Genomic DNA, 55,458 nt, shown 5'->3' on the forward strand with positions numbered 1-55,458 from the left:
AGAGCCTGGCGATTGCCGATCGCGGCTATCTGCTCGAAACCGGGCGCATTGTGGGTGAGGGTTCGGCTACAGAACTCAGCAGCAGCCCCGCCGTGCGCCGCGCTTATTTAGGCGGTGAACATTGAGATGAATCCCGCTGAGCGGCCTTGCCGCTTCCCCCGGAGGGGGACGGCACCCTCGCTGGGGCAGCCCATGCTGGGGCAGCCCACGCTGCGGGGCGGCTGGGCCGCCTAGGCCCTTGCTCGGCACCCCTTTACCAGGCCGCACTTCATTGAAGGCCCTGAACAATTACCAGTCTTATCGACTGGCTCGACACTTAAAAGGAGACACAAATGATCGAACAAAAAATGCTGATAGACGGCCAGGAATGCGCAGCCGGCAATGGCGCGACTTTTGAACGCAGGAACCCGCTGGATGGCAGCGTGGCCACACGCGCCCCGGCAGCCACGACCGAGGACGCGATTCGCGCCTGCGATGCAGCGGCAGCAGCCTTCCCCGCCTGGTCGCAACTGGGGCCGAACGCCCGCCGCGCCATGCTGATGAAGGCCTCGCAGGCGCTGGAAGCCAAGGGCGAAGCGATTGCTGCGGCCATGGCCGCAGAAACCGGCGCTTCGGGCATCTGGGCTGGCTTCAACGTGCATCTGGCCGCCAGCATGCTGCTGGAAGCAGCTTCGCTGACCACGCAGATCAATGGCGAGATCATCCCCTCGGACGTGCCTGGCAGCGTGGCCATGGCCGTGCGCCAGCCCGCCGGCGTGGTGCTGGGTATCGCGCCCTGGAATGCCCCCGTGATCCTGGCCGTGCGCAGCATCTCCACGGCCCTGGCCTGCGGCAATACCGTGATTCTCAAGGGATCGGAACTCTGCCCCGCCACCCACGGCCTGATCATCGAGGCGCTGCAGGACGCAGGCCTGCCCGCCGGCGTGGTGAACTTTGTGACCAATGCGCCCGCCGACGCGGGCAGCGTGGTCGAAGCCATCGTGGCCCATCCCGCCGTGCGCCGCGTGAGCTTTACCGGCTCCACACGCGTGGGCCGCATCATCGGCCAGACCTGCGCCAGGTATCTCAAACCCGCGCTGCTGGAGCTTGGCGGCAAGGCCCCCTTCCTGGTGCTGGACGATGCCGATATCGATGCGGCCGTGAACGCAGCCACCTTTGGCGCGTTTGCCAACTCAGGGCAGATCTGCATGTCCACCGAGCGCTTCGTGGTGGATAACAAGGTGGCCGACGAGTTCATCGCCAAGTTTGCCGCCAAGGCCAGCAGCCTGCCGCTGGGCGACCCGCGCAAGGGCCCCGTGGTGCTGGGCTCGGTGGTCGATCTGGCCACGGTGGAGCGCTGCAATGCCATGATCGATGACGCGCTGGCCAAGGGCGCAAAAATCGTCTGCGGCGGCAAGGCAGAGAACACGCTGATGCCCGCCACGCTGATCGACCATGTGACGCCCGCGATGCGCATCTTCCACGAGGAGACCTTCGGCCCGGTCAAGGGCATCGTGCGCGTGAACGGCGAGGAAGAAGCGATTGCCACGGCCAATGACAACGAGTTCGGTCTGTCCTCCGCAGTCTTCACCCGGGACACGGCCCGCGGCTGGCGTGTGGCGGCGCGCATCGAGGCCGGCATCTGCCATATCAACGGCCCCACGGTGCATGACGAAGCCCAGATGCCGTTTGGCGGCGTCAAGGCCTCGGGCTATGGCCATTTCGGCGGCCAGCAGGGCATCAATGCCTTTACCGAAACCCGCTGGGTGACCATGCAGACCGCAGAACGCCACTATCCGTTCTAAAGACTCCCCCTGAGCGGCTTTGCCTGGGCGGCCCCGCCGCTTCCCCCTCTCTGCTTCGCGGAGGGGGACGACAGCTTTGCTGCGCGGCGGCGCTTGCTTGCTGTCCCACACTTAGGTCGCGCCCTAGTTAAAGCTCGCGCCCATCGCTACTGAAATTAAAAAAGCCACCTGATTTGAAAACGCCAGGTGGCTTTCTTTTTTCCTTCTCACTATCTAATCCATAGCTGCTAGCGTTTGATGAAAAAGGGCTTGAGCCTCAAAAATCTCAAAGCCTGTAATCAGGCAAAGTCATCGTCAAAGAAGCCGCCGCCATCGTCCCAACTGCCGCTGTCAAAGCTGGCTGAGTTGTCTATGCTGCCCAGGCCCGCATCGTTGGCCAGGCTCGAGGTATTGCCGCTATCACCATGCAAGCCCTGGCTGCTGCTGTCCTGCGCCAGCGACTTGCTTTCGCCGTCGCTCTGACTGCCCGAGCCGGCGTGATGGGCGCCCATCAGATTCTCCAGACCATTGAACAAAAACATCCCGCCCGCCACACCGGCGGCGGCCGCTGCGGCATTGCCCAGGAAGCTGCTGCCGGTCGCGGCAGCTGGCTGGCCGTAGGCCTGCGGCGCTGCAGCACGGGGCGCCGAGCCGCCGCCAAAGAAACGGTCGCGCCAGCTGGAAGGCTGAGGCGCCGCCTGCGGCTGGTACTGGGGCTGGTACTGGGGCTGGTACTGGGGCTGATAGGGAGGCTGGGCATTGGCAGCGTAGCCGCCGTCCTCGGCATGGCGCTCGGGAGCGCGGCCGAAGTGCGTGCCCAGGCCGCCCGAGAGAAAGCTGCCTGCGCCCTGGCTCTGGCTTTGCTGGGCCTGTTTCACCTGCTGCTCCAGCTCGCCGATCTGCTGCTGGGCCTGCTGAATGGCTTGCTCCAGCATCAGGGTGCGCTGGGCCAGCCAGTAGACCGCATCGGGCGCGTTGCTCAATCCACGGCGCAGCTCGGCATCGGCCTGTGCATCCTTGGGCTGGCCCTGGGTCAATGTCAGTCTGGCACACAGGTCTTGCAGCAGTTGTTGTTCTTGAGAGGTCATAGTGCCTTCCTTTAAGCCCGCAAATTACTTGCAGCAAAGATGGGGTCAGTATGCAGGCCTGCAAGAGCGCCAATGTGAAGGCTGTACAAGTGCTTTTTGCAGGGTGTAACAAAAGGCCTGTGCTGCAGTTGCGGGCAGCGCATGGGACAATGCCTGCCATTGCGCCACGGCCGTGGCGGCGTTTCAATTTCGGCTGCGGGACTGACCCGCGGCCCACCAACTGTATACACACACCATGGAAGTTACCCAACAATGCGTGGTCGCCCTGACCTGGACACTGAAAGACACCCTGGGCGAGGAGCTGGATGTGCTGGACGAGCCCGTGGAATTCCTTGTCGGAGGCGATGATCTGTTCAAGCGCATCGAAGAGGCTCTGCAAGGCCACGGCGTAGGCACCACACTGGACCTGCACCTGGAGCCCGAAGAAGCCTTCGGCGACTATGACGAGAGCCTGATCTTCCTGGAAAAGCGCGAGCTGTTCCCCGAGGAGATCGAGGAAGGCATGAGCTTCGAGAGCACGGCCATGCCCAAGGGCACCAACCCCGTGCCTCCCGATCTGCTCTACACGGTCACCGAAATCTATCCCGAGCACGTGGTGCTGGACGGCAACCACCCGCTGGCCGGAATCGCCATCCGCCTACACCTCAAGATCGAAGCCGTACGCGAGGCCACCGAGGAAGAAATCGGTCGTGGCACAGCCGGTACGGGATTTTTCCGTATCGAGCCCATGGCTCCGGGCAACGAAACACTTCACTGAGCCCCTGAGGCGCTTTGCGCCGTCCCCCTCAGGGGGACGACAGCTTCGCTGCGGGGCGGCGGGGCCGCCTAGGCTCTTGCTTGCTGTCACTGAGTTGCGCTGCGCCACCGGCTCAAGCATCGCTCATCGCTTCAGACAACAAAAAGGGACTCCGAGGAGTCCCTTTTGTTTTGTGCGCTCGGCTGCCTAGCGGCGGAAGATCTGGTTGCCTTCCACGCGCACGTATTCGCCGATGCTCAGCTGCGGAGGCTGCTGGTAGTCCAGAGCGCGCACGCTGCCGTCCTGCAGCTGCACGGTAACGCGGTAGATATCGCGCACGCTGCCGCCGCCCATGCTGTTTTGCACGGCATTGCCGGCGAAAGCGCCTGCAGCCACACCGGCGATGGTCGCCAGTGTACGGCCCGAGCCCTTGCCCACCTGGTTGCCCAGCACGCCGCCGATCACGCCACCGGCAATCGCGCCGCCTGCGCCAACACCGCTGCCGTCCTGCACGCGCACGGTCTCGATATTCATCACACGGCCCTGCTGGGCGTATTGCTGAGGCTGCTGCGAATAGCAGTTGGGGTTGTTGTAGCCACAGTTATTGGCGGGATAGGTCTGGACCTGGTTGTTGCCCACGGGGTAGGCCTGTGTGCTGCCAGGGTAGCCAGAACCCGAATAAGCACCTTGGGAGTAGCCCCCCTGATAGCCGCCGCTCTGGTAGCCCCCCTGGGGATAGGCCGCGCAGGCCGACAGAGCCGCAACGATTGCGCTCACCATGGCCAACCGGCCCCAGCGTTGATTGATTTGCATGGAAATCTCCTGATTGGCGCATGCACATTCCATGCGCCGCAGTCCCTGTTATGAGTTGCTCTGCAAACCTTGCACGGTCTGCCTTTCCATTGCAACGCGGCACAGGCTCGCCAGGACGACAGCTTTCACATTTGCTCACAATACTTTGAGTAAAGCGCAGCCGTTTACCACTCTTCAAACCATAGCGCCTTGCCCTGAGCAGCGCTCATTTCCGATTCAAATATCATTTGAAACCTCCATCACAAAGCGCCTAAAGCTATTAAAAATATAGCAAACTCAGCCTTTGCTGCGTACGCGCAGCACTTCACCGCTGCGCCCATCCACATAGAGCTTCACAAAGCGTCCATCGCTGGCCGTGGCCTTGACCTTGTAGAGGCCGTCGTCCCACTCCACCTCCTGGAATTCGCGATAGCCGGCCTTCTCCAGCCGGTCGCAGACATCGCGGATGGACAGGGTCGGCCCGAGCGCCACACCGCGCACGGCCGCCACCGAAGCCGAGGCACGGTCAGCCAGGGAGTTTTCTGCGGCCAGGCAGGTGCCTGCGGACAGCAGCGCGGCGCCTCCCAGCAGGGCGATGCCGACGCTGCGCTGCATGGTCCGGTATAGCGACAGGACACGAGCGGGCATAGCAAAGACGGGGGCTTGAAGATGAGACATGGAAACTCCTGCAGTCGGTTGGTGAACGATGGGGGACAAAAAGACGGCCCGCCGGGCGAGAGGTGCCCTGTTGGGATTGCGACCGATTGTTCGCATTCACCCTGAACCGTTTCTGAAGCCGCCATTCAGCTTCCGTTCATCGATGCAGGCCTATAACCTTGGCTGCAGAGCGCCACCAGGCCGCATCACCTCAACTCCAGCTCCTTCGCCATGACTTCTTCCAACGCCTCGAATGAACCGCAATCCCCGCCACGCCCACGCCGGCGCGCCCTTCATGCCGTGCTGGCCATGCTGCTGGCAACGGCAGGCTTTGCCGCACTGAGCCTGTGGCCCGCCACCTCGGATGCCGGCGACAACGACCACGAGCTTGCCCGTCAGGCCCTGCGCCAGGGCCAGGTGCTGCCGCTGCGTACCGTTCTGGATCAGGTCGAGCAGCAATACCAGGGCCAGGTCATCAAGGTGGAGTTCGACCGCGAGGACGGCCGCTTTGTCTACGAGATCCGGCTGCTGCAAAACGATGGCAAGGTGGTCAAGCTGGAGATCGATGCCAGCAACGGCAGCCTCATCAGCATGAAGCGCAAGAAGTGAACACCGGCACTCAGGAAGGCTGTAGAGCATGCGAATTTTGCTGATTGAAGACGAGCCCACGCTGCGCGAGCAGCTGCAGCAGGCCCTGCTGCAGGCCGGCCACACCGTGGAGACGGCCGCCGATGGCGAGACGGCGCAATACCTGGGCGAGGTGGAGAGCTTCGACGCCGCGGTGCTGGACCTGGGCCTACCGGTGCGCGACGGGCTGAGCGTGCTGCGCGCCTGGCGCGCTCAGGGCCGCTCCATGCCGGTGCTGATCCTCACCGCCAGGGCCGCCTGGCATGAAAAAGTCGCGGGCATGGATGCCGGAGCCGACGACTATCTGGCCAAACCCTTCCACATGGAAGAGTTGCTGGCGCGTCTGCGGGCGTTGCTGCGGCGCCTGAGCCCGCATGCCAGCGCGCTGTGGCAATGCGGTGCCATCACCCTGGACTCGCGCCAGGCGCGCGTCACCGTCGAAGGTCAGGCGCTGACGCTGACCAGCCATGAATTCAAGGTGCTGGCCCTGCTGATGCAGCGCATGGGCGCCGTGGTCTCGCGCACCGAGCTGTCCGAGCATATCTATCAGCAGGACAGCGACCGCGACTCCAACACCATCGAGGTCTTTGTCGGGCGGCTGCGGAAAAAACTGCCTGCAGGCTCGATCGAAACCGTGCGCGGCCTGGGCTATCGCCTGGTCGCGCCATCCAACCAAGAATAAAGCCTATGTCCGAGCACACCCTGAACTCACCCATGACCCAGCAGCCGCCACCGCTGAACGCGGGCTCCTGGAAGAACTCGCTGCGCCTGCGACTGCTCGGTGGAGCCCTGATCTGGGTGCTGGCCGCACTGCTGCTGACGGGATGGGGTCTGCGCACGCTGTTTGCCGAGCATCTGACCCAGCAGCTGCGCGGCCAGCTGGTGGCCAAGCTCGACCGGCTCAGCGGCGCCGTCAACTATCAGCCGGATCAGGCCGTCCCGGTCACGGTCTCCCCCTTCTCGGGCGATCCCTTGCTGCAGCAACCGCTGTCGGGCATGTACTGGCAGGTGGACCAGCTCGATGCCAGCGGCCAGCAAACGGTTCAGGCCGGCATCCAGCGTTCGCGTTCGCTCTGGGACCAAACCCTGGACTGGCCTTTCTTCAAGGCCGACAAGGCCTGGGAGCCTACCCTGCCCCTGCACGCACCGGCCAGCTATGGCCATATGTCGGACGGCAATGGCAACACCCTGGTGATCGTGACGCGTACCGTACAGCTGCCCGAGGCCGATGCCCCGCCGCTGCGCCTGATGATTGCCGCCGACGCGGCCATGCTGGCCACGCCGCTGCAGCGCTTTACCAAGATGCTGGTGGCCGCGCTGTGCATGCTGGCAGCGGGGCTGATCGCTGCCGTGGTCGTGCAGCTGCAGCTGGCACTGGCTCCGCTGGCCGCCCTGCGCCGTCAGCTGGCCGCAGTGAGCCAGGGCGAAGCTTCTGAAATCCGGGGAGAGCACCCGGCCGAGATCATGCCCCTGGTTCAGGAGTTCAACCATGTGCTGCGCATGAATGCCGAGATGGTGGAGCGGGCCCGCACCCAGGCCGGCAATCTGGCCCATGCAGTCAACACCCCGCTGAGCATCATGGGCAACGCGGCGACGCAGCAGGACAGCCCGCTCGCGACCCTGGTGCGCGAGCAGGTCGCCAGTGCCAGCCGCCAGGTCGAATATCACCTGGCCCGTGCCCGCGCCGCCGCCGCAGCGGCGCAGCAGGGCCATGGCCTGCGCACCGCGCTGGCCGGCCCGCTGCACTCCCTGGTGCACACCATGGACAAGCTGCATGCGGCGCGCGGCATACGCTTCGAGCTGCAGGGGGATGCCTCGCAATGGGACTTCAAGGGCGACGCCCAGGATCTGATGGAGATGCTGGGCAATCTGCTGGACAACGCCGGCAAATGGGCCAGGTCGAAGGTCGTGCTGAAGGTGCAGCCTATAGCCGATGACAGCCAGCAACTGACGCTGTGCATAGACGACGACGGCCCGGGCATTGCACCCGAGTTGCGCGAGCGCATCTTTGCCCGCGGAGAGCGACTTGACGAACAGCGTCCCGGCGCCGGCCTGGGCCTGGACATCGTACGCGATCTGGTTCAGACCTATGGCGGCAGTATCCAGGCTCTGCCGTCGCCGCTGGGCGGGCTGCGCATGCAGCTGCAACTGCCTGGCGCCAGGCACCAGGACTGAAGCCGGTCAAAGACTGCGCAGCACCTGCGCCAGGGTATCGGCCTGGGGAAACAGCCAGTCGGCGAGCAGCCCCAGCGTCACGGCCGCAACCAGGGCGCCCAGCACGGGCTTCCAGCTGATGCGCAAGGCTGCCAGCAGCCAGCCTTCGCGCTCCACCACATACAGGGTTCGGGTCATCAGCAGCGCAAACGCCACCTCTACCGCCACGGTCAGGAACAGATCGGCACCGAACACCAGCCACACCAGCGAGCCCATGCCCGTGACCGCCACCAGCAGGACGGCAAAAACCAGCAATACCGGCACGAGCACCACGGCGCCTTCATCGAGTCCGTCGAGCCCCGACACATCGACATCGGGCAGCTCCAGGCCCGGTGACGCAGGCGCGATATCAGGCACGGCTGCGCCATCGTCCCAGTGGCCGCCGGCACCGCCGCCGCCGTAGGAGCCGCCCTGCCCGCTTTCAAAGCCCGCAGCGTCGGCGCTGCCCGACTTGCCGCCCAAGCCGGGACCATCGGAGGGCAGCTCGCCCCCGTCCCAGTCGCGGCGCAGCATGCAGCCCGCCCACAGACGCACCAGCAGCAGATAAAGCAGATAGCCGCAGGCCAGCGCCAGCCCATAGCGCAGCCCCATGCTGTGCACACCGGCATGCAGCAGGCACAGGCTGATCAGGGACATGGCAGCCAGACTCAGGCCGCCGGTCAGAGCGGCATGCAGACGCAGCCAGTGGCGTTTTTGCAGGCGTCGCCGCATGTGCTGGTCGCGCCCCAGCTGCACCTTGGTCCAGGAGGCAGAGCGGCTGCGGGTCTGGCGGCTCATGTTGCGTTGCGCGAGGTGCGGGCGAGTCCAGAGACTCAGTGCTTGCCGGTGGAGCCGTAACCGCCTTCGCCGCGCTCGCTGGCGTCGGCAAAGCCATCCACCAGATTGAACTGTGCCTGCACCACGGGCACGATGACCAGCTGGGCCAGACGGTCCATGGGCTGCAGCGTGAAGGCGGTCTGCGAACGGTTCCAGGCACTGACCATGAGCTGGCCCTGGTAGTCGGAGTCGATCAGGCCGACCAGGTTGCCCAGCACGATGCCGTGCTTGTGGCCCATGCCCGAGCGCGGCAGGATGAGGGCCGCGTAATGGGGGTCCTTGAGGTGCATGGCCATGCCGGTGGGAATCAGCTGCCACTGGCCGGGCTCCAGGGTCACGGGCGCATCGATGCAGGCGCGCAGGTCCAGTCCGGCGCTGCCGGGGGTGGCGTAGGCGGGCAGGTTGTCGCGCAGGCGCGCATCGAGAATCTTTACATCAACATTCATAAGGATCTGGCTAGTCTTGTCTGTCTTGAAACAAGGCCCGTGAACCGGGCCTTGCATTCATTGCGGCAGCTGCATGGCAGCGGCCAGCGGTTTTCCTGAAGGGCGCCATTGTGCCCGCTGCCGGGCAAGAGCGGCGCTTGACGCCTGTCAGCGGCCTTGCAGGCGCTTGAGCACGCCACCCACCAGCGACATCAGGCCCATGAGTGCGAGCAGCACGCCAAAGCCCTGGATGAACTGGGAGAGGATCACCCCGCCCACGATCAGCGCCAGCGAGCCCGGAGACACCCAGGGCTTGCGACCGTTCTGAGCCTTCTGCCCCTCGATCTCGCGCTCCATGGCCCTGAAGCGCTGCTGCGCCTCCTGCTTGGTCACGGCCGTATTGGGGCGCCGTGCAGCAGCCGTGCGCTGGGCCGGTTGAGCAGCCGCCGTGGTTCGCGCTCCCGGCACCTGCTGCGCCTGCTCGGCCATGTCGCGCGCCTTCTGCAGGGTGTTGCGCAGCTGGGACATGGGCGAGCCGGCCTGGGAGCCGGGCGTGACGACCGCAGTCTGAATCGCTCCGGCAATGCTGCGTTGCGTGCGGCGGTACTCGGGACTGGCTCGCATCAGCTGATCCACATAAGCCACATAGTCGCCATTGCGCGGGCCTTCATAGCTGGAGGGATTCATGTTCGGACTCCTGGGATCACGGGTCAGGGACGCTTGGCGCTCAGTCGCTGTGCAATTTCATCGACCAGCTGGCGCGCCAGCTGGTCCTTGCTGGCATGAGGCAGCTCCTTGGAGCCCTGATCGTCGATCAGCAGCAGTGCATTGTCGTCCTTGCCAAAGGTCGCGGGGCCGATATTGCCCACCAGCAGCGGCACGCTCTTGCGCAGCCGCTTGGCGCTGGCGTGCTTGAGCAGATCATGGCTTTCGGCCGCAAAGCCCACGCAATACAGCTTGCCGGACCGAGCCTGGTCGGACTGGGCCACGCCGGCAAGAATGTCGGGGTTCTCGACAAAGTCCATGGCCGGCACATCGCCCGAGCCATCCTTCTTGATCTTCTGATCGGAAAACTCGGCCGGCCGCCAGTCGGCAACGGCGGCCGTGGCAATGAAGATCGAGGCCCCCGCCACCAGGGACTGCACGGCAGTCTGCATCTGGCGCGCCGACTGCACGTCGACGCGGGTCACTCCGCGCGGCGTTGGAAGATGCACGGGGCCGGCCACCAGCGTGACCTGGGCGCCGGCCTCGTGCGCCGCACGGGCAATCGCGAAGCCCATCTTGCCGCTCGAAAGATTGGTGATGCCGCGTACCGGATCGATCGCCTCGAAGGTCGGGCCGGCCGTCACCAGCAGATGCTGGCCCTGCAGGCTCTTGGCCGTGAAGTGCGCCGCCAGCTCCTCCATGATTTCCTCGGGCTCCAGCATGCGGCCGTCGCCGGTCTCGCCGCAGGCCTGGCTGCCATTGCCCACGCCCAGCACCTGGGCACCGTCGGCCTGCACCTGAGCCAGATTGCGCTGGGTCGCGGGGTGGGCCCACATCTCGCGGTTCATGGCCGGGGCCAGCAGCAGGGGAACGCTCTCCATGGGCCGGGCCAGGCACATCAGGCTGAGCAGCTCGTCCGAGCGGCCCTGCACCAGGCGCGCGATGAAGTCCGCGCTGCAGGGTGCGATGAGGATGGCATCGGCTTCACGGCTCAGATTGATGTGGGGCATGTTGTTGGGTTCGCGCACATCCCACTGGGAGGTGTAGACTGCGCGCCCAGAAAGCGCCTGCATGGTGACGGCCGTCATGAACTGCTCGGCCGCCTCCGTCATGACCACTTGCACCGTGGCACCGGCCTGGACCAGCAAGCGGCACAGCATGGCCGATTTGTAACAAGCCACGCCTCCGGAGAGACCCAGCACCAGATGTTTGCCTGCGAACACGTCATTCATGCTGCGCAATTTATCAGACCTGAGCGGCTTTGCTGCCGCACAAGCATCCCTGTACGCCACGCCGAAATTCGTGGCGAACCTATAATCCTGTTTTACCACCACCAAAAAAAGACATGACCAAGTTCGTCTTCGTCACCGGCGGTGTGGTGTCTTCCCTAGGTAAGGGAATCGCCTCAGCCTCCCTTGCTGCGATTTTGGAATCGCGCGGTCTCAAAGTCACCCTCATCAAGCTCGATCCCTATATCAACGTGGACCCGGGCACCATGTCGCCCTTCCAGCACGGCGAAGTGTTCGTGACCGATGACGGAGCCGAGACCGATCTGGACCTGGGCCACTATGAGCGTTTCATCGAAACGCGCATGCGTCAGAGCAACAACTTCACCACGGGCCGCATCTATCAGTCCGTGCTGGAAAAGGAACGCCGTGGCGACTATCTGGGCAAGACCGTGCAGGTCATCCCCCATGTCACCAACGAGATCCAGGAATACATCAAGCGCGGCGCGGGCCTGGGAACCGACCACGAAGTGGATGTGGCCATCTGCGAAGTCGGCGGCACCGTAGGCGACATCGAGTCCCTGCCCTTCCTGGAAGCTGCGCGTCAGCTGGCGCTCAAGCTCGGCCCCAACAACTCCGCCTTTGTGCATCTGACCTACCTGCCGTTCATCGAGACGGCCGGCGAGCTCAAGACCAAGCCCACCCAGCACACCGTGCAGAAGCTGCGCGAAATCGGCATCCAGCCCGATGCGCTGCTGTGCCGCGCCAAGCACCAGGTGCCCGAAGAGGAAAAGAGCAAGATCTCCCTCTTCACCAATGTGCCCGAGTGGGGTGTGATCTCCATGTGGGACGTGGACACCATCTACAAGGTGCCGCGCATGCTGCACGAGCAGGGTCTGGACGGCCTGATCTGCGACAAGCTGCGCCTGAACACGCCTCCCACCAATCTCAAGCGCTGGGACGACCTGGTCTATGAGACCGAGCATCCCCAGGGCGAAGTCAAGATTGCCATGGTGGGCAAGTACGTGGAGCTGTCCGACGCCTACAAGTCGGTCAACGAAGCACTCAAGCACGCCGGCATGCGCAACCATGTGCGCGTGAAGATCACGCATGTGGACTCGGAAACCATCCACGACGCGGATGCCACCAAGCTGCTCAAGGATTACGACGGCATTCTGGTGCCCGGCGGCTTCGGCTCGCGCGGCGTGGAAGGCAAGATCTCTACGGCCAAGTTTGCCCGTGAGAACAAGGTGCCCTACCTGGGCATCTGCCTGGGCATGCAGGTTGCCACCATCGAGTACGCCCGTCATGTAGCCGGTCTCGCAGGCGCCAACTCCACCGAGTTCGACCCCGCCACCCCCAATCCCGTGATCGCCCTGATCACCGAGTGGAAGGACGCGGACGGCACGATCAAGACCCGTGACGAGAACTCCGACCTGGGCGGCACCATGCGTCTGGGCGCACAGTCTTCCGACGTGCAAAAGGGCACGCTGGCGCACAGCATCTACGGCGACGTGGTGACCGAGCGTCACCGCCACCGCTATGAAGCCAACACCCAGTATCTGGACCAGCTGCGCGAAGCCGGCCTGGTGATCTCGGCCCTGACCCAGCGCGAACAGCTGACCGAAATCGTCGAGCTGCCCGCCAAGGTTCACCCCTGGTACATCGGTGTGCAATTCCACCCCGAGTTCAAGTCCACCCCCTGGGATGGTCACCCGCTGTTCAACGCCTTCATCAAGGCGGCCATGGACAACAAGGCCCAGCCGGGCAAGAAGGCCTGATTCCCTTCCTCCGGAATCAATCCTTAAATAGGAGCTGCCAGCGCTTGAAATGCAATGACTTCAGCATCAAATGATGTTGAAGTCTTTCAAAATAGAGCGCCAGCAGCTTCAGTTTTTGAAGCATGCACGGCGTGCAAAAAGGAACCCCCATGAAACTCTGCGGCTTTGATATTGGTCTGGACAAGCGCTTCTTTCTGATCGCCGGCCCTTGCGTGGTCGAATCCGAACAGCTGCAGATGGACGTGGCCGGGCAACTCAAGGAAATCACTTCCTCGCTGGGCATCCACTTCATCTTCAAGAGCAGCTTCGACAAGGCCAACCGTTCCTCGGGCACCAGCTTTCGCGGCCCCGGCATGGAAAAAGGTCTGGAGATCCTTGCCAAGGTGAAGAAGGAGCTGAACGTGCCCATCCTCACCGATGTGCACACCGAAGCCGAAGTGCCTTACGTGGCGTCTGTCGTCGACATGCTGCAGACCCCCGCCTTCCTGTGCCGCCAGACGGACTTCATCCGCGCCGTGGCCCAGTCGGGCAAGCCCGTGAACATCAAGAAGGGCCAGTTCCTGGCCCCGCATGACATGAAGAATGTCATCGACAAGGCCCGTGCTGCGGCTGTGGAAGCGGGCCTGCCCGCGGACAGCTTCACGGCCTGCGAACGCGGCGCCAGCTTTGGCTACAACAACCTGGTCAGCGACATGCGCTCGCTGGCCATCATGCGCGAGACTGGCGCCCCTGTCGTGTTCGACGCCACCCACAGCGTGCAACTGCCCGGCGGCAACGGCACATCCAGCGGCGGCATGCGCGAGATGGTGCCCGTGCTCTCGCGTGCGGCCGTGGCCGTGGGCGTGGCTGGCCTGTTCATGGAAACCCACCCCGATCCCTGCAACGCCCTGTCGGACGGCCCCAATGCCGTGCCGCTCAAGCACATGAAGGCACTGCTGGAGACACTGGTGGCGCTGGACGATGTGACCAAGCGCAACGGCTTCCTGGAAGACCGCTTCCAGGCCTGAGCATGCATACACAGCGCATCAGCAGCGACATGACGGCCTTGCTGCAGGCCTGCATGTCCATACGCCCCGGCCGCCCCAAGGCGGGCAGCGGCGTCTGAGCAGATGATGCACCACGGCATGACCGACACGATGAAGCGTGGCGTCATGCCTTTTTTGTATCCGCTTTTGTGTCCGAATGCTTGCACAGAAACGTCTTGCGCAAGAAATTCGACTGCTGCAACACGTCAAGGCAAAAGCGGCCCACCAAATTTGTGCACAATAGCCGCCGCAGCCTCTTCCATACTCGTCGCGTGCATGGCGCGCGCGCAGCATGTGGAGAAGAGTCGGCTTCACAATTTTGATAGCAGCTTGCGCTTTATGCACAAGCGCTTGGGCGTGATTTCATGAAAGAAGTCAGCCTGCACGTACCGATTTCAGAAACCCAAAGGAAATGCAATGAGTGCCATTGTTGACATCGTAGGCCGCGAAGTGCTGGACAGCCGCGGCAATCCCACCGTTGAGTGCGACGTGCTGCTGGAATCCGGCGTGATGGGCCGTGCCGCCGTGCCCTCGGGCGCGTCCACCGGCTCGCGCGAAGCCATTGAACTGCGTGACGGCGACAAGAGCCGTTACCTGGGCAAGGGCGTGCTCAAGGCTGTGGAGCACATCAACACCGAAATCTCCGAAGCCGTGCTGGGCCTGGACGCTTCCGAGCAGGCTTTCCTGGACAAGACCCTGATCGACCTGGACGGCACCGACAACAAGAGCCGCCTGGGCGCCAACGCCATGCTGGCCGTGTCCATGGCCGTGGCCCGCGCCGCAGCCGAAGAAGCCGGCCTGCCCCTGTACCGCTACTTCGGCGGCATGGGCGGCGTGCAGCTGCCCGTGCCCATGATGAACGTGATCAACGGCGGCGCCCACGCGAACAATTCGCTGGACCTGCAAGAGTTCATGATCATCCCCGTGGGTGCCCCCACCTTCCGTGAAGCCGTGCGCTGGGGTGCCGAAGTCTTCCACGCTCTGAAGGCCATCATCCACCACAATGGCATGTCCACCGCCGTGGGCGACGAAGGCGGTTTCGCACCTTCCGTGGAAAACCACGAAGCCGCGATCCAGCTGATCATCGAAGCCATCGAAAAGGCCGGCTACAAGCCCGGCGAGCAGATCGCCCTGGGCCTGGACTGCGCAGCATCCGAGTTCTACAAGGACGGCATGTACGTGCTGGCCGGCGAAGGCAATATGACACTGACTTCGACGCAGTGGACCGACATGCTGGCCGGCTGGTGCGACAAGTACCCCATCATCTCCATCGAAGACGGCATGCACGAAGGCGACTGGGATGGCTGGAAGATCCTGACCGAGCGCCTGGGCGCCAAGGTTCAGCTGGTGGGTGACGACCTGTTCGTGACCAACACCAAGATCCTCAAGGAAGGCATCGAAAAGCGCATCGCCAACTCGATCCTGATCAAGATCAACCAGATCGGCACCCTGACCGAGACCTTCGCCGCCATCGAAATGGCCAAGCGCGCCGGCTACACCGCCGTGATCTCGCACCGCTCTGGCGAAACCGAAGATAGCACCATTGCCGACATCGCCGTGGGCCTGAATGCGGGTCAAATCAAGACTGGCTCCATGAGCCGCTCCGACCGTATCGCCAAGTACAACCAGCTGCTGCGCATCGAGGAAGACCTGGGCGATGTGGCCGAGTACCCCGGTCGTGCTGCCTTCTACAACCTGCGCTAAAGTGCGCAGCTGAAGTAAGTGCCCGGCAACCGCTTTGCGGCCAGGGCGCTTACCCTTGATTCCACCAGGTTTTTGTATGGTCAACCGCGTCGTCTGCGTCACTTTACTGGTCTTGCTGACCGCCATTCATGCCCAGCTCTGGCTGGGCAATGGCAGCATGGCCTATGTGCACGAGCTGCAGCAGCAAATCAAGGATCAATACGCGGCCAACGCCCTAGAAAAATCGGAAAACGACAGACTGCAGTCCGAGGTCAACGACCTCAAGGACGGCCTGTCCACCGTGGAAGAAAAGGCCCGTTACGAGCTGGGCATGGTCAAACCCAATGAAATCTATATTCAGGTTTCCAAGCGCTGACCCGGCACCCGCTCTGCATCAAAGCCAGCCCCGCGCTGGCTTTGCTGTTCCTGCGCCCACGCTGGTGCTGCTGGGTGCGCCGCATGCACTGGCGCGCGGCATGGCTCATGGCTTGCTGCAGGCCCGTCTGGATGCGGGCCATGCCACGCCCTGGCAATGCCTGGCCCCCGCGAGCGGCGATGAATGGCCGGCCGATGCCCTGGTCTATGTGCTGGGCCAGGACTGGCGCGATGCCGACCCGGACCCCGCCATCGCTCAGCAGATCAGCCAATGGCGCGCACTGCTGGAAGCACGCTCGCAGAACTATGTGATGCTGTACGGCAGACCGTCTGCCCAATGGCAGCAACTGGCTGCCTCTCTGAAATTCATGGAGCCGGCCGCAGACTGGGATTGGATTTCAAGCAAAAATCCATGGAGTTCCAGTCAGAAAATACGCCGCAAAGCCTGCGAGCAATGCGGCGATCCCGAGTGCGAGCTGGCACTGTTCGAGGCCTTGAAAAGCGCCCCCTGAGGCGCCTCGTGCCTTCCCCCTGTCTTTTCCGAGCTGGAAGACACCCGCGCTGCCCCGACCTGGGCTCTTGCAGGGTGTCTCCACCGCCATCAGAGCTCCATCGCCGCGGGCAGACTGTTCAGTTATTGCACCGAGCTGGAGCTGGGCGGCTGCTTTTGCACTTCGGTGAACAGACGCGCCGCATCGATGGCGTCGAACTGGTATTGCTGGCCGCAGAAGTCGCAGCCCACCTCGATCTTGCCACGCTCGGCTACGATGGAATCCACCTCTTCCTCGCCCAGCGAGGTCAGCATGGCGGCCACCCGGTCACGGCTGCAGGTACAGGCGAAACGCGGGGCCTGCTCGTCGGCCTGCGGAGCGAAGCGCAGCAGCTTCTCTTCCCAGAACAGGCGCCGCAAAATGGTCTCCACATCCAGCGTCAACAGCTCTTGCTGCGTCAGGCTGGAGGCCAGCGTGGCAACACGGTTGTATTCCTCGTTCAGGCCCTGGGCATCATGCTCGGCCTCACCGCTTTCGGTGGCCGCGGCCAGATTCGCCTCACCCTTCACAGGCATGCGCTGCAGCATCAGACCGGCAGCGATCTGGTCATTGGCGGCCAGCACCATCACGGTGTCGAGCTGCTCGGACTGCATCATGTAGAACTGCAGCGCATCCGACAGGCGCTCGAAGCGGCCGCCAGCACCATCGTTGAGCGGCACCACGCCCTGATAGGGGTTCTGGCCGGGCTGGCGGTCCTTGGGGTCCAGCGTGACGGCGCAGCGGCCCGCGCCATGGGCATTGACCAGTTCTGCCAGCGGGGCCAACTGGCCGCGCAGGGGCAGATTGGCCTCTCCCACCAGTGTTGCCGTGGCACGCAGGCTCAGGTCCGACTGCACTTCGGCCACGGCCAGTTTGACCGGGCCGTCACCCATGACCTGGAATACCAGCGCGCCATTGAACTTGATGTTGGACTGCATGAGCACGCCAGCCGCCGTCATCTCGCCGAGCAAGGTGCTGACGGCCTCTGGGTAGGCGCCGGTATCCTTGTTGCCGGCACGGCGCTGCAGGATTTCCTGCCAGGAGTCAGTCAGGCGAACAATGGCACCACGCACGGGCAGGCCGTCAAAAATGAATTTATGCAGTTCAGACACGCTAATCGATTCCGGTAAAAAGCAGGGCCCTCAGCCCAGCTTGCGCAAGCCGCGCTTGAAGCGGCGAGCATTTTCAACATAGTTCCTGGCGCTCTGGCGCAGACCTTCGATCTGCTCGGGCGATAGCTCGCGCACGACCTTGGCGGGGCTGCCGAGGATCATGGAGCCGTCGGGAAATTCCTTGCCCTCGGTCACCAGCGAGCCTGCGCCCACCAGGCAGTTCCTGCCTATCCTGGCGCCATTGAGCACCACTGCACCGATGCCGATGAGCGAGCCATCGCCAATCGTGCAGCCATGCAGCATTACTTGGTGGCCAACCGTCACATTGCAACCCACCGTAAGCGGTTTGCCGAAATCGGCATGCAGCACGCTGGCATCCTGGATGTTGGAGCCCGCGCCGATGCTGATGTTTTCGGTATCCCCGCGGATGACGACTCCAAACCAGACGCTGGCGTCCTTGTCCAGCTTGACGCGGCCCATGACCTCGGCGCTGCCGGCCACCCAGGCGCTTTCGTCGATCTGCGGCGCAACGCCGTCGAGTTCGTAAATTGCCATCTGCTTGTCTCCCTGTGGGTTGCTTCTTTATAGAACCTAGAATTGTAGGGATGGAGTTACGTCATCGCGCGCTAGAGGTCTTGTGTCTTGCAGACCCTGAGAAAAAAGCTGCTGCAGCCATTGATCTGCATGCACAAAAAGCTCTCTATTCGATAGCAGAAACAGCACCGACACTGCGCATCCCCGAATCCGAGCTTCCCGGCCGCCCGGCCCGGCCCGAGCTCAAGCACCACACCGCCGTGGCGCGTCGCTCGCCTGCCACCCTCGAAGGCCGGGCCGTGCTCATCCATGCCATTGCACATATCGAGTTCAATGCCATCAACCTCGCACTGGACGCCATCTGGCGCTTCGACGGCATGCCCGGGCAGTACTACCACGACTGGCTGCAGGTGGCTGCAGAGGAAGGCAAGCATTTCCGCCTGCTGCGCGATCATCTGCGCCAGCATCATGGTCAGGACTATGGCGACCATCCGGCCCACCAGGGCCTGTGGACCATGTGCGAAAAAACGGCGGGCGACATCGTGGCCCGCATGGCCCTGGTACCCAGAACGCTGGAGGCGCGCGGCCTGGACGCCACGCCGCAGATCCAGAACAAGCTGCGCAACACCCACGCGACCGATGCGCTGGCGGCCTGTGACATTCTGGACATCATCCTGCGCGAGGAAGTGGGCCATGTGGCCATAGGCAACCACTGGTATCGCTGGCTGTGCGAGAAAAACGGCCTGGACCCCGAGTCGTTGTACCTGGAGCTGACAAAGCGCCATGAAGCGCCGCGCCTGCGCCCACCCTTCAATGAGAAGGCACGCCGCGCCGCAGGCTTCACCGCAACCGAGATCGCCTGGCTGCAACAGATCTAGGTATTTTTTTCTTGACTCGAATCAAGAACCACCGACAAGCGAGGCCCGCGAGCCGAAGTTGTTGGCACAAACGGACTGAACGCACGAAGCTGACACTATGATCGGCTCGTTCTTACAATAACCGGCACAGCCAACCATTTCCCACACAGACGTCATGCAGCAATGAGTGAACAAACCATAGAGGACCAGGCATTCGCCTCGCCGCGCAACCTGTCCAAAGGCATGATTGCACGCCAGCCCATCGTCAACGGGCTGCAGCAAATCATTGGTTACGAGCTGTTCAACCGCTCGCGCTCGCCTTATGGTCACACCATGGCCTCAGACGCGACGCTGATCTTTGCGGCCCTCACGCATGCTGGAGAGGAAGATCTGGTCGGCACCAAGCTCATGTTCGTGAATTGCACTCACGAAGGTCTGACCGGCGAGCACCTGGAGCTGCTGCCGGCCGACAAGGTGGTGCTGGAGATCCCCCCTCTGGGCCATGCTGCCGTGCATGAGGTGGCCGCCCGCCTGCCCACCTTGCTGGCACTCAAGGACCAGGGCTTTCATCTGGCCTTCAACCACACGGTACTGGAGTCTGTGTATTCGGCCTGGCTGCCGCTGGCCGACTACATCAAGCTAGACCTCTCCACGCTGGCACCGGACCAGCTTACGGTGCTGGTCAAGTTCGCCAACCGCCACACCCGCGCCGAGCTGATCGCCGAAAAAGTCGAAAGTGCCCACCAGCATGAGCTGGGGCAGCGCCTGGGCATCGAGCTTTTCCAGGGTTTCTGGTTTGCCCGTCCCACGGTGATGCAGACCCGCCTTCTGACCCCGACGCAGCAAAGCATCATCCAGTTGCTGACACTGGTACGCGAGCAGGCCAGCACCGATGCGATCGAGGAAGTTCTCAAAAAGGACGCCGCCCTGGCCTTCAACCTGCTGCGCCTCATCAACTCGGCCAGCTTTGGCGCCCATCGCAAGATCACCTCTTTCAAGCAGGCCGTGATGCTGCTCGGCCTGAACAAGCTGTTTCGCTGGGCTGCCATGCTGCTGACGGCCGCCCGTGAAGGCGGCCCCCCGCCGGCCGTAGGCCAGACCGCCGTGATTCGCGGCCGTCTGATGGAGCTGCTGGCCAAGCACTCGCTAACGGACACCGACGCCGATCTGGCCTTTATCTGCGGCATGTTCTCCATGCTGGACCGCATGCTGGGCATGCCTTTGCCTGCAGCGCTGGCGCTGATTCCGGTGTCCGAATCGGTCTCTGCCGCGCTGCTGCATCATGAAGGCATTCTGGGCGAGCTGCTGATGCTCACCAAGGCCTGCGAGAGTCATGACCAGGAACAATTCGACCGCAGTGCCTGCAGCCTGGAGCTGGAGCACGGGGACATCAATCACGCTCATCTGCAGGCTTTGAGATGGACGGAGTGTCTGTCCGACTGACAGCGCTTTTGCCCCACACCCAAGCGATAACCGACATGGATACCTCTGACACAAACGCCTCTTCACCAACCGCCAGCCCCGTTGCAGACAGGGACGAGGCCAATATGGCCAGCATTGCGCGTCAGGCAATCGTCGATGAAAAGCGGGATGTGTATGGCTACGAGCTGTTTGACCGCTCGGTTGCACATAACGCACACACAGCAGCATCCGATGCGGCACTGCTGTTCAATGCACTGTCCTACGCCGGTGCCGAAGCCCTGGTGGGCAAAAAGACGGTTTTCATCAACTGCACCCACGACAGCCTGAGCGGCGGCCACCTGGAGCTGATTCACCCCGACCGTGTGGTACTGGAAGTGCCGGCCCTGCCCGCCGATGCCACGCAGGAAAACATCGAAGCCTGCCTGCCCACATTTGCGGCCCTGCGCCAGCGTGGCTTTCGCCTGGCTTTCGACCAGAACCTGCTGCGCCGCAACTATGCGTCATGGCTGCCCATGGCCTCCTTCGTCAAGCTGGACATGCAGAGCTTCGCGATCGAGCATGCCGAGAAGCTGGTGAAGTTTGCCCAGACCTACACACGCGCCCAGATCGTGGCCGAGAAGGTCGAAACAGCCGAGCAGTTCGAGCATATGCTGGGCCTGGGTGTGAAGCTGTTCCAGGGCTACTGGTTCGCCCAGCCCCAGCTCGTGCAGGCGCGCACCATCCGCCCCACGCAGACCACCATCATCCAGCTCATCAACCTGGTGCGCCAGCAGGCCAGCACGGAGGAGATCGAAGAGCTGCTCAAGAAGGACCCCACGCTGTCCTTCAACCTGCTGCGCTTCATCAACAGCTCGGGTTTCGGCCTGTCCTGCGAGATCACCTCCTTCCGCCATGCGGTGATGATTCTGGGCCTCAAGAAGCTGTTCCGCTGGGCGGCCCTGCTGCTGACCACCTCACGCGCCGGCGGCACACCGCCGGCTGTGGGCCAGACAGCCGTGGTGCGCGGCCGCCTGATGGAGCTGCTGACCGCCGAGCTGCTGCCGCCCGAGGAATGCGACCACGCTTTCGTCGTGGGCGTTTTCTCGCTGCTCGATGTGATGCTGAGCCAGCCCATGGCCAAGGCCCTGGAATCCGTAGCCCTGCCCCAGTCCGTGGTTGACGCACTGGTACACAACCAGGGCGTTTTTGCGCCCTTCCTGGATCTGACGCGCGCCTGCGAGTCTGGCGACGAAGCGGCTTTTGCCCGCGCCGCCAATGCGCTGCAGCTGTCCAACCACCAGGTCAACTGGGCCCATCTGCAGGCACTGAGCTGGGCCGACAACCTGGCCAGCGAAGTGATCTGAGCCAATCCGCGTCGCTACCAGTCAGTGCGCTTGCTGCGCACAACGGAAAAGGGCTTGCAGCCGATGTGACCGCAAGCCCTTTTTCATTCAAGAAAGTCCCGATCAGTTGGTCTGGATACCTGCAGCCTTGATGATCTGGGCGTTGGACCTGGACTCGACCTCGATCTGCTTGGCAAAGTCCGCCGCCTTGCCGCCGGTAGGCACATTGTCAGTGGCCTCCAGGCGCTGACGGATCTCGGGCAGCGCCAGCGCCTTGTTCACCTCGGCATTCAGGCGAGCCAGCACGGGGGCGGGCACGCCCGCGGGAGCGAAGATGCCGAAGACCGATGTGGTGTTGGCGTTCTTGTAACCCAGCTCGGCCAGCGTGGGCACTTGAGGCAGCGAGTCCAGACGCGCCGGAGCTCCCACGGCCAGGGCCTTGAACTTGCCGGCCTTGATGTGCTGCATCACGGCCGGGCCGGCATTCGTGGACAACACTTCGAACTGTGCACTCAGGCCGTCATTGAGCTGCTGGCCACCGCCCTTGTAAGGCACATGGGTGATCTGAACCTTGCCCTGATCGGCAATCTGCTCGAGCATGATGTGGCCCAGCGAGGCCAGACCGGCCGTGGCCCAGCGCACATCGCCGGGGTGGGCCTTGGCCTGGGTCATCAGCTCGGGAAAGCTCTTGGCTGCCAGACGGGTCGTTCCCAGCAGCAGCACGGGCGAATACATCACGCTGACCACGGGAACAATATCCTTGTGCGGATCGAACAGCGGCTTGCCCAGATGGGGGCTCAGCGTCAGCGGGCTGATGGACGAAAAGCCCAGCGTATAGCCATCGGGGTTGGACTTGGCGACCTGGTCCAGGCCAATCGCGCCACCCGCGCCGGCCTTGTTGTCGATCACCACCGACTGACCCAGCGACTGCGACAGCTTTTCACCCAGTGCACGGGCCACCACATCGCTCACACCACCAGCAGGGTAGGACACCACCAGACGAATGGGACGGCTGGGCCAGCCAGCCGCGTCGGCTTTGTCGGCCGCCTGGACATTCAGGGACAAGGTGGCAGGCAGCACGGCTGCCAGGGCACAGGTCAGCATGCTGCGACGCAGAAAGTTAGTCATCACTCGAAATCCAAAAATCAAGACCTGCATTTTTGACCAAAGTGAATTCCCCGGTTGATTTGGACGACGATTCGTCAATTCACTGGACAGAAAACATCAAAATAAAACTTCAAACATTCAAATAGACCAACACTCCAACCGACCAACACCTTCATCGACATGTCGCAATGACGCCCGCAAGGCTTGCCGCTAGACTGCAGCAATCTCCACAAAGAAAGCGCCCCATGGCAGAAAAACAACCTCTATCACGTCGCTCCATCTTGCTGCGAAGCGGTGCTGCGGGCGCTGCACTGGGCGCCATGGCTCTGCCCGCCGCGGCCACACGCAGGGCCTCCCGCACCTGTGTGCTCGATGGCCTGCAACCCGCAGTGCTCACCATCAGCGGCCCCGGTGTGCAGGCCAATCGCGGCAAGCCGCAGGCCGTGGCGGACCGCATGCTGATCATCCATGGCTATCTGTTTGATGCAGCCTGGTCCTGTGGCATGGATGCGCTCAACAGCCTGGAGCAGCAGACGCTCAGGACTACGCTTGAATACGACGAAGCCGAGCACAGCCTGCAAGGCCCGCTGCTGGAGCAGGTGCTGCAGGCCGCCGGCGTGGATGTAGGCCAGGCCATGGCGCGCGGCCTGCAACTGACTTTGCAGGGCATAGACGGCTATCGCAGCCAGATACCGCTGGCCCAGGCCGTGCGCTGGCGCATGCTGATTGCCACCCAGCTGGACGGCGTGCCGCTGGCAATGGGCGGCGTGGGCCCGCTCTGGGCCATTTTTGCAGCCCATCAGATTCCGGAGCTCGGCCAGTTGCCCGTCAAGCAGCGCTTTCCTGCCGCCGTCTGGGGGCTATACCACCTGCAGCTTGGCAGCGCGACGACCTAGGTAGCGGCTCAGCCGCGCGGGTGATGCTCGGCATGCAGAGCCTTGAGCCGCTCGCGCGCCACATGGGTGTAGATGGTGGTGGTGGAGATATCGGCATGCCCCAGCAGCATCTGCACCACGCGAAGGTCGGCGCCATGGTTGAGCAAATGGGTGGCAAACGCATGGCGCAGCGTATGCGGTGAGAGGGGCGAGTTGATACCCGCGATCTGCGCGCATTTCTTGACGATGACCCAGAACATCACGCGGCTCATGCCCGCACCGCGCTGGGTCACAAACACCTCCTCGGTCTGCTGCCCTCCCAGAATCGCCGCTCGCGCCTGCTGCAGATAGCGCTCCAGCCAGTGCTGCGCCTCCTGACCAAACGGCACCAGCCGCTCCTTGCGCCCCTTGCCCGTCACGCGCAGCACGCCCGAGCGCAGGTCCAGCTCATGCATGCGCACACCCACCAGTTCGCTGACGCGCAGACCGCTGGCATACATCAGCTCCAGCATGGCGCGATCGCGCAAGCCCAGCGGGCTGTCCACATCGGGCGCATCGAGCAGGGCCTCCACCTGCTCCTGGGTCAGGGTCTTGGGCATGCGCGGCGGCTGCTTGGCCGCCAGCATGCGCACCGTGGGGTCGGCAGCGATGCGCTTTTCACGCAGCGCCCAGTGAAAGTAGCGACGCAATACCGTCAGCCTGCGGTTCGAGGAGGTGGCCTTGGTGCCCTCCACACGGGCCGTGAAATAGCCCTGCAGATCGGCTTCCAGCGCAGCATCCAGCGCCTTGGGCGGCTGCAGCCGCGCCAGCCAGCGCGCAGCCGCTGTCAGGTCACGCCGATAGGCGGACAGGGTATTGCGCGAAAGCCCGTCCTCCAGCAGCAGGGCATCGATGAACTGATCGAGCGCATGCTGGCTCTGCGGCAAGGGCTGCGGCCAGTCATCGGGAATCTGCGGTTTGCGGGCTTTTTTAGGAGTGTCGAACATGGAGCTAGCGTACACGCTGGCGAGGATGCACCGAGCTGAAATCAGCTCGGTGCACCATGGAGATCAGGGTCAGATACCGGCAATGGCAAATGCTGTGCCTGCTTCAGCTGATGCCGGCTGATGGACCATCGAAAGCCTCGGCCAGGAACTGCGCAACCGCTCTCACCCTAGCCGTGCGCTGCAGATCGGGATGCATGACCTGCCAGACTTCGTAGTCGTTCGGACGTCGGCGTTGCGGCCAGATACGCACCAGGCCTTCGCGCTCCCCCATCCACAACGGCATTTCCCCAATCCCGATGCCTGCAGCAACCGCCTTGCGCACGAGGAGACTGGAGCGGACCGACATGGCAATCCTGGCTTGACGTGCCGGCACTCCGGCCATGCTCAGTAGCGGACTCTGCTCCAGATAAGGCCCGTATGCCACCAGATGGTGACCGCGCAACTCGTCTTCAGGGGCGGGCTCGCCAAAGCGAGCCAGATAACTCGTGCTTGCGAACAGCCCCACAGGCCACGAAGCCACACGGCGAACCACCAGCTCTGGGGTATCAGGCCTGACGTTGCGAAAAGCAATATCCGCCTGCCGGCGACCGAGGCTGAGCAACTGGGTGGAGACTTCCAGATCCACGCGGATATTCGGCCAGTGCTGCTGCAAACGCTCGACAGCGGGCAGCAACAGGTCAATAGCGATGGAGTCGGTGCTTGTCACGCGCACCAGCCCACCGGGATTTTCATCCTGACCCTCGATCTTGGTGCGCAAGTCCAGGGCCGCACTCTCCATACGCTTTGCCGCAGCCAGTGCCACCTCGCCAGCGGCCGTGAGCAGGTATCCATCCTTGGCCCGCAAAAACAGCTTTGCCCCCAGCTCGGACTCCAGCGCATTCAGGCGTCGCCCGACCGTTGCCTGATCAATGCCCAGGCTGCGCGCTGCGGCGCGCAATGAGTGCGTGCGGCTCAGGGCGAGAAAGATGCGGGTATCGTCCCAGTTCATGGCTCATCAGTTGATGCAAATTTGCATCAATGTAGAGCGAAATCGCTGCATTGCAAACAAAGCTTTGCGTCGTAATCTTCAGCGCCCAAAGATATTTCGAGAACGACGCTATGCCCACCTTTTTGACAGACTCCATCCTCGCAGCAAAGCCCTCCACCATGCAGGCCATCGTTTTTGACGACTTTGGCGGGCCCGAGGTGCTGGTGGCCCGCGAGCTGCCGGCTCCTGAGCTTCGCCCCCACGACTTGCTGGTACGCAACGCCTCCATCGGCGTCAATCGTGCCGACCTCTATCACCGCAAGGGCGCCTATGGCCGAGCTTCCTTTGGTGACGCAGACACCATGGGCCTGGAGATCGCCGGAACCGTGATCGAGGCCGGTCCCTTGGTGCAGGGCTTCTCCGTGGGCGACCGGGTCATGGGCATCGTGGGCGGCGGCGCTTATGCCGAGATTTCGCGCATAGACCACCGCATGGCGATACATGTCCCCGGGAATCTGGACCTGGTGGATGCCGGTGCGATACCCGAGGTGTTCGTGACCGCACACGAGGCCCTGTTTCATCTGGCTGGCTTGCGCGCCGGCGAATCGGTGCTGATCCATGCGGCAGCGGGTGGTGTCGGATCGGCCGCCGTTCAGCTTGCACATGCTGCCGGCGCCCGGGTTTTTGCGACGGCTAGCGGCGACAAGCGCGAAGCGGTTCTGGGTTTCGGAGCCGATGTCTTCATCGACTATCGCAGCGAGGACTTCCAAACCGTGGTGGCCCAGGCCACCGACGGCAAAGGCGTGGACATCGTGATCGATTTCGTCGGTGCCCCCTACCTGGAGCCCAATGTGCGATCGCTGGCCGTCGGCGGGCGCATGGTGATGGTGGGCCTGCTGGGCGGCTCCCAGGGCGCTGCATTGCCCATGGACCTGGTGCTGTACCGCCATCTGCGGATCTTCGGAACCGTGATGAAGTCACGCTCGCCCGAAGTCAAGCAGGCGATGGTCCAGCGCTTTGCCCAGCGATGGCTTGGTGCATTGGAGAGTGGAGCGATACGGCCCGTGATCGATAGCTCCTTCGCTTTGGCAGATGCTGCTGGGGCGCACAGACATATGGAGTCCGGGGTCAGCATCGGCAAGATTCTGTTGCTGCCTGGGCAGCGGAAAATAATATAAAAAACAAAGCCCGAATTGCCTCAAAGGCAATTCGGGCTTGCGGTATCCGCTACTGCATCGGCAGCAGATCAGCTGCTTAGTCCAGTGTCAGCTTCTGCTTGGCCACGACCTGCTTGTAGGTTTCGAACTCTTCCTTCAGTTCCTTGGCGAATTCCTGAGGAGAGTTGCCCACCACCAGCGAGCCGGTGTCTTCGATGCGCTTCTTGACCGCGGGGTCCTGCAGCACCTTCTTCACAGCGGCATTGATCTTGTCGACCATGGCCTTGTCCATGCCCTTGGGGCCCAGAATGCCGTAGGAAGCCATGCGATTGACCTGGGGCAGACCCACTTCCTTGAAGGTGGGCACGTCAGGCAGCACGGCCAGACGCTGGGGAGCTGCCACGGCGATGGCCTTGAGGCGGTTGTCCTTGATGAAAGGCAGCGCCGAAGGCAGGTTGTCCAGAATCATGGGGATCTGGCCGGCAACCGCGTCGTTCAGGGCCGGGCCCGCGCCGCGATAAGGCACATGGGTCATCTGGATGCCGGTCAGCGACTTGTACAGCTCCATCAGCATGTGCTGGATGCCGCCCGTACCGGACGAGCCATAGGAGTACTTGCCGGGATTGGCCTTGAGTTCGGCCTCGAAAGCCTTGTAGTTAGCCGCGCCGGGGAACTTGGGGTTCACGGCGATCACATTGGGCGTGGCCGCAATATTGATGATGGGCGTGAAGTCCGTCAGCGGGTTGTAGGGAGTCTTGGGGTTGATGGCCGGATTGGTGGCCATGGTCGACAGGGTGGAAATACCCAGGTTGTAGCCGTCAGGCTTCTGGCGCGCGGTTTCCTGCGCACCAATGACGCCGCCGCCACCACCCTTGTTGTCCACCACCACGGACTGACCCAGTTCCTTGCTCAGCGGCTCGGCGATCACACGCGCAATGATGTCGGTCGTGCCGCCTGCGGCAAAGGGCACCAGCAGCTTGATGGGCTTGCTGGGGTAGTTGGCCTCTGCCAACACACCGGTCGAGAAACCTACAGTTGCCAGAGCCATTGTCAGGCCCACGCACATACGACGATTCATGAAGGGGTCTCCTTATGAGTTCTGAAATTAACGGCTGATGGTACGTGCCGCAAAAAACCCGACACATTCTTGTTAGCCCTGATTTCTCAGTAATTACCCTAGATTCACACCATTTCCTTGAAGCGCATCAAAGTTCAGCTCGAATGAGCCGAGCGACAACAGTAAGTACTACTACATAGAAACTTGGCGACAGCTTTCTCTCAGCAAACCTATGACCGGCCCTATGCTTACAGGCCGTGAACTATCTAGAACTGCTTTTTCCCGATTTCGCGCTCATCGTGCTGGGCTATGTGCTGTGCCGTTTCACGCCCATCAACCGCAGCGTCTGGCAAGCCGTGGAGCAGCTCGTCTACTACCTGCTGTTTCCGGTGCTGCTGTTTCACTCCATCACGCGCAACCCGATCCAGTGGGGCGACGCCAGCCAATTGCTGGCTGCCGGTGTGCTGGGAGGCCTGCTGGGCATTGCGCTGACCTACAGCCTTCCGCACCTGCCTCTTCTTGGCCGGCGCATCGATGCACGCGGCTATGCGGGAGCAGCGCAAGTGGCGTTTCGCTTCAACTCCTTTATCGCGCTGGCACTGGTTTCGCGCCTGGCAGGGCCGGACGGACTGCTCTATGTCTCGGTGCTGATCGGCGTATCCGTGCCGCTGTTCAATGTGGCCGCCGTCTGGCCCATGACGCGTGGCAGCGACCAGCATTTTGTCGGTCATCTGCTGCGCAATCCGCTGATCATCGCCACCGTCAGCGCCCTGCTGTTCAATGCCGCCGGACTGAAGATTCCTGCCCTGCTGGAAGCCCCCGTGGCACGCATCGGTGCGGCCTCGATCGCACTGGGCCTGATGGCCGCCGGCGCCGGTCTCAAGCTCAGTGCACTGGCCAGCAACAAGCTGCTGGCCAGCGAGTTGCTGCTGATACGCCATGCCATCCAGCCGCTGATCGCCTTTGCCATGGTTCAGCTGTTCCACCTCAACCAGCCGCAGGCGATTGCGCTGATGGCGTTCTCCAGCCTGCCTACTGCCTCGTCCTGCTATGTGCTGGCTGTGCGCATGGGCTATGAAGGCTCGTTTGTGGCCAGTCTGGTGTCGCTGTCCACGATGCTGGGCGTGCTCAGCCTGCCCTTCGGGCTCTGGCTGATCGGCATTTAAACTTGATAGCTTCTTGTACTTACTGAATAAGCGATAGAGGCCAATTTCACTAAAAGTCAGGCGCGCTGCGCCAGCGCCCAGGCCACATGTTCGGCCACCACGGGGTCGGGATGATCGGCCCGGCTCTGCAGCGCGGCTTTGAGTTCGGGCCTGCCGGTTTCGCGCCAGGCATTGCCCAGGGCCACGGCCACATTGCGCAGCCAGCGCGCATGGCCAATGCGGCGGATGGGGCTGCCCTCGGTCACGCGCAAAAAAGTGGCTTCATCCCAGGCCAGGAAATGCACCAGTTGAGTGCCGGCCAGTCCGGCGCGGGCGTCGAAGTCCGGCAAGACGCTCGGATGGGCAAACTTGTTCCAGGGACAGGCCAGCTGGCAGTCATCGCAGCCATAGATGCGGTTGGCCATCAAGGGCCGCAGTTCCTCGGGAATGCTGCCCGCATGTTCGATGGTCAGATAGGAGATGCAGCGCCGCGCATCGACCTTGTGCGGCGCGATGATGGCGCCCGTGGGACAGGCGTCGATGCAGGACGAGCAGCTGCCGCAGTGCGCTGTGACGGGGACGGTGGTCTCTAGCGCAAAGTCCACATAGATTTCGCCCAGAAAGAACATCGATCCGGCCTCGCGGCTCAGCACCAGGGTGTGCTTGCCGCGCCAGCCCTGGCCGCTGCGGCTTGCCAGCTCGGCCTCCAGCACCGGGGCGGAGTCGGTAAAAGCACGGTGGCCGAACGGGCCTATTTCCTGTGCGATGCGCTCAGCCAGCTTCTGCAGGCGGTTGCGCAGCACCTTGTGATAGTCACGGCCTCTGGCGTAGATGGAGACAATGCCTTCTTCGGGACGCTTGAGCCGATCCCATTCCACGGCCTGCCAGCCGTCCCCGGTCTCGCGCGGCAGATAATCCATGCGCGCGGTAATCACGCTCACCGTGCCGGGAACTAATTCCGCTGGCCGGGCTCGTTTCAAACCATGGGCCTGCATGTAATGCATCTCGCCATGAAACCCTTGCGCCAACCATTGCAGCAAACCGGGTTCTGCCGAGGACAAATCCACGCCCGCCACGCCGATTTGGGAAAATCCCAGCTCGCGAGCCCAGGCTTGCATCAAAGGAACCAATTGACTGCTGCTCAACATACACCCCGAATTGTAGGAAGCGAGCCCACACCGGCGCTGGCGCAGCGCCAGATACTCTGGCAAAGCGAACAGGAAACCGAGCGCTTTGCCCGGCAACTGGCCGCCCTGCCCCAGCTGCGCAACGCCTATGTGACCCTGCATGGCGACCTGGGTGCGGGCAAGACCACGCTGGTGCGTCACTGGTTGCGCGCCCTGGGCGTGCAGGGCCGCATCAAGAGCCCGACCTATGCGGTGGTGGAGCCGCACGAGGCCGGCGACCTCTCGATCTGGCACTTTGACTTCTACCGCTTCGACGATCCGCGCGAATGGGAAGATGCAGGTTTTCGTGACATTTTTGCCAGCGCCGGACTCAAGCTGGCAGAATGGCCCGAAAAGGCCGCAGCGGTTACACCTGTTGCGGATATAGCTATCCATATCGAAGCAATTGACGATGTGCAGCGACAGGTGACGCTCAAGGCCGGCACCCCCGCAGGCTGCACCGTGCTTGAAGCATTGACGGCATGAGCAAAACAACCTCCTCCACGGCTTTTCCCGATCAGCCCCGGCTGGGCCCTTCCCGGCTGGGCCCTTCCCGGCTGGGTCTTTCCCGCCGCAATCTGCTGCAGGCAGGCGGCGTGGTTCTGCTGCTGGGCCGCCAGCATATTGCGCAGGGCGCGAGCATCGTGGCCGTGCGCGTCTGGCCCGCCCCCGACTACTCGCGCGTCACACTGGAATCCGATATTCCGCTGACGGCCAAGCCGGTCTTCGTTCCCAGCCCGCCGCGGCTGGCCGTCGATATCGAGGGCCTGGATCTGAATCCGGCGCTCAAGGAACTGGTGGCCAAGGTCCGCTCCGACGACCCCAATATCGCCAGCATCCGCGTCGGCCAGTTTGCCCCCGGTGTGGTGCGTCTGGTGATCGACCTCAAGCAGGAAGCCAGACCCCAGGTCTTCACGCTGGCCCCGATTGCTCCTTACAAGCACAGGCTGGTGCTGGACCTCTACCCCGCCAAGGCCGTGGATCCGCTGGAGGCTCTGATCAGCGAGCGCCTGCGCGATGCCGGCAGCACGGCTGCCGCCCCGGCACCGCACAACCCCGCGATCACGACACCGCCCCCTGCGGCGATTGCGACAGCGCCCCAGGCCGACCCTCTGGGTGATCTGATTGCCCAGCGCAACCAGCGCCCCAGCACTCCAGCACCGGCTCCCGCGGTGATTGCACAGGCCCCGGCACCTGTTCCTGTGCCTCCGCCACCGGCTCCCGCGCCACGCCCGGCTCCGGCACCCAGGCCTGCGCCCAATATTGCCACCTCGCAAAGCACGGACCGCATCATCATCGTGGCACTGGACCCCGGCCATGGCGGCGAAGACCCCGGCGCCACCGGTCCCAGCGGCCTGCGTGAAAAAGACGTGGTGCTCAAGGTCGCCCATCTGCTGCGCGAGCGCATCAACAACTCGCGTATAGGCGGCAGCCCCATGCGCGCCTTCATGACGCGCGATGCCGACTTCTTCGTGCCCCTGGCCACACGCGTGGAAAAAGCCCGCCGCGTCCAGGCCGATCTGTTCATCAGCATCCATGCCGATGCCTTCACCACCCCGGCAGCGCGCGGTGCCAGCGTGTTTGCGCTCAGCGAACGCGGGGCATCGAGCACGGCCGCCCGCTGGCTGGCCAACAAGGAAAATCAGGCCGACCTCGTGGGCGGCCTGAACGTGGGCGGACTGCAGGATCAGCATGTGCAGCGCATGCTGCTGGACATGAGCACCACCGCCCAGATCAAGGACAGCCTCAAGCTGGGTACTTCGCTGCTGGGCGAAATCGGCAGCATGGCCAAGCTGCACAAGGCCCGTGTGGAGCAGGCCGGCTTTGCCGTGCTGAAGGCGCCCGACATTCCCAGCGTGCTGGTGGAAACGGCCTTCATCAGCAACCCCGAGGAGGAAGCCAAGCTGGCCTCTGCCGCCTACCGCGAGCAACTGGCCGACGCGCTGATGACAGGCATACGCAAGTACTTCGCCCACAACCCGCCCCTGGCGCGCAGCCGATCGGTTTAAGTGCGCGCTTACACAAAACCACCATGCTGGCTGTCAGCCGACAAGCCGGCTCGATGACAGTCGCCAAGCCTGAATGACACAGGCTTGGCCCTCTCTCCTACCTGAAAGCCAGGGCAAAAGGTTCAAGATCAAGGCGTGTTCTTATGAAAGCTGGCCTCTAGGGCAGCTGTACAGGAGAGACCTCATGAAACTGCGAACTCTTGCCATCACCGTGTCTGCTGCCTTCACGCTGGCCATGGCAGGCTGCTCCACCTCGCCCACCAATGCCCAGATCGGCACCGGTGTCGGCGCCGTCGCTGGCGGCGTGGTCGGTGATGCACTGTTTGGTTCCACTTTGGGCACCGTAGGCGGTGCCGCGGCAGGCGCGCTGATCGGCAACGAGGTAGGCAAGCGCAAATAAACGCCTCGATCCGATCTGAATGCCCAAAAAAGAAGCCCCGGCTTGCCGGGGCTTTTTCATGGGTCAGCGCTTTTCCGGTCGGGGCAAAGCACTGTCAAGAGTGCAGATCAGGCGGTCCTGGCTTTTTCGGCCTTGCCGGCGCGCCAGGCACCGAAGATGGCGATCAGACCGGGCACCAGGATCAGACCCCAGATGATTTTTTCAAGATTGTTCTTCACCCACTCCATATTGCCGAAGAAGTAGCCTGCGGCGCTGATGCCCACCACCCAGAGCACGGCCCCCACGACATTGAACAGGCTGAACTTTGCGCGGCTCATATGAGCCACACCGGCCACGAAAGGTGCAAAGGTGCGAATGAAAGGCATGAAGCGCGCAAGAATGATGGTCACGCCGCCATAGCGCTCATAGAAGTTGTGGGCCTGGTCAAAAGCCTTGCGGTTGAACCAGCGCGAGTCCTCCCACTGAAACACCTTGGGGCCCAGGTAGCGGCCTATCGTGTAATTGCTTTGGTCACCCAGGATGGCTGCTGCCAGCAGCACCACCACCGCCAACGGGTAGCTCATGTAGCCGGCACCGCACAGCGCGCCGACAATGAACATCAGCGAGTCACCGGGCAGGAAAGGCATGACCACCACACCGGTTTCGACAAACACGATGATGAACAACAGGGCATACACCCAAGGCCCATAGGCCACGACAAAGGCTTCCAGATGCTTGTCGATATGCAGGATGAAGTCGATCAGAAACTGAATGATTTCCAAAACACGGTCCTCAAAAATGGATTGGCATACCGGCGTATGCCGGCCAGTAATGTACTGCGCCCCCAAAGCCCGCAGACGCTCCACCCTTTGCTGTAGTGCCATGTTTTTGAGAGCAAACTCACAGCTGCTTGCAGACTGCAACAAGGCCGGCTATTTAATGCTGGTTTGTTACAAGTTTTGATAAAACTAAACGTCAACAATACGTCAGCTTGCCATTTCTGCTGGCACAGTAGAGATGTGTCGCCGCAAGCCGTGCATTGCAAATCACGACATCGGCCCCCTGGCCAACAAAGTCCGGCGTCTCCAGCCTCCCGCATGTGCAGGAGTGGGCACAGAGACCAGACCGCTTTCCATAACTAGCACGACGAGAGGAATACGAACATGAAGACATTCACCATGCGCTATGGCAAGGCCCTGACTCTGGCAGCCGCACTGACCGGCGCACTGGCACTGGGCGGCTGCGCCCATGGCCCCAGCCGTCAGCAAGTCGGTATCGGCGCAGGTGCCGTGGCCGGCGGTGCAGTGGGCAACGTGCTGTTTGGCGGCCCCGTGGGCACCATCGGCGGTGCCGCCGCCGGTGCTCTGATCGGCAACGAACTGACCAAGGGCGGCTACCGCCACCGCCACTAAGCCCTGCGCCCGCGGGTTCAACGAAGAGCTGCCAGAAGTATTCCGGCGGCTCTTTGTGTTTTCCTCTCTCAAAAAACTCACTTCCCGGCCGGTTTGTACAGCCGCCTAGAATGGTTGCCGTGAACGCAACCAGCCCCGAACTCTCCCCCTCCCCTACCGAAACCGCCGACCAGGCAGCCCCCGTGCGCCGGCCGATTCGCGACCTGCCCGACGAGCTGATCAGCCAGATCGCCGCCGGCGAGGTGGTCGAGCGCCCCGCCTCCGTGGTGCGCGAACTGGTGGACAACGCTCTGGACTCGGGCGCAGCCCAGATCACCGTGCGCCTGCTGGCCGGCGGTGTGCGCCTGATCGCGGTGGAAGACGACGGCTGCGGCATCCCGCGCGACGAGCTGCCCGTGGCCCTGCGCCGCCATGCCACCAGCAAGATCAGCGATCTGCACGATCTGGAAACCGTGGCCACCATGGGCTTTCGCGGCGAGGCACTGGCCGCCATCGCCTCGGTATCGGAAACCTCCATCTTCTCGCGCCCTGCAGGTCAGGACTCGGCCTATCTGCTGGATGCACGCAGCGGCGAGCTGCGCCCCGCCGCACGCAACCAGGGCACGACCGTAGAGGTCAAGGAGCTGTTCTTCTCCACGCCCGCGCGCCGCAAATTCCTCAAGACCGATGCCACCGAGCTCGCGCATTGCATAGAGTCCGTGCGCCGCCATGCGCTGGCACGCCCCGATGTGGGCTTTGCCATCTGGCATGAAGGCAAGCTGGTCGAGCAATGGCGCGCTGCCGGCAGCACGCCCGACGAAGCCTTGTCGCGCCGCCTGGCCGATGTGCTGAACGATAAGTTTGTCGACAACTCGGTCGCCGTCGATCACTGGGCCGGCCCCGTCCACGTCACGGGCCGCGCCGGCATCCCGGACGCGGCGCGCTCGCGTCCCGACCAGCAGTTCTGCTATGTCAACGGCCGCTTTGTTCGCGACAAGGTATTGACGCATGCGGCCCGCTCTGCGTATGAGGACGTGCTGCATGGCAACAAGCAGCCGGTCTACGCGCTCTATATAGAGATCGACCCCGCGCGTGTGGATGTGAACGTGCATCCCACCAAGATCGAGGTGCGCTTTCGAGACAGCCGCGAAGTCCACCAGGCGGTGCGCCACGCGATCGAGAACGCGCTGGCCACACCGCGCGCCGCAGCCGTGGTCGAGGCGGCAGCCCAGGAAGCTGCCCGACAGCCCGGCCTGATCGACGAGAGCACTGCCACGCCTGTCCCGGCCAAGCCCGCGACCAAGCCCGTCGCAGCCCCGGCCTGGCCGCAAACCCGCATGAGCTTTGGCGAACCCGCCGTCGGCAATCCCGTGCGCGACCTGGCCAAGCTCTGGGAGCCCATGCGCGAAGCCACCGCGGAAACCTCACCTGCGCCCGCGCCCCAGATGGCGACTGCGGCACCAGCCCCAGCGACTGCCACAGCTGCGACGCCTGAATCGGCCACCGGCGCGACCACGATCACCAACACCACGGCCATGCCAAGCCCCGTGCCTCAGCCCGAGGACGAAGGCATCAGGCTGCGCCCTTCGGGCCAGTCCAGCTACTTCCAGCGCAAAGCGCCTGCCCCCCAGATGCAGGAAGCGCCAGCCGCTACTGAGATCGTTGCCAAGGCTGCAGCTGCAGCCCCGGTCGAACCGGTTGCGGCCATGCAAACTGCCGAACATGCCGCAGCGCCAGCAACGCAGCCACCCGTAACGGCTGCGACAGACAACACCCCCGTCTGGCCGCTGGGCCGGGCCGTGGCCCAGTTGCACGGCGTCTATATCCTGGCCGAAAACAGCCAGGGCATGGTCATCGTGGACATGCATGCCGCCCATGAGCGCATCGTCTATGAGCAGCTCAAGAATGCCGTGAATACGGAAAATGGCGACCAGCAGATTCCCAGCCAGCCGCTGCTGATTCCCGCCACCTTTGCCGCCACACCCGAGGAAGTCGCCACGGCCGAAGCCCATGCCGAGACCTTGCTGACCCTGGGCATGGAGGTCTCGCCCTTCTCGCCCAAGACCCTGGCCGTGCGCGCCGTGCCGGCCACGCTGGCCCAGGGCGATGCCGTGGAGCTGGCGCGCAGCGTGCTGGCCGAACTGGCCCAGCATGACGCCAGCACCGTGGTGCAGCGCGCACGCAACGAGATTCTGGCCACCATGGCCTGCCACGGCGCAGTGCGCGCCAACCGCAAGCTCACGCTGGACGAGATGAATGCGCTGCTGCGCCAGATGGAGGTGACCGAGCGCTCCGACCAGTGCAATCACGGCCGCCCCACCTGGCGTCAGCTGAGCATGAAGGAGCTGGATGCGCTGTTTCTGCGCGGGCGCTGACGGCAGCTCGGCAATGGCCGCCAAATAACCGCTACATTGCCGATATCGACAAAAAACAGCGGGCCGGCAGATCGGCGGGCCCGCCTGCCATCCGCCGTCATGAACCCCAGCTCCTCCACCCCGGAACCCGCCGAAGCCCACTCCTTCATCGCCCGCGTGCGTGCGGCCCTGCCGCAGTTGCCGCCCTCGGAGCGGCGGCTGGCGGAATTCCTGCTGGACTTTCCCGGCAATCTGTCGAGCTATGCTGCGGCCGAGATGGCCAAGCTCACGGGGGTATCGAATGCCACGGTCACTCGCTTCATACAGCGGCTGGGCTACGAAGGCTACGAGGATGCGCGCCGCCATGCTCGCGCCCAGGGCGACAACGGCTCGCCGCTGTTTCTGGCTGCCGCATCGGCCCAGGGCAAGCCCACGGCGGATGTGATTGCCACCCATCTGCGCCAGGCCTCTGAGAATCTGGCTGTCACCATAGGACAGATCTCGGCACAGCAGCTGGAGGACATCGCCCTGGCGCTGATCGGCGCCCGACAGCTGTTCTTTGTCGGCTATCGCCAGAACCGCAACTTTGCCGCCTATCTGCGCTGGCAGCTGCTGCAGGCACTCGAGATGCCCAGCCAGGTCATCCCCGGCGCCGGCGAGACCCTGGGCGAATATGCGGCTCAGATAGGCGAAAACGATGTCGTGGTGATCTTTGCCCTGCGCCGCAGCGTGCGCGTGGTCAGCGAGTTCGCGCGCCAGGCCAGGCTGCTGGGCGCCCGCCTGATCTGCATCACCGACCATGCCAGCCCGGCCCCCGAGGCGGACTGGCTGCTGCGCGTGCAGACCTCGGCCCCGGGACCGCTGGACAATCACACGGCGCTTTTCATGCTCTGCCACCTGATTGCCACGGCCACCTTGCAGCAAAGCGGGCAGCCGGGGCGCAGACATATGGCGGCTATCGAGACCAGCCACGATGCGCTGGACGAGATGCTATGAAATCAAAAGCTTGCTGCGCCTGCTATTCATAGATTTCAGACATTTTTCCATCTGAAATCCATGAATGATTAGCGGTAGAAGCTCTTGAATCAATAGCGATCAGCTAGCGACGGCGAGCGACAGGCCGGCCAGCGCCGCCTGCACTGCGGCCACCACGGGCGACAGCACCGGCACCTGAAAGCGCGGCGCCAGCCACAACGCGGCTTCGGACAACGGGCCGCCGCCGATCACCACGGCCTGTGCGCCATCGCTTTGCACGCATTGGGCCACGGCATCGCCCAGGCGCTCGCACTGCAAGGCCGGATCTGCAGCCAGCACCAAAGGCTCGCCCTGGGCAATGCGCGTGCCGCAGAACCAGGGCGCCAGGCCAAGCGCCGCGACCGAAGCGGCAATCGAAGCCTCCAGCCCCGGCGTGGTGGTCGCAATGCCAAAGCGGCGCGGGCGGCCCTGCTCATCCCGAGCGGCCTGCAGCATGGCGGCTTCGCCTATGCCGAAGGCGGCAACCCGTTCCGGCAGGGCCGCACGCAGCAACTCCAGCCCCGGATTGCCAAACGCGGCCACGATGATGGCCCGCCCAGCCTGGCTGTCATCGCCCTGGGCAAAGCCCAGGCCCAGCCGCAGCACCTCCTGCTCGGCGATCTTCAGTCCCGCCTCGTCGGTAATCATGGCCGCTCCCCGCTCGGCCGTCGCACCGTGCAGCAGCACGCCGGGCGGCAGACAGGCCCGCGCCTGTCTGAGCATCAGCGCCGTGGTCTGCTGCGAGGTATTGGGGTTGATCAGCAGAATATGCATGCCAGCCTTCATGCCGTGCGCTCCCGAGCGCTTGCAGGTACGCCTGCAGCCGCTGCAGACTCCTCCTGTGAATGGGATTCACCGCCCGCGCCTTCTTCGATGGAGCGGCCAAAGGTCTCGGGTGCAAACTGCACGGCAATCGCAAAGATGAAATACATGGCGGCGATCATGCCGAACATTCCGGAGACGCCGTGCAGGTCGAACATCTTGCCCGCCAGCACCTGGGACATGGCGCCGCCAATCGTGCCCAGCGCCAGCAGGAAGGAGGTTCCCAGCGCACGGATGCGCGTGGGGTAGAGCTCGGGCGCAAAAATCCAGATGGAAGTGTTTAGCGTCAGCACGCAGAACTGGAACAGCGCACCGCAGACCAGGATCATGGCCACGCTGTCGGTGAAGTTGCCGAATGCCAGGCCCGCAAGGCAGGCGGCAATCGCCCCTACCGTCAGCACCCGCTTGCGCGGAAAGTAGTAGCCCATGGTCGATGCCGCGATTGCCCCAAGCAGGCTGCCCATCTGCATGACGATGGTGAAGCTGAAACTCTTGGTGATGGAATAGCCCTGGGCAACCAGAATCGTCGGCATCAGCGTGAGCACCGAGAGCTGCGCGCCAAACGTCATCCACGAAGCCACGCCCACGGCAATCGTGCGCCGCGCATAGCCGCCCCTGAAGATGTCGGTGAAGGAGCTGCGCTGCACGGTCTGAGCGGCAGCCGTCTGCTCTTGTGCGCTGCCTGGGGTGATGAACTCGCGCAGTTCGTACTGCGCATTGGCCAGCTTGCCGGCCGCCAGCATGCTCAGCACCTGATTGGCTTCCTCGACCCGTCCCTTGGAGAGCAGAAAGCGCGGCGTCTCCGGCACGAAACGGCGGTAGAACACGATGAAGATGGCCGGCATGACCAGGCAACCGAACAGCCAGCGCCAGGAATCATCGCCCGGGAACAGCGTGAACACGCCCAGGGCAAATGCCGGCGCCAGCATATTGCCCAGACCGCCGCCGCCTACATTGATGAGACCGACTGCCGTGCCGCGAAAGCGGGCCGAGCAGAACTCCGCCAGCATGGTCACGGCCGTGGTGATTTCTCCGCCCAGACCAAAGCCCACGATGGCACGCGCCACGGCCAGGAAAGCGTAATCGGGTGCCAGTGCGCAGCCGACGGCACCCAGCGTGAACAGCGCCAGGTTCACATTGAGCATGAAGCGCCGTCCCATGCGATCGGCCAGGTAGCCCGAAAGCAGGCGCCCCATGGCGGCGGCAAAGAAAGTGATGGTGTTGAGAAAGGCAATGTCCGTCGCGTCCAGCCCCCATTGCTGGCGCAGCAGGGGGCCGACCAGGCCGACCGCGTTCTGTTCGAACACATCGAAGAGCACACCGCAGACCACCAGAAAGATGATGCTTTTGTGCGAGCGCGTCACACCGATCTGGTTGAGCGCATTTTCCAGTTGCTGCATCTGCGCCGCACTGGCCTTGCCTGACGCCGAGGGCGTCACGGGGATCTCAGCTGCCATATCCACCTCTTCTTGGTTTAGGGCTGGCCTGGCGCAGGGCCGGCAAGCCAATTGAAATAAATTTTTCCTTATTAAAAAATATGAAATTTAAATTTCAAATCCAGATTTACCCAGGCCCTGAGGCCAGCTGCGCAGTCCACCTGCTGAGTCGTGCGGCCTGGTTCATGAAAATCAGTTTTCACGATTGCAGATTTCGTGCCTGAAATCACATGCACCACTATGGTGCTAGCACAGATAAGACAGGGCGAGCGCATGAAGCCGGCCGTCACGAAACGAAAACACTTGTGCAACAGGCAGCAAAAATGTTTTTACGACACCGGGATGAAAAATCCTTTACTTCAACTGCACCATCCAAGTGCCTGAAAACTAAGAATAAATACGGCAGCAATGTTCCAAATTTGGGCATTGGCGCACCAGAATTGCGCTCTCATGCACCGAATCAATGCATGACGGCATAACTTTTTGGCATAATTTTGGTTTCGCGAGTTTCAGCGCATTCCTCTGTCCCTGTCAGAAAGTTCTCTATGAAGTACGAGTCCGTAGGCCAATTCCTGGAAGAAGTGGCACAACGCAACCCCGGTCAGCCCGAATTCCTGCAAGCCGTCACCGAAGTGATGGAAAGCCTGTGGCCCTTCATCGAGAAGAATCCCAAGTACGCCGAGCACGCCTTGCTGGAGCGCCTGGTCGAGCCCGAGCGCATCATCCAGTTCCGCGTGAGCTGGACTGACGACAAGGGCCAGGTGCAGGTGAACCGCGGCTTCCGCATCCAGCACAGCATGGCCATCGGCCCCTTCAAGGGCGGTCTGCGCTTCCACCCCTCGGTCAACCAGTCCGTGCTGAAGTTCCTAGCTTTCGAGCAGACCTTCAAGAACGCTCTGACCACTCTGCCCATGGGCGGCGGCAAGGGCGGCTCCGACTTCGACCCCAAGGGCAAGAGCCCTGCCGAAGTCATGCGCTTCTGCCAGGCTTTCGTGTCCGAGCTGTTCCGCCACGTGGGTCCCGACACCGATGTGCCGGCAGGCGACATCGGCGTGGGCGGCCGTGAAGTGGGCTACATGGCCGGCATGTACAAGAAGCTGTCGAACACTGCAGCTTCCGTATTCACCGGCAAGGGCCTGTCCTTCGGCGGCTCGCTGATCCGCCCCGAAGCCACCGGCTACGGCACCGTCTACTTCGCCCGTGAAATGCTGGCCACTCGCGGCCAGTCCTTTGAAGGCAAGACCGTGTCCGTGTCCGGTTCGGGCAACGTGGCTCAGTACGCCGTGGAAAAGGCCATGGAGCTGGGCGCCAAGGTCGTGACCGTGTCCGACTCCTCGGGCACCGTGTACGACGCTGCAGGTTTCACCACCGAAAAGCTGGCCATCCTGATGGACGTGAAGAACCACAAGTACGGCCGCGTCAGCGACTACGCCAAGCTGGTTTCCGGCGTGGAATTCCTGGCCGGCAAGAGCCCCTGGTCCATCAAGGTGGACGTGGCCCTGCCTTGCGCCACTCAGAATGAACTGAACGAAGCCGATGCCAAGACCCTGATCGCCAACGGCGTGCTGTGCGTGGCTGAAGGCGCCAACATGCCCTCCACCAACGAAGCCGCCCGCGCCTTCGAAGCTGCCGGTGTGCTGTACGCACCCGGCAAGGCATCCAACGCCGGTGGCGTGGCCACTTCGGGTCTGGAAATGTCGCAAAACTCGGCCCGCCTGTCCTGGCCCGCAGAAGAAGTGGACGCCCGTCTGCTGCAAATCATGCAAAGCATCCACGCTGCTTGCGTGAAGCACGGCAAGCGCGAAGACGGCACTATCAGCTACATCGACGGCGCCAACATCGCCGGCTTTGTGAAGGTGGCCGACGCCATGCTGGCACAAGGCGTGATCTGAGCGTCAGGTGCTCGTCACTCGCAAGAAAGGCCCTTCGGGGCCTTTTTTCATGCCCTCGGCCAGGCGGTGAAACGACGGCTTGAATGCCTTGCGTGCACAGCGCTCTAGGCCCGCACGCCCAGTCTCATCCAGCGCACCAAGAGCTTCTCGACCTCCAGCAACAGCAGCAGGGCAACACCCAGCCCTATCGCCAGCAGTCCGGCCGCAAGGTCGACAGGACGGCTGTCGAACAGTGCCTGCATGGGCGGGGTGTAGGTGAACAGCAGTTGCACCAGGGTGACGCCGGCCACGCCCAGCAGCACCGCCGGGGTGCCCAGGACGCCGCGCAGGCTCAGCGAGGTTCCCTGCGTGAAGCGCACGCTGAACAGATAGAAGATCTCCATGATCACCAGCGCATTGACCACGATGGTGCGAGCCAGTTCGACCGAGTCGCCGCGGCGCAGCGACCACTCGAACATGCCGAAGCAGCCCAGCGCGAACAGCACCGAGACCAGGGCGACGCGCCACAGCAGATAGGGCTGCAGCAACTGCTCGTCCGGCGAGCGCGGCTTGCGCCGCATCAGCGTGGGCTCGGGCGGCTCGAAGGCCAGCGTCAGGCCCAGGGCCACGGCGGTGACCAGATTGACCCAGAGAATCTGCACCGGAGTGACGGGCAGGGACAGGCCCAGCAAAATCGCCGCGACGATGACAATGGCCTGACCGCCGTTGGTCGGCAAGGTCCAGGCAATGACCTTGCGCAGGTTTTCGTAGACGGTGCGCCCTTCCTTGACGGCGGCGACGATGGTGGCGAAGTTGTCGTCGGCCAGCACCATGCCTGCGGCCTCCTTGGCGGCAGCCGTGCCGGTGATGCCCATGGCCACACCGATGTCGGCACGCTTGAGTGCCGGTGCGTCGTTGACGCCGTCACCAGTCATGGCGATGACGCTGCGATCTGCCTGCAGGGCCTGCACCAGGCGCAGCTTGTGTTCCGGACTGGTACGTGCGAATACCGTGGAGGCTCTGGCCACATCGATCAGTTGGGCATCGTTGAGCCCGTCCAGCTCATGGCCTGAAGTGACTCGGATGGTGTCGGCCAGCGCCAGCTCCCTGGCGATGGCGGCAGCGGTGGCAGCATGGTCGCCGGTGATCATCTTCACGGCAATTCCGGCGCTGCGGCATTCGCGCACGGCCTCCTTTGCCGATTCTCGCGGCGGATCTATCATGCCCAACACGCCAAGCAGGGTCAGGTCCTTGACGTCGGCCATGTCCACCCTGTCCTTGGCATCCTCGGGCGCGAAGCTGGCCAGACCCAGCACACGATAGCCTTTGGCCGCCAGGGCATCGACCTGCTCCAGCCAATAGGCTGCATCCAGCGCCTGCAGGCCTTCAGCGCCCTGCTGGTCGCGGCACATGGCAAGAACCTGCTCCGGAGCCCCTTTGACGAAAACCACGGCTGGAGCATCAACTGGGCGGTGCAGAGTGGCCATGTAGCGGTGGACGGCATCAAAGGGAACTTCGTCGAGTCGGCGCCAGTCCTGACGCAGGCGCTCCACATCCAGACCGGCGCGCGTGGCCAGGGTCACCAGCGCGCCTTCCATGGGATCGCCTTCGACTGTCCAGGCCGTACCTTCGGCATGCCTTACATGGGCGTCGTTGCAAAGTGCCGCGCCCGTGGCGAAGTGCAGCAGCTGCGGATGCAGCGCAGGCTCGATCTCCTCGCCCGCCAGGGTGAAACGCCCCTGGGGCGCATAGCCCTCGCCTTCTATGTCGAAGCGGGAACCGGGCAGCACCACGGCGCGCACGCTCATTTCGTTGCGTGTCAATGTACCGGTCTTGTCGGAGCAGATGACCGAGACGGCGCCCAGTGTTTCAACCGCCGGCAGACTGCGCACGATGGCATAGCGTGCGGCCATGCGCTGCACGCCAATGGCCAGCGCAATCGTCATGACCACGGGCAGGCCTTCGGGGATGGCCGATACGGCAATGCCAACCACAGCGATAAAGGCGTCGGCTGTGTCGTAGTCGCGCACCCACAGCGCAAAGCAGAACATCAACGCGGACAGGCTCAGTATGGTGACGGTGAGCTGGCGCGCGAAACGGTCCATCAGCCGCGTCAGCGGGGTGGCCAGTGTCTGCACCGAACCCAGCATGGTGCTGATCTGGCCCAGCTCGGTACGCGGGCCTGTGGCTACCACCACACCCAGGCCTTGCCCCGCGGCAACCAGGGTGCCGGAGTAGGCCATGGAAAAGCGGTCGCCGAGAGCGGCATCGACAACCACCGGATCGGCCGACTTGTCGACGGCCACCGATTCCCCGGTCAGCATGGCCTCGTCCAGCTTCAGGCTGCTGGCGCGCAGCAGCCGCACATCGGCCGGGACGCGATCGCCAGCCTCGAGCAGCACGCAGTCGCCGGCGACAAGTTCTTCTGCAGGCACCGCCATGCGCAAGCCCTCGCGCAGCACATTGGCGCGACTGGAAACCATGGCCTTCACGGCGTCCAGTGCCTTCTCGGCACGGCCTTCCTGCACGAATCCGAAGACCGCATTGATCAGCACCACCGCGAGGATGACCCCCGTATCGACCCAATGCTGCAGCAAGGCGGTGACCACAGCCGAGCCCAGCAGCACATAGATCAGCAGATTGTTGAACTGCGACAGAAAGCGCGCCAGCATGCTGCGCGAAGCGGCAGCAGGCAGGGCATTGGGCCCTTGCTGCTGCAAGCGCTCGCGGGCCTCTCCAGAGCTCAGCCCGGCGGCAGTCGATTGCAATTGAGTGAGTACGGTATCGGTAGCCAACGCGTGCCAGGCGGCAACGCGGTTCTGTTCCTGCATCTGAGACTCCCTGACGATTCAACTGAAACGCTTGTGAGCCGGATCTGTGCCCGGTTGGCTGGCTGCCGCGGAGAACGCGCCGTTGCATGGTATGCGCTGGGCAGGCCTTGCCACTGACTATAAGCAGGAATATCGATCATTGATTGACTGCAACGGGCTGATTGCCCCCGCCAGCCAACACTGCAGCGAAATCGGACTTTCAAGCTCGGCAGTGCGTCCTGCAGTTGGTTCAGCCAGCTCTACCGGCGCGAGGCACCGGCTAAAAATCAGTTGAACCACTGGTTTTCATGGATTCCTCCCCACATGAAATCTCATGACAATCAATTAAATTTTGTTGAGCAATTCAACACCAATTACTGAATCAACCTTCGCCACAAATAATTGTGGAACTTATGAATCCAGACCGCGCCACTCTTTCCCGCCGACTTTGCATCGCCTGTGCCATGACCAGCCTGTTCGCAGGCGCGGTGCAGGCACAGGATGCCTATCCCAGCAAGCCCATCCGCATCGTGATTGGCTATGCTCCGGGCGGCTCTGTCGACATGGTCGGCCGCGTGGTCGGGGACATACTGGCCAGGCAGTTGAACGCCACCGTCGTGGTCGAGAACGTGCCGGGCGCCGCAGGCGTGGTGGGAGCGCAGCGCGTGGTATCGGCCAAGCCCGACGGCTACACCTTGCTGGCAGGCTCCAGCAACGAAATGGCGGGCACCAAGTTTGTGAATGCCGCGCAGAAGTACGATCCGGCTGTAGATCTGACCCCGGTGAGCCTGACCGCCCAGGCCCCCAATCTGTGGGTGGCCGGTGCGCATGTTCCTGTCAAAACCGTGGATGACTTCGTCAGACTGGCCAAAGCCAACCCCGGCAAATACAGCTACGGCAGCCCCGGCATTGGCTCGACACCGCATTTTTCGGGAGAGCTGATCAAGAAGACCGCAGGTGTCTACCTCGTGCACATCCCCTATAGGGGCTCTCCCGCCATGACCAGCGATCTGGGTGGCGGCAACCTGGACTTCGCCATCCTCTCGCCAACCGCTGCAGCACCGCTGGCGCAGTCTGGAAAGATCAGGATTCTGGGCGCCACCACCGCCACCCGCATCGCCACGCTCAAGGAGGTGCCGGCGCTGGCAGAACACCCCGCGCTCAAGGGCTATGCCTTGAGCGGCTGGTTTGCTTTGGCTGCCCCCAAGGGTCTGCCTCCGGAAGTGCTGGCCAAGCTGCAAAAAGCGATACAGACAGGTCTCGCCGATCCGGCCATCCGCCAGAAGCTGGAAGCAGCTGGAACCCCGCCAGCCAAGGGCAATGAAAGCCTTGCCCAGGTGATGCGCACTGACATGGATAAATACGCCGAGCTGGCGAAGTTCGCAAGGATCACGGGCGACAACTAAAGCGGCGGCCTGCAGCACCCTATGCTCTCCTGCCCGCAGGGTCTTGCATCACCGTGCCCGGGTTTGTTTTCGGCAACCCTGCGACTAGGGCAGCCCCCATGGCATGCCCGCGCTCCTTCCCGGTAAAAGTGACAGGTTTCACCACTTGTCTCCGTCAAAAACCTTGGAGGGTAATTTCATGTCCTTGACTCACCGCGCCAGCTTTTCGACCCTGCTTTGCAGCAGCGCCTTCATGCTGTTCAGCCAGAGCGCCCTGGCCCAGGCTGCTGCACCCCAGGCGGGTATGCCCCAGGCGGGTATGCCCCAGGCGGGTATGCCCCAGCCGGGTATGCCCCAGCCGGGTGCGGCTCAGACCGGAGGCCTGTCCCGGACCATGGTCGGCAAGGCCGATGTTTCGGTACCGGGCCGCGAAGCCGTGGTGGCCAAGGTGGAAGTCGCCCCAGGCTCACGCGCGGGCCGCCATACCCACCCCGGCGACGAGATCAGCTATATCAGCGAGGGTGAGGTCGATCTGCTGATCGACGGCCAGTCGCCGCGCACGCTCAAGGCCGGCGAAACCTTTGTCGTTCCCGCTGGTGTGATTCATGACGCACACAATGCCAGCAATGGCACGGTCAAGCTGATTGGCGTGTATGTCGTGGAGAAGGGCAAGCCTCTGGCCACGCCGGCCCCTTGAGCACCGCACAGCTTCGACCGACCAACACAAGGCCGCAGTCCATCGCTGCGGCCTTTGTTTTTGCTCGACTCTTCTTCTGTAGGATCAACCCACATGAAGCACACCATTACCGCCCTGCTGCTGGGTGCCGCCTGCAGCTTGAGTCTTGCCGCATCGCCCACGCCGGCCGCGACTCAGGAGATCGAGTACCTGATCGGCCACCTCAAAGCCTCGGGTTGCGAGTTCCAGCGCAATGGCAGCTGGCATGACAGCGCCAAGGCCGCCGAGCATCTGCGCGGCAAATATGACTATCTGCTCAAAAAGGGCTGGGTGGCAACGGCCGAGGACTTCATTGCCCGCGCAGGCACGGAGAGCAGCATCAGCCACAAGCCCTACCAGGTGCGCTGCAGCGGCAAGGAGGCCGAAGCCAGCGCCAGCTGGCTGCAGGCCGAGCTCAAGCGCTACCGCAACCGCCAGTAGCGCTCAGCAACCCGCATCAGCCTGCGCGCTTGACGGCCGCATCGCACCAGCGCTGCGCCACCTGGGGCGAGGTGCTGCAGACGGCATCGTGCGTGACCGTGGTCACGGCGCGCTCCAGCAACTGGATATCGGCTTCGTGCTGACGTGCCACATGCGGGTCTTCGAAGAAGATGGCGCGGTGGCAGCGCTTTTCCAGCACCAGATCGGCAATCTGCGCATCACCGCCCAGCGGACCGCTGTTGTAGCGGTCCACCCAGGGCTTGTCGGCAGGCCAGCCCTTGCTCCAGGCCATTTCGTTGAGTTTCTGACCCGTGGTGCCCGTGCCCACGCGGCGGCGGTAGCGGCTGAGCAACTCGAAGTTGTGTGCTGCAAAGTCCAGCATGGTGGGCTTCATGGCATCGTGGGCAATCAGCGCCAGCGTCTGGTTTTCATAGTCGTGAAAGCGGTCGGCATTACGGTCACGTGCCAGGCCGGCGTGAATGCGCTCCATCTCTATCCAGTCGCGCGTGGAGGCGACGGTGGAAAGAAAAGGCTTGCCGTGGATCACGCACTGGCGCTTCAGGGCCAGGGCTTCGGGGAAGATGGACGACGGATCCACCGGGTCCATCAGGTAGATAGCGCCGTCGAGAGTGCGCTCGTCACCCTCCATGCCCACCACCTCGGCCACCAGCCTCATGAGCCCGCCCTCGCGGCCATAGGGGTAGCGCACCAGGCCTTTGTAGCCCTGAAGCATGCTGGCCGCCGTGATGGCGTCATAGGTGCGGCCCACGGTATGAAAGCCCAGCTTGAGCTCGCGAATTCCGGCCTCGCAGGCGCGCAGCAGGGCAAACAGCGCGGCGTCCTCGGTTTGGTGGTGGAGTTTGTTGGCGGCAAGACCCAGGCAGATCGACATAGTGAACTAATCCTTCAAACAGGCTTCAAACGCTCGCAAACTCTGCGTAACCAGCTATGCATTTGCGGCTTGAAACACCCGCAAGAATATCGCCAATTCATGCACTCCAGATGACTGGGGCAGGTCAGACAGCCATACTTGCACAGCACTTGACAGCCGCCATCTTCCGTCGCTCTTCTTCCATGCCCAAGACCTCACGCTTCTGGAGCCCTCGCCGCATCGCGGCTGCACTCGGTCTGGCCTTGCTGCTGGTGCTCGCGAGCTGGGGCATGCGCGAACTCGATGCCAGGCAGCGGGTCTGGATTTTTCAGCCCAGCGACCGCAGCTGGCCCGGAGCCAACACGACCGGCATGCAGGAGCGATGGATAGACTTTCGCAGCCGCGACGGCAGCGCCGCCAGGCTGCATGCCCTCTGGATGCCATCCAGCGATGCACGCGCTCCCCTGCTGCTGTTTCTGCATGGAGCGCGCTGGAATGTGACGGGCTCCTCGCCACGCATACGGCGCCTGCAGGCCATGGGCTTTTCGGTGCTGGCCGTGGACTACCGCGGCTTTGGCAAGAGCAGCCCGGCCCTGCCCTCGCAGGCCTCGGCCGCCGAGGATGCCCGTGCCGCCTGGGACTGGCTGGGCCGGCAGGCCTCAGGCAGGCCGCGCTATATCTTCGGCCACTCGCTGGGCGGCGCCGTTGCCATCGATCTGGCCAGCTCCGTCAAGGATGAAAGCGGGGTGCTGGTCGAGTCCACCTTCACCAGCATTCCCGATGTGTTCGACTCCATGCGCTGGGGCTGGCTGCCCGTGAACTGGTTGATCACGCAGCGTTTCAACTCGGTCGACACCGTGGCGGACATCGGCTCGCCGCTGCTGGTCGTGCACGGCACGGCCGACCCGCTGATTCCGGCCCGGCTGGGCCAGCAGCTGTTCGATGCGGCGCGCGAGCCCAAGCGCCTGATCCTGGTCGAGGGCGCCAGCCACCACAACACCCAGGCCAAGGCACTGGCGCAATACCGCCAGGCACTGCATGAGCTGTTCGGCCTGAATCCGCGCTGAGCGACATCGCCACATACTGTCTCGTCAGCATACGGATCAATGGGCAGGTTCTGATAGTCTGTCTGGCTATGTCTGCGCCGCCTGCCCTGAACTCAAAGCAAAATCCCGCTCAATCCATTGATGAGCAAGCGAAGAGTGCTCCTGAATCTGCAGCCCTCGTGATTCTCACACTGGGGCTGCTGCTGGGTCTGCAACCGCTGGCAACCGATCTCTATCTGCCCGCCCTGCCTCAGCTGCAGCAAGGCTTTGGCGCCCATGTCTCGCAGGCCCAGCTGACACTGACCGGCTTTTTGCTGGCCTTTGGCTGCTCGCAGATTTTCTGGGGCCCGCTGTCGGACCGGCTGGGCCGCCGCCCGGTCTTGCTGCTGGGCATCAGCGGCTATGTGATCGCCGCTCTGGGCTGCGCCAGCGCCCAGAGCATGGAGGCCTTGATTGCCTGGCGCAGCCTGCAAGGCGCAGCCCTGGGCGCCGGTGTGATGTGCGCGCGTGCCGTGGTTCGCGATCTCTACGCACCGCATATGGGCGCGCAAGTCATGTCCAAGGCGCTGACAGGCCTGGGCGTGCTGGCCTTTCTGGCCCCCATCAGTGGCAGCTTGCTCGTGGGCTGGCTGGGCTGGCGCTCCACCATGCTGGCCCAGGCCTTCATGGGCTGCCTGGCCTGGCTGCTGGTGGTGCTGCGCTTCAGGGAGTCGATTCCCCAGCGCAACCCGCAGGCGCTGCAAGCGGGCAATCTGCTGCGCACCTGGTTGCGCATTGTGCGCAACCCCATGTTCCAGGCCTACAACCTGCTGACCTGCTTCAGCTATGCAGGCCTGTTCACCAATCTGGCGGCCTCTTCGTTCACCTACATCAACGTGCTGCATATGGAGCGCACGCAATACGGGCTGATGCTGGGCGGCAACGCGCTGTGCTATATCGCCGGCACCTTCGCCTGCCGCCGTCTGCTGCGCAGCATGAGCGTGCAGCGCACCGTGGCCGTGGCGGGGGTGCTGTCGCTGACGGCAGGCTCCATCATGGGCCTGGCGGCCCTGGGCGATCTGCGCAGCATCTGGGCCTATGCCCTGCCCTTCTGTCTCTACCAGATCGCCCACGGCATTCACATGCCCTGCGGACAAAGCAATGCCATCGCACCCTTCCCCCAGGCAGCGGGCACGGCCTCGGCGATCAACGGCCTGGTGATGATGCTGATGGCTTTTGCCATGGGGCACTGGCTGGGACTGAATCTGGATGCGGATTCCACCATGCCGCTGGCTTTCGGCATCTGGTTCTGGTCGGCTTGCACTGCCATCACGGCATGGACGCTGGTACAGCGTTTTGGCATCAGCAAATCATGATTTGAAATAAGATGTTTGTGTTATTTAAAAACCAGTTTTTATTATTTTTCTTTTTATAGAGATTTTTTGAGAATGCCTGGACTGGCCAACGCGCCGCACTTTTGTGATCTCCAGCCATGCATTCCCGCCGCTCCTTTCTGCAGCAATCGCTGCTTGCCGCCAGCTCCGCTGGTTTCTCCCTCAGCTCTCTGGCCAAGGCCGCCGAGATATCCGCCGTTCCTCAGTCCAGCCGCATTCTGGTGGGCTTTGGCGCAGGTGGCGGCATCGATCTGCTGGCACGCGTGCTGGCCGAAAACATCGCCGCACAGCTGGGCAGGAGCCACTACGTGGTGGTGGACAACAAGCCCGGCGCCAACGGCCAGATTGCCGCACAGACTCTGCTCAACGCCCCCAGCGACGGCAGCACCTATCTGATCGCACCGCTGATCACCCCGGTGCTCTCGCAGATCGTCTACAAAAAGCCCGGCTACGACCCTGCACGCGACTTCTCTCCGGTGGGTCTGCTCGCGCATTTCCAGTTCGGCCTGGCCGTCCCCGCCAGGCATCCGGCGCGCAATATTCAGGAATATGTGGCCTGGCTCAAGGCCAACCCTGAAAAAGCCAACTTCGGCAGCCCTGCCGTGGGCAGCCTGCCGCATTTCTTCGGTCTGCTGCTGGGCGAAGCGGCCGGCGTCAACATCGTGCATGTGCCCTACAAGGGCGGTCCGGCCATGATGACGGATCTGATCAGCGGCCAGTTGGCCTCCGCCATCCAGACCACCAGCGAGCTCGCTCCGCTGCACAAGGAAGGCAAGGTGCGCATTCTGGGCACCTTCGGCAGCCAGCGCGGTCGCGAGCTGCCCGATGTACCGACCTTTGCCGAAGCCGGCTACCCCAAGGCCACAGGCAGCGGCTGGTACAGCCTGTGGGCACGCAAAGGCACTTCGCCCGAAGCCATTGCCGCCGTCAACCGCGCCGTCAACCACGCGCTGCAGGATCCCAAGCTGCAGCCCAAATGGGCGGAGCTGTCCCTGCAGCCTGACCCGCGCACGCCGCAGGCACTGGAGCAGTTGCGCGTGGCCGAAGTCGCCAAATGGCGTCCCGTGATTGCCAATTCCGGCTTTGCCATCGAATAAGCAGAACGACCTACTCATGACCGCACCGAATATCGTTTTCATCCTGGCCGACGATCTGGGCTGGGCCGACCTGGGCGTCTATGGAGCCACCGATTTCAAGACCCCGCATCTGGACCACCTCGCCGCCCAGGGCGTGCGCTTCAATCAGGCCTATGCCAACTCGGCCGTCTGCTCGGCCACACGCATTGCGCTGATCACCGGGCGCTATCAGTACCGGCTCCAGGCCGGGCTCGAAGAGCCGCTGGCACGCCATGGTGCGCAACTCGGCCTGCCGGCCGATCACCCCACGCTGCCGTCGCTGCTCAAGCAAGCGGGCTACGACACGGCGCTGATAGGCAAATGGCATCTGGGCAAGCCACCCGCCTACGGCCCGCAGCGCAGCGGCTACGACTATTTCTTCGGCAATCACAGCGGTGCCATTGACTACTTCACGCACAAACCCGGCGTGGGCGAGCAGTTCAGCCCCGACCTCTGGCAAGGCAACGAGCCCGTGGAGCGCACGGGCTACTACACCTATATCCTGGGGGATGAGGCCACACGCTATGTCCATGAGCGCAAGGGCCAGGACAAGCCCTTTTTCCTGTCGCTGCACTTCACGGCACCGCACTGGCCCTGGGAAGGGCCTGACGACGAGCATGTCGCGCACAGCATCAAGGACCTGTTCCACTACGACGGCGGCAGTCTCAAGAAATATGGAGAAATCGTCGAGGCCCTGGACAAGGCCGTGGGCCAGGTGCTGCAGGCGCTCGATGACACCGGCCAGGCCGACAACACCATCGTCATCTTCACCAGCGACAACGGCGGCGAACGCTTTTCCAAGACCTGGCCTTTCACGGGCCAGAAAACCGAGCTGCTGGAAGGCGGCATCCGCGTGCCCACATTGCTGCGCTGGAGCGCCCGCATCCAGCCCCAGGTCCAGGAGCAGGTCACAGCCAGCTTCGACTGGTTGCCCACGCTGCTGGCCGCTGCAGGTGCCAGGCCACACCCCGACTTCCCCAGCGACGGCCAGAACATCCTGCCCATCCTGGAGGGCCATGCAGCCAATACCGAGCGCAGCCTGTTCTGGCGCTACAAATCACAGACCCAGCGTGCCGTGCGCCAGGGGCCCTGGAAATACCTCAAGATCAACGACAACGAGTTCTTGTTCAATGTGGAGGAGGACGCCCGCGAGCGCGCCAATCTCAAGGAGCATCAGCCAGCAATCTTTGCCGGCCTGCGCAGGCAATGGGAGGAATGGAACGAGCAATTGCTGCCCATCACGGCCGAAATCTACAGCCACGGCCTCTCGCCCGATATTCAGGCCGATCGCTATGTGCCGGCACGGCTGAGCCGGGGCTAGGCAGGGCACTAAGCCCCGCCGCTGCCGCCAGGCGGCAGCCTGCGTTATCCTTCACAACCAGCAAGAACCAATGACCGGCGGTCATTGGTTCTTGTGCTTTGACCTGTACGGATTTCGCCCATGACTGCTGCCCACGCCCTGCCCTGTATCGCCATTGCCGGCCCCACTGCCTCGGGCAAGACTGCGGCAGCGCTGGCATTGGCCGAGCGGCTGGCACAGCGCGGGCAGAAGGCCGAGATCATCAGCGTGGATTCGGCCCTGGTCTACAAGGACATGGACATAGGCACGGCCAAGCCCACGGCGGCAGAGCTGGCCGCCGTCCCGCACCACCTCATCGACATCATCGATCCGCTGCAGGCCTATAGCGCGGCCGAGTTCGTGCGGGACACGCAGACGCTGGTGGACGCCATCCGCGCCCGCCAGGCCATACCTCTGCTGGTGGGCGGCACCATGCTGTATTTCAAGGCGCTGATGGACGGGCTGGACGATATGCCCGCAGCCAACCCCGAAGTACGCGCCATGCTGGACGCGCAGGCCGCCGAGCTGGGCTGGCCAGCCATGCATGCAAGACTGGCCCAGGTGGACCCCGTCACCGCAGCACGCCTGGCCCCCGGCGACAGCCAGCGCATCCAGCGCGCACTCGAGGTCTGGCATGTCTCGGGCAAACCGCTTTCAAGCTTTCACACGACCAGGAAAAAGACGGGCCCAGCCGAACAGATGGGACTTGCAACGCTTTTTTCGCTGGAGCCTGCAGAGCGAGCCTGGCTGCATCAGCGCATTGCGCTGCGCTTTGATCTCATGCTGGAGCAAGGCTTCCTCGACGAAGTGCGCAGCCTGCGCGCACGCGGCGATCTCCATCTGGACCTGCCCTCGATGCGCTGCGTGGGCTATCGCCAGGCCTGGGAAGTGCTGGACGCGCTGGAGGCCGATCCCGGCAAGCCGCTGGACATGGCGGGCCTGCGCGAGCGCGGCATCGCCGCCACACGCCAGTTGGCCAAGCGCCAGATCACCTGGCTACGCTCCATGCCCCAGCGCCATGCCATTGCCTGCGATGCACCCGGCGCCCAGCAGCAATTGCTGGATGCCGCCATGGCTGCCATTGACGCGGCGCAGCAAGACGCCAGCTAAGCACCACGACCGCAGCCGCCCATCGTTAAGATCGCTGCATGGCTGCAACCGACTCACCCTACGCCCATCCGCTGCTGCAGGTCAGCGACCTTGCCAAACGCTATGGCGAGGGCGAGGGCGAGGCCCAGGCCACGGTCTTCGCGCAGGTGAGCTGCGAGATCGCCGCCGGCGAGTTTGTCGCCATCGTCGGCAACTCCGGCGTGGGCAAGTCCACCTTTCTCAACTGCCTGGCCGGGCTGGACAGCTGGCAGCAAGGCCGGGTTCTGCACAACGGCACGGATCTTTCCATGCTCGATGAAGCCCGGCGCGCCATCTGGCGGCGCGCGCATCTGGGCTTTGTGTTCCAGGCCTTTCATGTCCTGCCCCATCTCGATGTGGCGCAGAACATTGCCCTGCCGCTGATGCTGCTCGGGCGCATGGACGTGCAGGGGCAGCAGCGCGTGCAGCAGGTGCTGCAAGCCGTGGGACTCGCGGGTCTGGGCCAGCGCCTGCCTCAGCAGCTCAGCGGCGGCCAGTTGCAGCGCGTGGCCATAGCACGTGCCCTGGTGCATTCGCCGCCTCTGCTGCTGGCCGATGAGCCCACGGGCAATCTGGACCCATCCACAGCCCAGCAGATCATGGATTTGCTGCTGCAGCAAACCCGCGACAACGGCACGGCGCTGGTGCTCGTCACCCATTCCGCAGAAGCGGCCAGACGCGCCGACCGCGTGCTGCGGCTGACGGCAGGCGGCATGCAGGCCGAGCTCTCGGTGTCGCAGCAAACATCGCTAGGCCTGTGACTGCACGCCCCCCGCTTCTTATGCTGCTGAGCAGCTTCTCCTGGCAGGAGCTGCGCCAGCATCCCTGGCGCACGGCCACGGCGCTGATTGCCATCATGCTTGGCGTGGCACTGGGCTTTGCCGTCCATGTGATCAACCAGTCGGCACTGGACGAATTTTCCAGGGCGGTACGCAGCGTCAACGGCCAGCCCGATCTGCAACTGCACGCCATGCAGGGCGGTCTGCCGCTGGCACTCTATCCGCAGGTGGCGCAGACCCGGGGCATCGCCACCGCCGTTCCCTGGGTCGAAACCACGGTGTTGCTGCCGGGCAGCACTGCAGATTTGCAGACGCGCGGCACGCTAGGAGCAGCGCAAGGCGTGAGCTTGCGCGTGCTCGGCAGCGATGCCCTCAAACTGGCACCTGTCGCCCCGGCCCTGATGCCGCGCCTGTTTGAAGGCGGCAACCGGCTCGATCTGTTTGCTCCCGATGCCGTATTTCTCAATGCCGCCGCCTTGCAGGCTCTGCGTCTGAATCCTGAACAAGCCGCCAACGCCCCCATGCAATGGCTGCTCAACGGCCAGGCCCAGCAACTTCGCATTGCGGGCACGGTCGCCGCCAGCGGCGCACCGGTCGCAGTCATGGACATTGGCGCACTGCAGCAGAAGCTCGGCCTGTTTGACCGTATCGACAGGCTGGACCTTTTGCTGACCGACAGCGCCAGCCGCAGCCAGGTGACCACCGCCCTGCACGCCCTGCCGGCCTGGCAAGACCAGGTATTGATCCAGCAGCCCAGCGACGATCAGCAGCGCGTGGGCGAGATGTCGCGCGCCTACCGCGTCAACCTCACGGTGCTGGCGCTGGTGGCCTTGTTCACAGGAGCGTTTCTGGTGTTCTCGGTACTGGCACTCAGCGTGGCACAGCGCGCGCCGCAGTTTGCGCTGCTGGCCGTGCTCGGAGCCACGCCGCGCCAGCGCATGGCACTGGTGCTGCTGGAAGCGCTGGCGCTGGGGCTTATAGGCAGCCTGGCCGGTATTGCGCTGGGTACGGCACTGGCCTGGGTGGCGCT

At 63.4% G+C, this 55,458-nt stretch carries 54 protein-coding genes (2 of these 54 only partly in view); 35 read left to right on the forward strand and 19 right to left on the reverse strand.

Annotation, left to right across the window (positions count from 1 at the left end):
• Positions 1–125: the 3' end of an ABC transporter ATP-binding protein gene (locus tag AAIL67_RS13080; protein ID WP_253233530.1), read on the forward strand. 589 nt of this gene lie to the left of the window's left edge; the window shows 125 of its 714 coding nt (coding positions 590–714); its start codon lies beyond the left edge, outside the window; its stop codon occupies positions 123–125.
• 207 nt (positions 126–332) lie between these two features.
• On the forward strand, positions 333–1,784 hold the full coding sequence (locus AAIL67_RS13085) for an aldehyde dehydrogenase (protein WP_343484197.1): 1,452 nt from the start codon (positions 333–335) through the stop codon (positions 1,782–1,784).
• A 278-nt stretch (positions 1,785–2,062) separates the two neighbouring features.
• Here AAIL67_RS13085 and AAIL67_RS13090 read toward each other — a convergent pair whose 3' ends face one another.
• Positions 2,063–2,851 carry a DUF2076 domain-containing protein gene (locus AAIL67_RS13090; protein ID WP_343484198.1) on the reverse strand — a complete coding sequence of 263 codons (789 nt, stop codon included), beginning with the start codon at positions 2,849–2,851 and terminating at the stop codon, positions 2,063–2,065.
• Positions 2,852–3,086: 235 nt separating this feature from the next.
• Here AAIL67_RS13090 and AAIL67_RS13095 point away from each other — a divergent pair, with 235 nt between their 5' ends.
• On the forward strand, positions 3,087–3,608 hold the full coding sequence (locus tag AAIL67_RS13095) for an FKBP-type peptidyl-prolyl cis-trans isomerase (RefSeq protein ID WP_003064531.1): 522 nt from the start codon (positions 3,087–3,089) through the stop codon (positions 3,606–3,608).
• 186 nt (positions 3,609–3,794) lie between these two features.
• Here AAIL67_RS13095 and AAIL67_RS13100 read toward each other — a convergent pair whose 3' ends face one another.
• Together AAIL67_RS13100 and AAIL67_RS13105 are read right to left on the reverse strand one after the other, a co-directional pair.
• The gene (locus tag AAIL67_RS13100) at positions 3,795–4,400 is read right to left on the reverse strand and encodes a glycine zipper 2TM domain-containing protein (protein ID WP_034360058.1); all 606 of its coding nucleotides are present in this window, start codon (positions 4,398–4,400) and stop codon (positions 3,795–3,797) included.
• 276 nt (positions 4,401–4,676) lie between these two features.
• On the reverse strand, positions 4,677–5,057 hold the full coding sequence (locus AAIL67_RS13105) for a PepSY domain-containing protein (protein WP_343484199.1): 381 nt from the start codon (positions 5,055–5,057) through the stop codon (positions 4,677–4,679).
• A 279-nt stretch (positions 5,058–5,336) separates the two neighbouring features.
• Between AAIL67_RS13105 and AAIL67_RS13110 the strand changes: the two genes are divergently transcribed.
• From AAIL67_RS13110 to AAIL67_RS13120, 3 genes are read left to right on the forward strand one after another with little or no spacing between them, the layout of a single operon-like run.
• On the forward strand, positions 5,337–5,645 hold the full coding sequence (locus tag AAIL67_RS13110; RefSeq protein WP_080745993.1) for a PepSY domain-containing protein: 309 nt from the start codon (positions 5,337–5,339) through the stop codon (positions 5,643–5,645).
• Between the two features lie 28 nt (positions 5,646–5,673).
• Positions 5,674–6,345, forward strand: a complete 672-nt coding sequence (locus AAIL67_RS13115; protein ID WP_343484200.1) for a response regulator transcription factor — start codon at positions 5,674–5,676, stop codon at positions 6,343–6,345.
• A 5-nt stretch (positions 6,346–6,350) separates the two neighbouring features.
• Entirely contained in the window at positions 6,351–7,838 is a 1,488-nt protein-coding gene (locus tag AAIL67_RS13120; protein ID WP_343484201.1) for a sensor histidine kinase, read from the forward strand.
• A gap of 6 nt (positions 7,839–7,844) precedes the next feature.
• On the opposite strand, the gene AAIL67_RS13125 is transcribed toward AAIL67_RS13120, so the two are convergent.
• The 4 genes from AAIL67_RS13125 to coaBC form a co-directional block, all read right to left on the reverse strand.
• Positions 7,845–8,654 (reverse strand): hypothetical protein, encoded by an 810-nt coding sequence (locus AAIL67_RS13125; RefSeq protein ID WP_343484202.1) that lies wholly within the window; start codon positions 8,652–8,654, stop codon positions 7,845–7,847.
• Positions 8,655–8,689: 35 nt separating this feature from the next.
• A complete protein-coding gene (dut, locus tag AAIL67_RS13130) occupies positions 8,690–9,139 on the reverse strand; it encodes a dUTP diphosphatase (protein WP_343484203.1) in 450 nt (149 codons plus the stop codon).
• 147 nt (positions 9,140–9,286) lie between these two features.
• On the reverse strand, positions 9,287–9,805 hold the full coding sequence (locus AAIL67_RS13135) for a hypothetical protein (protein WP_034359940.1): 519 nt from the start codon (positions 9,803–9,805) through the stop codon (positions 9,287–9,289).
• A gap of 23 nt (positions 9,806–9,828) precedes the next feature.
• Entirely contained in the window at positions 9,829–11,055 is a 1,227-nt protein-coding gene (coaBC, locus tag AAIL67_RS13140) for a bifunctional phosphopantothenoylcysteine decarboxylase/phosphopantothenate--cysteine ligase CoaBC (protein ID WP_063661476.1), read from the reverse strand.
• Between the two features lie 113 nt (positions 11,056–11,168).
• Between coaBC and AAIL67_RS13145 the strand changes: the two genes are divergently transcribed.
• The 5 genes from AAIL67_RS13145 to AAIL67_RS13165 all read left to right on the forward strand — a co-directional run bounded on the left by AAIL67_RS13145 (position 11,169) and on the right by AAIL67_RS13165 (position 16,425).
• Complete coding sequence (locus AAIL67_RS13145; RefSeq protein WP_034359936.1) at positions 11,169–12,830, forward strand: CTP synthase; 1,662 nt, start codon at positions 11,169–11,171, stop codon at positions 12,828–12,830.
• A 149-nt stretch (positions 12,831–12,979) separates the two neighbouring features.
• Positions 12,980–13,837, forward strand: coding sequence for a 3-deoxy-8-phosphooctulonate synthase (kdsA, locus tag AAIL67_RS13150; protein ID WP_034378812.1), 858 nt, complete (start codon positions 12,980–12,982; stop codon positions 13,835–13,837).
• Positions 13,838–14,272: 435 nt separating this feature from the next.
• On the forward strand, positions 14,273–15,559 hold the full coding sequence (gene eno / locus AAIL67_RS13155; RefSeq protein WP_003057720.1) for a phosphopyruvate hydratase: 1,287 nt from the start codon (positions 14,273–14,275) through the stop codon (positions 15,557–15,559).
• A gap of 76 nt (positions 15,560–15,635) precedes the next feature.
• Positions 15,636–15,914 (forward strand): septum formation initiator family protein, encoded by a 279-nt coding sequence (locus AAIL67_RS13160; protein ID WP_003064503.1) that lies wholly within the window; start codon positions 15,636–15,638, stop codon positions 15,912–15,914.
• The gene (locus tag AAIL67_RS13165) at positions 15,883–16,425 is read left to right on the forward strand and encodes a hypothetical protein (protein ID WP_343484204.1); all 543 of its coding nucleotides are present in this window, start codon (positions 15,883–15,885) and stop codon (positions 16,423–16,425) included. The genes AAIL67_RS13160 and AAIL67_RS13165 overlap by 32 nt, the downstream gene beginning before the upstream one ends.
• A 122-nt stretch (positions 16,426–16,547) precedes the next feature.
• On the opposite strand, the gene AAIL67_RS13170 is transcribed toward AAIL67_RS13165, so the two are convergent.
• Both AAIL67_RS13170 and AAIL67_RS13175 read right to left on the reverse strand, forming a co-directional pair.
• The gene (locus AAIL67_RS13170) at positions 16,548–17,555 is read right to left on the reverse strand and encodes an Hsp33 family molecular chaperone HslO (protein WP_003076386.1); all 1,008 of its coding nucleotides are present in this window, start codon (positions 17,553–17,555) and stop codon (positions 16,548–16,550) included.
• Positions 17,556–17,585: 30 nt separating this feature from the next.
• Positions 17,586–18,110 (reverse strand): gamma carbonic anhydrase family protein, encoded by a 525-nt coding sequence (locus AAIL67_RS13175; RefSeq protein WP_063661484.1) that lies wholly within the window; start codon positions 18,108–18,110, stop codon positions 17,586–17,588.
• A gap of 50 nt (positions 18,111–18,160) precedes the next feature.
• Here AAIL67_RS13175 and AAIL67_RS13180 point away from each other — a divergent pair, with 50 nt between their 5' ends.
• From AAIL67_RS13180 to AAIL67_RS13190, 3 genes are all read left to right on the forward strand, one after another.
• On the forward strand, positions 18,161–18,967 hold the full coding sequence (locus tag AAIL67_RS13180; protein ID WP_253232473.1) for a ferritin-like domain-containing protein: 807 nt from the start codon (positions 18,161–18,163) through the stop codon (positions 18,965–18,967).
• A gap of 162 nt (positions 18,968–19,129) precedes the next feature.
• Entirely contained in the window at positions 19,130–20,389 is a 1,260-nt protein-coding gene (locus tag AAIL67_RS13185) for an HDOD domain-containing protein (protein ID WP_003064492.1), read from the forward strand.
• A 35-nt stretch (positions 20,390–20,424) separates the two neighbouring features.
• Entirely contained in the window at positions 20,425–21,711 is a 1,287-nt protein-coding gene (locus AAIL67_RS13190; protein WP_034359932.1) for an HDOD domain-containing protein, read from the forward strand.
• A gap of 102 nt (positions 21,712–21,813) precedes the next feature.
• Here the strand turns inward: AAIL67_RS13190 and AAIL67_RS13195 are convergent, their stop codons facing one another.
• The gene (locus AAIL67_RS13195) at positions 21,814–22,818 is read right to left on the reverse strand and encodes a tripartite tricarboxylate transporter substrate binding protein (RefSeq protein WP_034408734.1); all 1,005 of its coding nucleotides are present in this window, start codon (positions 22,816–22,818) and stop codon (positions 21,814–21,816) included.
• Positions 22,819–23,042: 224 nt separating this feature from the next.
• Between AAIL67_RS13195 and AAIL67_RS13200 the strand changes: the two genes are divergently transcribed.
• Positions 23,043–23,693 (forward strand): molybdopterin-dependent oxidoreductase, encoded by a 651-nt coding sequence (locus tag AAIL67_RS13200; protein ID WP_063661488.1) that lies wholly within the window; start codon positions 23,043–23,045, stop codon positions 23,691–23,693.
• Between the two features lie 8 nt (positions 23,694–23,701).
• Here AAIL67_RS13200 and xerD read toward each other — a convergent pair whose 3' ends face one another.
• Positions 23,702–24,658, reverse strand: coding sequence for a site-specific tyrosine recombinase XerD (gene xerD, locus AAIL67_RS13205; protein WP_063661490.1), 957 nt, complete (start codon positions 24,656–24,658; stop codon positions 23,702–23,704).
• A 103-nt stretch (positions 24,659–24,761) separates the two neighbouring features.
• Positions 24,762–25,646 carry a LysR family transcriptional regulator gene (locus tag AAIL67_RS13210; protein WP_034359927.1) on the reverse strand — a complete coding sequence of 295 codons (885 nt, stop codon included), beginning with the start codon at positions 25,644–25,646 and terminating at the stop codon, positions 24,762–24,764.
• A gap of 110 nt (positions 25,647–25,756) precedes the next feature.
• Between AAIL67_RS13210 and AAIL67_RS13215 the strand changes: the two genes are divergently transcribed.
• Positions 25,757–26,803, forward strand: a complete 1,047-nt coding sequence (locus AAIL67_RS13215; RefSeq protein WP_343484205.1) for an NAD(P)H-quinone oxidoreductase — start codon at positions 25,757–25,759, stop codon at positions 26,801–26,803.
• Between the two features lie 76 nt (positions 26,804–26,879).
• Here AAIL67_RS13215 and AAIL67_RS13220 read toward each other — a convergent pair whose 3' ends face one another.
• Positions 26,880–27,860, reverse strand: a complete 981-nt coding sequence (locus AAIL67_RS13220; protein WP_063661492.1) for a tripartite tricarboxylate transporter substrate binding protein BugE — start codon at positions 27,858–27,860, stop codon at positions 26,880–26,882.
• A 236-nt stretch (positions 27,861–28,096) separates the two neighbouring features.
• Between AAIL67_RS13220 and AAIL67_RS13225 the strand changes: the two genes are divergently transcribed.
• Positions 28,097–29,005: an AEC family transporter gene (locus AAIL67_RS13225; RefSeq protein WP_012837347.1), complete on the forward strand. Its 909-nt coding sequence runs from the start codon at positions 28,097–28,099 to the stop codon at positions 29,003–29,005.
• A gap of 56 nt (positions 29,006–29,061) precedes the next feature.
• Here AAIL67_RS13225 and queG read toward each other — a convergent pair whose 3' ends face one another.
• Positions 29,062–30,102 (reverse strand): tRNA epoxyqueuosine(34) reductase QueG, encoded by a 1,041-nt coding sequence (gene queG / locus AAIL67_RS13230; protein ID WP_343484206.1) that lies wholly within the window; start codon positions 30,100–30,102, stop codon positions 29,062–29,064.
• A gap of 12 nt (positions 30,103–30,114) precedes the next feature.
• Between queG and tsaE the strand changes: the two genes are divergently transcribed.
• The 3 genes from tsaE (at position 30,115) to AAIL67_RS13245 (ending at position 32,559) form a co-directional block, all read left to right on the forward strand.
• On the forward strand, positions 30,115–30,636 hold the full coding sequence (tsaE, locus tag AAIL67_RS13235) for a tRNA (adenosine(37)-N6)-threonylcarbamoyltransferase complex ATPase subunit type 1 TsaE (protein WP_003064470.1): 522 nt from the start codon (positions 30,115–30,117) through the stop codon (positions 30,634–30,636).
• Entirely contained in the window at positions 30,633–32,159 is a 1,527-nt protein-coding gene (locus AAIL67_RS13240) for an N-acetylmuramoyl-L-alanine amidase (protein WP_343484207.1), read from the forward strand. Before tsaE ends, AAIL67_RS13240 begins: the two co-directional genes overlap by 4 nt.
• Before the next feature lie 184 nt (positions 32,160–32,343).
• Complete coding sequence (locus AAIL67_RS13245; protein ID WP_003064466.1) at positions 32,344–32,559, forward strand: glycine zipper 2TM domain-containing protein; 216 nt, start codon at positions 32,344–32,346, stop codon at positions 32,557–32,559.
• A 107-nt stretch (positions 32,560–32,666) separates the two neighbouring features.
• Here AAIL67_RS13245 and AAIL67_RS13250 read toward each other — a convergent pair whose 3' ends face one another.
• Entirely contained in the window at positions 32,667–33,320 is a 654-nt protein-coding gene (locus tag AAIL67_RS13250; protein ID WP_003064464.1) for a DedA family protein, read from the reverse strand.
• 381 nt (positions 33,321–33,701) lie between these two features.
• Here AAIL67_RS13250 and AAIL67_RS13255 point away from each other — a divergent pair, with 381 nt between their 5' ends.
• The 3 genes from AAIL67_RS13255 (at position 33,702) to AAIL67_RS13265 (ending at position 37,279) form a co-directional block, all read left to right on the forward strand.
• Entirely contained in the window at positions 33,702–33,950 is a 249-nt protein-coding gene (locus AAIL67_RS13255; RefSeq protein ID WP_003064462.1) for a hypothetical protein, read from the forward strand.
• Positions 33,951–34,060: 110 nt separating this feature from the next.
• Positions 34,061–36,304 (forward strand): DNA mismatch repair endonuclease MutL, encoded by a 2,244-nt coding sequence (gene mutL / locus AAIL67_RS13260; RefSeq protein ID WP_343484208.1) that lies wholly within the window; start codon positions 34,061–34,063, stop codon positions 36,302–36,304.
• A gap of 99 nt (positions 36,305–36,403) precedes the next feature.
• A complete protein-coding gene (locus AAIL67_RS13265) occupies positions 36,404–37,279 on the forward strand; it encodes a MurR/RpiR family transcriptional regulator (protein ID WP_034378795.1) in 876 nt (291 codons plus the stop codon).
• A gap of 99 nt (positions 37,280–37,378) precedes the next feature.
• Here AAIL67_RS13265 and AAIL67_RS13270 read toward each other — a convergent pair whose 3' ends face one another.
• Together AAIL67_RS13270 and AAIL67_RS13275 are read right to left on the reverse strand one after the other, a co-directional pair.
• Positions 37,379–38,083 carry an aspartate/glutamate racemase family protein gene (locus AAIL67_RS13270; protein ID WP_224650020.1) on the reverse strand — a complete coding sequence of 235 codons (705 nt, stop codon included), beginning with the start codon at positions 38,081–38,083 and terminating at the stop codon, positions 37,379–37,381.
• The gene (locus AAIL67_RS13275; RefSeq protein ID WP_063661524.1) at positions 38,080–39,576 is read right to left on the reverse strand and encodes an MFS transporter; all 1,497 of its coding nucleotides are present in this window, start codon (positions 39,574–39,576) and stop codon (positions 38,080–38,082) included. The genes AAIL67_RS13270 and AAIL67_RS13275 overlap by 4 nt, the downstream gene beginning before the upstream one ends.
• A gap of 209 nt (positions 39,577–39,785) precedes the next feature.
• On the opposite strand from AAIL67_RS13275, the gene AAIL67_RS13280 reads away from it, so the two are divergent.
• Entirely contained in the window at positions 39,786–40,034 is a 249-nt protein-coding gene (locus AAIL67_RS13280) for a hypothetical protein (protein WP_343484209.1), read from the forward strand.
• A gap of 66 nt (positions 40,035–40,100) precedes the next feature.
• Complete coding sequence (gene gdhA, locus AAIL67_RS13285) at positions 40,101–41,447, forward strand: NADP-specific glutamate dehydrogenase (protein WP_003064453.1); 1,347 nt, start codon at positions 40,101–40,103, stop codon at positions 41,445–41,447.
• A gap of 104 nt (positions 41,448–41,551) precedes the next feature.
• Here gdhA and AAIL67_RS13290 read toward each other — a convergent pair whose 3' ends face one another.
• Complete coding sequence (locus AAIL67_RS13290; protein ID WP_343484210.1) at positions 41,552–44,257, reverse strand: HAD-IC family P-type ATPase; 2,706 nt, start codon at positions 44,255–44,257, stop codon at positions 41,552–41,554.
• Between the two features lie 392 nt (positions 44,258–44,649).
• On the opposite strand from AAIL67_RS13290, the gene AAIL67_RS13295 reads away from it, so the two are divergent.
• The 3 genes from AAIL67_RS13295 (at position 44,650) to AAIL67_RS13305 (ending at position 46,777) form a co-directional block, all read left to right on the forward strand.
• Entirely contained in the window at positions 44,650–45,642 is a 993-nt protein-coding gene (locus AAIL67_RS13295) for a tripartite tricarboxylate transporter substrate binding protein (protein WP_343484211.1), read from the forward strand.
• Between the two features lie 178 nt (positions 45,643–45,820).
• Entirely contained in the window at positions 45,821–46,318 is a 498-nt protein-coding gene (locus tag AAIL67_RS13300; RefSeq protein ID WP_343484212.1) for a cupin domain-containing protein, read from the forward strand.
• 93 nt (positions 46,319–46,411) lie between these two features.
• Positions 46,412–46,777 carry a DUF5329 domain-containing protein gene (locus tag AAIL67_RS13305; protein WP_034378788.1) on the forward strand — a complete coding sequence of 122 codons (366 nt, stop codon included), beginning with the start codon at positions 46,412–46,414 and terminating at the stop codon, positions 46,775–46,777.
• A 16-nt stretch (positions 46,778–46,793) separates the two neighbouring features.
• On the opposite strand, the gene AAIL67_RS13310 is transcribed toward AAIL67_RS13305, so the two are convergent.
• Positions 46,794–47,669, reverse strand: coding sequence for a hypothetical protein (locus AAIL67_RS13310; protein ID WP_012837335.1), 876 nt, complete (start codon positions 47,667–47,669; stop codon positions 46,794–46,796).
• Positions 47,670–47,851: 182 nt separating this feature from the next.
• Here AAIL67_RS13310 and AAIL67_RS13315 point away from each other — a divergent pair, with 182 nt between their 5' ends.
• The 7 genes from AAIL67_RS13315 to AAIL67_RS13345 form a co-directional block, all read left to right on the forward strand.
• Positions 47,852–48,715, forward strand: a complete 864-nt coding sequence (locus AAIL67_RS13315; protein WP_343484255.1) for an alpha/beta fold hydrolase — start codon at positions 47,852–47,854, stop codon at positions 48,713–48,715.
• A 158-nt stretch (positions 48,716–48,873) separates the two neighbouring features.
• Positions 48,874–50,049 carry a multidrug effflux MFS transporter gene (locus AAIL67_RS13320; RefSeq protein WP_034378782.1) on the forward strand — a complete coding sequence of 392 codons (1,176 nt, stop codon included), beginning with the start codon at positions 48,874–48,876 and terminating at the stop codon, positions 50,047–50,049.
• A gap of 116 nt (positions 50,050–50,165) precedes the next feature.
• Positions 50,166–51,164 carry a tripartite tricarboxylate transporter substrate-binding protein gene (locus tag AAIL67_RS13325; protein ID WP_343484213.1) on the forward strand — a complete coding sequence of 333 codons (999 nt, stop codon included), beginning with the start codon at positions 50,166–50,168 and terminating at the stop codon, positions 51,162–51,164.
• Between the two features lie 16 nt (positions 51,165–51,180).
• Positions 51,181–52,503 (forward strand): sulfatase-like hydrolase/transferase, encoded by a 1,323-nt coding sequence (locus tag AAIL67_RS13330; RefSeq protein ID WP_343484214.1) that lies wholly within the window; start codon positions 51,181–51,183, stop codon positions 52,501–52,503.
• A 120-nt stretch (positions 52,504–52,623) separates the two neighbouring features.
• Complete coding sequence (miaA, locus tag AAIL67_RS13335; protein ID WP_343484215.1) at positions 52,624–53,631, forward strand: tRNA (adenosine(37)-N6)-dimethylallyltransferase MiaA; 1,008 nt, start codon at positions 52,624–52,626, stop codon at positions 53,629–53,631.
• A 38-nt stretch (positions 53,632–53,669) separates the two neighbouring features.
• Entirely contained in the window at positions 53,670–54,410 is a 741-nt protein-coding gene (locus AAIL67_RS13340; RefSeq protein ID WP_343484216.1) for an ABC transporter ATP-binding protein, read from the forward strand.
• 20 nt (positions 54,411–54,430) lie between these two features.
• Positions 54,431–55,458: the beginning of an ABC transporter permease gene (locus tag AAIL67_RS13345; RefSeq protein WP_343484217.1), read on the forward strand. 1,597 nt of this gene lie beyond the right edge of the window; only the first 1,028 of its 2,625 coding nucleotides appear in the window; its start codon is at positions 54,431–54,433; the stop codon falls past the right edge of the window.

Origin of the sequence: Comamonas sp. A7-5, assembly GCF_039581385.1 — a bacterium.
In the GTDB taxonomy this organism is placed as follows: Bacteria; Pseudomonadota; Gammaproteobacteria; order Burkholderiales; family Burkholderiaceae_C; genus Comamonas; species Comamonas thiooxydans.

Bases quoted from the DNA above. Each gene is read 5' to 3' on its own strand.
- AAIL67_RS13085 (WP_343484197.1), top strand. From the start codon at position 333: ATGATCGAACAAAAAATGCTGATAGACGGCCAGGAATGCGCAGCCGGC.
- AAIL67_RS13090 (WP_343484198.1), bottom strand. From the start codon at position 2,851: ATGACCTCTCAAGAACAACAACTGCTGCAAGACCTGTGTGCCAGACTG.
- AAIL67_RS13095 (WP_003064531.1), top strand. From the start codon at position 3,087: ATGGAAGTTACCCAACAATGCGTGGTCGCCCTGACCTGGACACTGAAA.
- AAIL67_RS13100 (WP_034360058.1), bottom strand. From the start codon at position 4,400: ATGCAAATCAATCAACGCTGGGGCCGGTTGGCCATGGTGAGCGCAATC.
- AAIL67_RS13105 (WP_343484199.1), bottom strand. From the start codon at position 5,057: ATGTCTCATCTTCAAGCCCCCGTCTTTGCTATGCCCGCTCGTGTCCTG.
- AAIL67_RS13115 (WP_343484200.1), top strand. From the start codon at position 5,674: ATGCGAATTTTGCTGATTGAAGACGAGCCCACGCTGCGCGAGCAGCTG.
- AAIL67_RS13120 (WP_343484201.1), top strand. From the start codon at position 6,351: ATGTCCGAGCACACCCTGAACTCACCCATGACCCAGCAGCCGCCACCG.
- AAIL67_RS13125 (WP_343484202.1), bottom strand. From the start codon at position 8,654: ATGAGCCGCCAGACCCGCAGCCGCTCTGCCTCCTGGACCAAGGTGCAG.
- dut (WP_343484203.1), bottom strand. From the start codon at position 9,139: ATGAATGTTGATGTAAAGATTCTCGATGCGCGCCTGCGCGACAACCTG.
- AAIL67_RS13135 (WP_034359940.1), bottom strand. From the start codon at position 9,805: ATGAATCCCTCCAGCTATGAAGGCCCGCGCAATGGCGACTATGTGGCT.
- coaBC (WP_063661476.1), bottom strand. From the start codon at position 11,055: ATGAATGACGTGTTCGCAGGCAAACATCTGGTGCTGGGTCTCTCCGGA.
- AAIL67_RS13145 (WP_034359936.1), top strand. From the start codon at position 11,169: ATGACCAAGTTCGTCTTCGTCACCGGCGGTGTGGTGTCTTCCCTAGGT.
- kdsA (WP_034378812.1), top strand. From the start codon at position 12,980: ATGAAACTCTGCGGCTTTGATATTGGTCTGGACAAGCGCTTCTTTCTG.
- eno (WP_003057720.1), top strand. From the start codon at position 14,273: ATGAGTGCCATTGTTGACATCGTAGGCCGCGAAGTGCTGGACAGCCGC.
- AAIL67_RS13160 (WP_003064503.1), top strand. From the start codon at position 15,636: ATGGTCAACCGCGTCGTCTGCGTCACTTTACTGGTCTTGCTGACCGCC.
- AAIL67_RS13165 (WP_343484204.1), top strand. From the start codon at position 15,883: ATGAAATCTATATTCAGGTTTCCAAGCGCTGACCCGGCACCCGCTCTG.
- AAIL67_RS13175 (WP_063661484.1), bottom strand. From the start codon at position 18,110: ATGGCAATTTACGAACTCGACGGCGTTGCGCCGCAGATCGACGAAAGC.
- AAIL67_RS13180 (WP_253232473.1), top strand. From the start codon at position 18,161: ATGGAGTTACGTCATCGCGCGCTAGAGGTCTTGTGTCTTGCAGACCCT.
- AAIL67_RS13185 (WP_003064492.1), top strand. From the start codon at position 19,130: ATGAGTGAACAAACCATAGAGGACCAGGCATTCGCCTCGCCGCGCAAC.
- AAIL67_RS13190 (WP_034359932.1), top strand. From the start codon at position 20,425: ATGGATACCTCTGACACAAACGCCTCTTCACCAACCGCCAGCCCCGTT.
- AAIL67_RS13195 (WP_034408734.1), bottom strand. From the start codon at position 22,818: ATGACTAACTTTCTGCGTCGCAGCATGCTGACCTGTGCCCTGGCAGCC.
- AAIL67_RS13200 (WP_063661488.1), top strand. From the start codon at position 23,043: ATGGCAGAAAAACAACCTCTATCACGTCGCTCCATCTTGCTGCGAAGC.
- xerD (WP_063661490.1), bottom strand. From the start codon at position 24,658: ATGTTCGACACTCCTAAAAAAGCCCGCAAACCGCAGATTCCCGATGAC.
- AAIL67_RS13210 (WP_034359927.1), bottom strand. From the start codon at position 25,646: ATGAACTGGGACGATACCCGCATCTTTCTCGCCCTGAGCCGCACGCAC.
- AAIL67_RS13215 (WP_343484205.1), top strand. From the start codon at position 25,757: ATGCCCACCTTTTTGACAGACTCCATCCTCGCAGCAAAGCCCTCCACC.
- AAIL67_RS13220 (WP_063661492.1), bottom strand. From the start codon at position 27,860: ATGAATCGTCGTATGTGCGTGGGCCTGACAATGGCTCTGGCAACTGTA.
- queG (WP_343484206.1), bottom strand. From the start codon at position 30,102: ATGCAAGCCTGGGCTCGCGAGCTGGGATTTTCCCAAATCGGCGTGGCG.
- AAIL67_RS13240 (WP_343484207.1), top strand. From the start codon at position 30,633: ATGAGCAAAACAACCTCCTCCACGGCTTTTCCCGATCAGCCCCGGCTG.
- AAIL67_RS13245 (WP_003064466.1), top strand. From the start codon at position 32,344: ATGAAACTGCGAACTCTTGCCATCACCGTGTCTGCTGCCTTCACGCTG.
- AAIL67_RS13255 (WP_003064462.1), top strand. From the start codon at position 33,702: ATGAAGACATTCACCATGCGCTATGGCAAGGCCCTGACTCTGGCAGCC.
- mutL (WP_343484208.1), top strand. From the start codon at position 34,061: ATGGTTGCCGTGAACGCAACCAGCCCCGAACTCTCCCCCTCCCCTACC.
- AAIL67_RS13265 (WP_034378795.1), top strand. From the start codon at position 36,404: ATGAACCCCAGCTCCTCCACCCCGGAACCCGCCGAAGCCCACTCCTTC.
- AAIL67_RS13270 (WP_224650020.1), bottom strand. From the start codon at position 38,083: ATGAAGGCTGGCATGCATATTCTGCTGATCAACCCCAATACCTCGCAG.
- AAIL67_RS13275 (WP_063661524.1), bottom strand. From the start codon at position 39,576: ATGGCAGCTGAGATCCCCGTGACGCCCTCGGCGTCAGGCAAGGCCAGT.
- AAIL67_RS13280 (WP_343484209.1), top strand. From the start codon at position 39,786: ATGCACCACTATGGTGCTAGCACAGATAAGACAGGGCGAGCGCATGAA.
- gdhA (WP_003064453.1), top strand. From the start codon at position 40,101: ATGAAGTACGAGTCCGTAGGCCAATTCCTGGAAGAAGTGGCACAACGC.
- AAIL67_RS13290 (WP_343484210.1), bottom strand. From the start codon at position 44,257: ATGCAGGAACAGAACCGCGTTGCCGCCTGGCACGCGTTGGCTACCGAT.
- AAIL67_RS13295 (WP_343484211.1), top strand. From the start codon at position 44,650: ATGAATCCAGACCGCGCCACTCTTTCCCGCCGACTTTGCATCGCCTGT.
- AAIL67_RS13300 (WP_343484212.1), top strand. From the start codon at position 45,821: ATGTCCTTGACTCACCGCGCCAGCTTTTCGACCCTGCTTTGCAGCAGC.
- AAIL67_RS13305 (WP_034378788.1), top strand. From the start codon at position 46,412: ATGAAGCACACCATTACCGCCCTGCTGCTGGGTGCCGCCTGCAGCTTG.
- AAIL67_RS13310 (WP_012837335.1), bottom strand. From the start codon at position 47,669: ATGTCGATCTGCCTGGGTCTTGCCGCCAACAAACTCCACCACCAAACC.
- AAIL67_RS13315 (WP_343484255.1), top strand. From the start codon at position 47,852: ATGCCCAAGACCTCACGCTTCTGGAGCCCTCGCCGCATCGCGGCTGCA.
- AAIL67_RS13325 (WP_343484213.1), top strand. From the start codon at position 50,166: ATGCATTCCCGCCGCTCCTTTCTGCAGCAATCGCTGCTTGCCGCCAGC.
- AAIL67_RS13330 (WP_343484214.1), top strand. From the start codon at position 51,181: ATGACCGCACCGAATATCGTTTTCATCCTGGCCGACGATCTGGGCTGG.
- miaA (WP_343484215.1), top strand. From the start codon at position 52,624: ATGACTGCTGCCCACGCCCTGCCCTGTATCGCCATTGCCGGCCCCACT.
- AAIL67_RS13340 (WP_343484216.1), top strand. From the start codon at position 53,670: ATGGCTGCAACCGACTCACCCTACGCCCATCCGCTGCTGCAGGTCAGC.